At 63.3% G+C, this 56303-nt stretch carries 54 protein-coding genes (1 of these 54 running past the window's edge); 28 read left to right on the forward strand and 26 right to left on the reverse strand.

All coding sequences use genetic code 11. From position 1 onward, the window contains the following. Positions 1-108: 108 nt before the first annotated feature. From PVZ80_RS26810 to aguB, 3 genes are all read right to left on the reverse strand, one after another. Complete coding sequence (locus PVZ80_RS26810; RefSeq protein ID WP_038630380.1) at positions 109-309, reverse strand: hypothetical protein; 201 nt, start codon at positions 307-309, stop codon at positions 109-111. 246 nt (positions 310-555) lie between these two features. After that, positions 556-1662 (reverse strand): agmatine deiminase, encoded by a 1107-nt coding sequence (gene aguA, locus PVZ80_RS26815; RefSeq protein WP_038630379.1) that lies wholly within the window; start codon positions 1660-1662, stop codon positions 556-558. A gap of 4 nt (positions 1663-1666) precedes the next feature. After that, complete coding sequence (gene aguB, locus PVZ80_RS26820; protein WP_038582957.1) at positions 1667-2545, reverse strand: N-carbamoylputrescine amidase; 879 nt, start codon at positions 2543-2545, stop codon at positions 1667-1669. On the opposite strand from aguB, the gene PVZ80_RS26825 reads away from it, so the two are divergent. Continuing rightward, positions 2544-2819: a hypothetical protein gene (locus PVZ80_RS26825; RefSeq protein ID WP_273864805.1), complete on the forward strand. Its 276-nt coding sequence runs from the start codon at positions 2544-2546 to the stop codon at positions 2817-2819. The genes aguB and PVZ80_RS26825 overlap by 2 nt on opposite strands. 43 nt (positions 2820-2862) lie before the next feature. Here the strand turns inward: PVZ80_RS26825 and PVZ80_RS26830 are convergent, their stop codons facing one another. After that, entirely contained in the window at positions 2863-5775 is a 2913-nt protein-coding gene (locus PVZ80_RS26830; protein ID WP_273864806.1) for an aminotransferase, read from the reverse strand. Positions 5776-5998: 223 nt separating this feature from the next. Here PVZ80_RS26830 and rfbB point away from each other — a divergent pair, with 223 nt between their 5' ends. The 7 genes from rfbB (at position 5999) to PVZ80_RS26865 (ending at position 13282) form a co-directional block, all read left to right on the forward strand. Continuing rightward, positions 5999-7081, forward strand: a complete 1083-nt coding sequence (gene rfbB, locus PVZ80_RS26835; RefSeq protein ID WP_028683831.1) for a dTDP-glucose 4,6-dehydratase — start codon at positions 5999-6001, stop codon at positions 7079-7081. Next, a complete protein-coding gene (gene rfbA, locus PVZ80_RS26840; RefSeq protein WP_009046484.1) occupies positions 7078-7953 on the forward strand; it encodes a glucose-1-phosphate thymidylyltransferase RfbA in 876 nt (291 codons plus the stop codon). The genes rfbB and rfbA overlap by 4 nt, the downstream gene beginning before the upstream one ends. Next, positions 7950-8495, forward strand: a complete 546-nt coding sequence (gene rfbC, locus PVZ80_RS26845; RefSeq protein WP_009046483.1) for a dTDP-4-dehydrorhamnose 3,5-epimerase — start codon at positions 7950-7952, stop codon at positions 8493-8495. The genes rfbA and rfbC overlap by 4 nt, the downstream gene beginning before the upstream one ends. Then, positions 8492-9373 carry a dTDP-4-dehydrorhamnose reductase gene (gene rfbD, locus PVZ80_RS26850; RefSeq protein WP_124339472.1) on the forward strand — a complete coding sequence of 294 codons (882 nt, stop codon included), beginning with the start codon at positions 8492-8494 and terminating at the stop codon, positions 9371-9373. Before rfbC ends, rfbD begins: the two co-directional genes overlap by 4 nt. Before the next feature lie 193 nt (positions 9374-9566). After that, positions 9567-11375, forward strand: coding sequence for a sensor histidine kinase (locus PVZ80_RS26855; protein ID WP_101281663.1), 1809 nt, complete (start codon positions 9567-9569; stop codon positions 11373-11375). Continuing rightward, on the forward strand, positions 11372-12775 hold the full coding sequence (locus tag PVZ80_RS26860; protein WP_273864807.1) for a sigma-54-dependent transcriptional regulator: 1404 nt from the start codon (positions 11372-11374) through the stop codon (positions 12773-12775). Before PVZ80_RS26855 ends, PVZ80_RS26860 begins: the two co-directional genes overlap by 4 nt. Positions 12776-12826: 51 nt before the next feature. Beyond that, entirely contained in the window at positions 12827-13282 is a 456-nt protein-coding gene (locus tag PVZ80_RS26865) for a YiiD C-terminal domain-containing protein (protein ID WP_007931705.1), read from the forward strand. A gap of 153 nt (positions 13283-13435) precedes the next feature. Here the strand turns inward: PVZ80_RS26865 and cysQ are convergent, their stop codons facing one another. After that, positions 13436-14263, reverse strand: a complete 828-nt coding sequence (gene cysQ, locus PVZ80_RS26870; protein WP_273864808.1) for a 3'(2'),5'-bisphosphate nucleotidase CysQ — start codon at positions 14261-14263, stop codon at positions 13436-13438. Positions 14264-14274: 11 nt separating this feature from the next. Continuing rightward, complete coding sequence (gene nudE, locus PVZ80_RS26875; RefSeq protein ID WP_273864809.1) at positions 14275-14841, reverse strand: ADP compounds hydrolase NudE; 567 nt, start codon at positions 14839-14841, stop codon at positions 14275-14277. Positions 14842-14931: 90 nt separating this feature from the next. On the opposite strand from nudE, the gene yrfG reads away from it, so the two are divergent. Further along, positions 14932-15594 (forward strand): GMP/IMP nucleotidase, encoded by a 663-nt coding sequence (gene yrfG, locus PVZ80_RS26880; protein WP_016702576.1) that lies wholly within the window; start codon positions 14932-14934, stop codon positions 15592-15594. A gap of 119 nt (positions 15595-15713) precedes the next feature. Here the strand turns inward: yrfG and lysM are convergent, their stop codons facing one another. After that, positions 15714-16154 (reverse strand): peptidoglycan-binding protein LysM, encoded by a 441-nt coding sequence (gene lysM / locus PVZ80_RS26885; RefSeq protein ID WP_009046477.1) that lies wholly within the window; start codon positions 16152-16154, stop codon positions 15714-15716. 138 nt (positions 16155-16292) lie between these two features. On the opposite strand from lysM, the gene PVZ80_RS26890 reads away from it, so the two are divergent. The 4 genes from PVZ80_RS26890 to PVZ80_RS26905 all read left to right on the forward strand — a co-directional run bounded on the left by PVZ80_RS26890 (position 16293) and on the right by PVZ80_RS26905 (position 21292). Beyond that, on the forward strand, positions 16293-17180 hold the full coding sequence (locus tag PVZ80_RS26890; protein ID WP_009046476.1) for a LysR family transcriptional regulator: 888 nt from the start codon (positions 16293-16295) through the stop codon (positions 17178-17180). A gap of 94 nt (positions 17181-17274) precedes the next feature. After that, positions 17275-18114: a formate dehydrogenase accessory sulfurtransferase FdhD gene (gene fdhD, locus PVZ80_RS26895; protein ID WP_009046475.1), complete on the forward strand. Its 840-nt coding sequence runs from the start codon at positions 17275-17277 to the stop codon at positions 18112-18114. Beyond that, a complete protein-coding gene (locus PVZ80_RS26900) occupies positions 18111-20459 on the forward strand; it encodes an FdhF/YdeP family oxidoreductase (RefSeq protein ID WP_273864810.1) in 2349 nt (782 codons plus the stop codon). The genes fdhD and PVZ80_RS26900 overlap by 4 nt, the downstream gene beginning before the upstream one ends. Before the next feature lie 350 nt (positions 20460-20809). Then, positions 20810-21292 carry a glycine zipper domain-containing protein gene (locus PVZ80_RS26905; protein WP_009046473.1) on the forward strand — a complete coding sequence of 161 codons (483 nt, stop codon included), beginning with the start codon at positions 20810-20812 and terminating at the stop codon, positions 21290-21292. Between the two features lie 126 nt (positions 21293-21418). Here the strand turns inward: PVZ80_RS26905 and PVZ80_RS26910 are convergent, their stop codons facing one another. The 10 genes from PVZ80_RS26910 to hslO all read right to left on the reverse strand — a co-directional run bounded on the left by PVZ80_RS26910 (position 21419) and on the right by hslO (position 32900). Then, on the reverse strand, positions 21419-21850 hold the full coding sequence (locus PVZ80_RS26910; RefSeq protein WP_009046472.1) for an acyl-CoA thioesterase: 432 nt from the start codon (positions 21848-21850) through the stop codon (positions 21419-21421). Positions 21851-21918: 68 nt separating this feature from the next. Next, on the reverse strand, positions 21919-23151 hold the full coding sequence (locus tag PVZ80_RS26915) for a 3-hydroxyacyl-CoA dehydrogenase (RefSeq protein ID WP_198919629.1): 1233 nt from the start codon (positions 23149-23151) through the stop codon (positions 21919-21921). 253 nt (positions 23152-23404) lie between these two features. Beyond that, positions 23405-25339 carry a RecQ family ATP-dependent DNA helicase gene (locus PVZ80_RS26920; protein ID WP_273864811.1) on the reverse strand — a complete coding sequence of 645 codons (1935 nt, stop codon included), beginning with the start codon at positions 25337-25339 and terminating at the stop codon, positions 23405-23407. A 188-nt stretch (positions 25340-25527) separates the two neighbouring features. Next, on the reverse strand, positions 25528-26652 hold the full coding sequence (locus PVZ80_RS26925) for a polysaccharide deacetylase family protein (RefSeq protein WP_273864812.1): 1125 nt from the start codon (positions 26650-26652) through the stop codon (positions 25528-25530). 69 nt (positions 26653-26721) lie between these two features. Then, a complete protein-coding gene (locus PVZ80_RS26930; RefSeq protein WP_038630367.1) occupies positions 26722-27897 on the reverse strand; it encodes a tetratricopeptide repeat protein in 1176 nt (391 codons plus the stop codon). 165 nt (positions 27898-28062) lie between these two features. Then, positions 28063-28332 carry a bacteriocin immunity protein gene (locus PVZ80_RS26935; RefSeq protein WP_198919627.1) on the reverse strand — a complete coding sequence of 90 codons (270 nt, stop codon included), beginning with the start codon at positions 28330-28332 and terminating at the stop codon, positions 28063-28065. Between the two features lie 48 nt (positions 28333-28380). Continuing rightward, positions 28381-28638, reverse strand: coding sequence for a bacteriocin immunity protein (locus PVZ80_RS26940; protein WP_198919626.1), 258 nt, complete (start codon positions 28636-28638; stop codon positions 28381-28383). Further along, complete coding sequence (locus PVZ80_RS26945) at positions 28635-29975, reverse strand: S-type pyocin domain-containing protein (RefSeq protein WP_273864841.1); 1341 nt, start codon at positions 29973-29975, stop codon at positions 28635-28637. The genes PVZ80_RS26940 and PVZ80_RS26945 overlap by 4 nt, the downstream gene beginning before the upstream one ends. Before the next feature lie 301 nt (positions 29976-30276). Beyond that, positions 30277-31818: a phosphoenolpyruvate carboxykinase gene (locus PVZ80_RS26950; protein ID WP_009046463.1), complete on the reverse strand. Its 1542-nt coding sequence runs from the start codon at positions 31816-31818 to the stop codon at positions 30277-30279. Between the two features lie 179 nt (positions 31819-31997). Beyond that, positions 31998-32900 carry an Hsp33 family molecular chaperone HslO gene (gene hslO, locus PVZ80_RS26955; protein ID WP_007931739.1) on the reverse strand — a complete coding sequence of 301 codons (903 nt, stop codon included), beginning with the start codon at positions 32898-32900 and terminating at the stop codon, positions 31998-32000. A 101-nt stretch (positions 32901-33001) separates the two neighbouring features. Between hslO and PVZ80_RS26960 the strand changes: the two genes are divergently transcribed. Next, complete coding sequence (locus PVZ80_RS26960; RefSeq protein WP_016702568.1) at positions 33002-33805, forward strand: phosphatase PAP2 family protein; 804 nt, start codon at positions 33002-33004, stop codon at positions 33803-33805. Between the two features lie 115 nt (positions 33806-33920). On the opposite strand, the gene PVZ80_RS26965 is transcribed toward PVZ80_RS26960, so the two are convergent. Further along, positions 33921-34319, reverse strand: a complete 399-nt coding sequence (locus tag PVZ80_RS26965) for an RNA-binding S4 domain-containing protein (RefSeq protein ID WP_009046461.1) — start codon at positions 34317-34319, stop codon at positions 33921-33923. Between the two features lie 219 nt (positions 34320-34538). Between PVZ80_RS26965 and rimB the strand changes: the two genes are divergently transcribed. Together rimB and rimK are read left to right on the forward strand one after the other, a co-directional pair. Further along, entirely contained in the window at positions 34539-35021 is a 483-nt protein-coding gene (gene rimB / locus PVZ80_RS26970; protein ID WP_007931742.1) for a retropepsin-like aspartic endopeptidase RimB, read from the forward strand. Next, on the forward strand, positions 35018-35923 hold the full coding sequence (gene rimK, locus PVZ80_RS26975) for a 30S ribosomal protein S6--L-glutamate ligase (RefSeq protein ID WP_007931744.1): 906 nt from the start codon (positions 35018-35020) through the stop codon (positions 35921-35923). Before rimB ends, rimK begins: the two co-directional genes overlap by 4 nt. A 78-nt stretch (positions 35924-36001) precedes the next feature. Here rimK and PVZ80_RS26980 read toward each other — a convergent pair whose 3' ends face one another. Both PVZ80_RS26980 and ompR read right to left on the reverse strand, forming a co-directional pair. After that, positions 36002-37315, reverse strand: a complete 1314-nt coding sequence (locus tag PVZ80_RS26980; RefSeq protein ID WP_009041700.1) for an ATP-binding protein — start codon at positions 37313-37315, stop codon at positions 36002-36004. Between the two features lie 107 nt (positions 37316-37422). Beyond that, positions 37423-38163: an osmolarity response regulator transcription factor OmpR gene (gene ompR / locus PVZ80_RS26985; RefSeq protein WP_007925257.1), complete on the reverse strand. Its 741-nt coding sequence runs from the start codon at positions 38161-38163 to the stop codon at positions 37423-37425. Between the two features lie 361 nt (positions 38164-38524). Here ompR and PVZ80_RS26990 point away from each other — a divergent pair, with 361 nt between their 5' ends. From PVZ80_RS26990 to PVZ80_RS27030, 9 genes are all read left to right on the forward strand, one after another. Then, positions 38525-40849 (forward strand): Tex family protein, encoded by a 2325-nt coding sequence (locus PVZ80_RS26990; protein ID WP_016702566.1) that lies wholly within the window; start codon positions 38525-38527, stop codon positions 40847-40849. Further along, entirely contained in the window at positions 40849-41232 is a 384-nt protein-coding gene (locus PVZ80_RS26995) for a PaaI family thioesterase (protein WP_009046459.1), read from the forward strand. The genes PVZ80_RS26990 and PVZ80_RS26995 overlap by 1 nt, the downstream gene beginning before the upstream one ends. A 293-nt stretch (positions 41233-41525) precedes the next feature. After that, positions 41526-43109 (forward strand): glutamate--cysteine ligase, encoded by a 1584-nt coding sequence (gshA, locus tag PVZ80_RS27000; protein ID WP_273864813.1) that lies wholly within the window; start codon positions 41526-41528, stop codon positions 43107-43109. A gap of 222 nt (positions 43110-43331) precedes the next feature. After that, the gene (gene tauA / locus PVZ80_RS27005; RefSeq protein WP_009046457.1) at positions 43332-44309 is read left to right on the forward strand and encodes a taurine ABC transporter substrate-binding protein; all 978 of its coding nucleotides are present in this window, start codon (positions 43332-43334) and stop codon (positions 44307-44309) included. A gap of 95 nt (positions 44310-44404) precedes the next feature. Then, complete coding sequence (tauB, locus tag PVZ80_RS27010) at positions 44405-45199, forward strand: taurine ABC transporter ATP-binding subunit (RefSeq protein WP_028683844.1); 795 nt, start codon at positions 44405-44407, stop codon at positions 45197-45199. Next, positions 45196-46035 carry a taurine ABC transporter permease TauC gene (tauC, locus tag PVZ80_RS27015; protein ID WP_009046455.1) on the forward strand — a complete coding sequence of 280 codons (840 nt, stop codon included), beginning with the start codon at positions 45196-45198 and terminating at the stop codon, positions 46033-46035. Before tauB ends, tauC begins: the two co-directional genes overlap by 4 nt. Before the next feature lie 226 nt (positions 46036-46261). After that, positions 46262-47101: a taurine dioxygenase gene (gene tauD, locus PVZ80_RS27020; protein WP_273864814.1), complete on the forward strand. Its 840-nt coding sequence runs from the start codon at positions 46262-46264 to the stop codon at positions 47099-47101. A gap of 139 nt (positions 47102-47240) precedes the next feature. Then, complete coding sequence (locus PVZ80_RS27025) at positions 47241-47486, forward strand: FitA-like ribbon-helix-helix domain-containing protein (RefSeq protein ID WP_016702561.1); 246 nt, start codon at positions 47241-47243, stop codon at positions 47484-47486. After that, entirely contained in the window at positions 47483-47911 is a 429-nt protein-coding gene (locus PVZ80_RS27030; RefSeq protein ID WP_273864815.1) for a type II toxin-antitoxin system VapC family toxin, read from the forward strand. Before PVZ80_RS27025 ends, PVZ80_RS27030 begins: the two co-directional genes overlap by 4 nt. Before the next feature lie 129 nt (positions 47912-48040). Here the strand turns inward: PVZ80_RS27030 and mgrA are convergent, their stop codons facing one another. The 4 genes from mgrA to PVZ80_RS27050 all read right to left on the reverse strand — a co-directional run bounded on the left by mgrA (position 48041) and on the right by PVZ80_RS27050 (position 51276). After that, a complete protein-coding gene (mgrA, locus tag PVZ80_RS27035) occupies positions 48041-49078 on the reverse strand; it encodes an L-glyceraldehyde 3-phosphate reductase (RefSeq protein ID WP_273864816.1) in 1038 nt (345 codons plus the stop codon). 569 nt (positions 49079-49647) lie between these two features. Further along, positions 49648-50049 (reverse strand): type II toxin-antitoxin system HicB family antitoxin, encoded by a 402-nt coding sequence (locus PVZ80_RS27040; protein WP_009046450.1) that lies wholly within the window; start codon positions 50047-50049, stop codon positions 49648-49650. 29 nt (positions 50050-50078) lie between these two features. After that, the gene (locus PVZ80_RS27045) at positions 50079-50261 is read right to left on the reverse strand and encodes a type II toxin-antitoxin system HicA family toxin (RefSeq protein ID WP_009041685.1); all 183 of its coding nucleotides are present in this window, start codon (positions 50259-50261) and stop codon (positions 50079-50081) included. A 124-nt stretch (positions 50262-50385) separates the two neighbouring features. Next, on the reverse strand, positions 50386-51276 hold the full coding sequence (locus tag PVZ80_RS27050) for a LysR family transcriptional regulator (protein ID WP_038630364.1): 891 nt from the start codon (positions 51274-51276) through the stop codon (positions 50386-50388). Positions 51277-51404: 128 nt separating this feature from the next. On the opposite strand from PVZ80_RS27050, the gene PVZ80_RS27055 reads away from it, so the two are divergent. The 3 genes from PVZ80_RS27055 to PVZ80_RS27065 are packed head-to-tail and all read left to right on the forward strand — an operon-like array spanning position 51405 to position 53000. Next, positions 51405-52145, forward strand: coding sequence for an SDR family oxidoreductase (locus PVZ80_RS27055; protein WP_009046448.1), 741 nt, complete (start codon positions 51405-51407; stop codon positions 52143-52145). A gap of 56 nt (positions 52146-52201) precedes the next feature. Continuing rightward, entirely contained in the window at positions 52202-52690 is a 489-nt protein-coding gene (locus tag PVZ80_RS27060) for a DoxX family protein (RefSeq protein WP_016702554.1), read from the forward strand. Between the two features lie 52 nt (positions 52691-52742). Further along, entirely contained in the window at positions 52743-53000 is a 258-nt protein-coding gene (locus PVZ80_RS27065) for a hypothetical protein (RefSeq protein WP_009046444.1), read from the forward strand. A 112-nt stretch (positions 53001-53112) separates the two neighbouring features. Here the strand turns inward: PVZ80_RS27065 and betT are convergent, their stop codons facing one another. Next, complete coding sequence (gene betT / locus PVZ80_RS27070) at positions 53113-55077, reverse strand: choline transporter BetT (protein WP_188056691.1); 1965 nt, start codon at positions 55075-55077, stop codon at positions 53113-53115. Between the two features lie 408 nt (positions 55078-55485). Then, positions 55486-56303 carry the 3' portion of a serine O-acetyltransferase EpsC gene (gene epsC / locus PVZ80_RS27075; RefSeq protein WP_009046442.1) on the reverse strand. It continues 109 nt past the right edge of the window, so the window shows 818 of its 927 coding nt (coding positions 110-927); its start codon lies off the right edge, out of view; it ends in the stop codon at positions 55486-55488.

The following is a 56303-nucleotide window of genomic DNA, read 5'->3' on the forward strand; positions in this document are numbered from 1 at the left end:
TAGCGAATTCTTTTTCATGAAGATCAAGAGCGTCTTTCCCGGTATTCCGTGAAGAACCAAAAAAAAGCGCTGCCATCAGGGCAGCGCTTTTACCAATCCGTTGTTTGCTTATCCTTCCAACACATCCCACAACGCTTCGAGTTCCGCCTCGCTGAACAAACCAGCAGGGTAACGATCGAGGATCATCCGACGCGGGTCGGCTTCCCGGACCTGTCGCGTTCCATTGGACTTCAACCATTGCGCCAGAACCTGAAGCGATTCGTTATTCATTGCCAAGGGATGTGAAGTCCGCTCGCTGACCCTATTCATCTCCAGCGCTCTCTCCCGGTTTGTGAGCGGCTAACTTATCCAAGGTTTATGACAGAACATCGCAGTTCCACCGGCCTCAGAGTGACCTCGCGAGAGATACAAGAGCTATGCCAAGGTCCCGTGATTGCTGGCTTTCGGATACAAAAAAACCCGCAGTCCATCAGGGCTGCGGGCTTGCCGGGCGACGCCGGATTGGATCCATGTAACAACCCGTCAATCAGGCGTCACAGGCTGTTACAACAACACTCAAACCTTGTGCGGCGCCGGTTGCTGTTGGGTAAGGCAATGGATATTTCCGCCCCCCAGTAACAACTCGCGACCCGGCACCATCACCACTTCGTGCTGCGGGAACAGGTTCTGCAGAATCTCCTTGGCCTGGGCATCCAGAGGGTCGTCGAAACTCGGGGCGATGATGCCGCCGTTGACGATCAGGAAGTTCACATAGGAACCGGCCAGGCGCACCGACGGATTACGCTCCTGGGTGCCGTCCACCGGGTCGACGCCCGCGCACTCTTCTTCGGTCGCATACAACGGCCCCGGAATCGGCATCTTGTGCACGGTGAACGGGCGACCCTTGGCGTCGGTGCTGTCTTGCAGCACTTTCAGCGCTGCCTGGCAGCGTGGGTAGTTCGGGTCCTGCGGGTCGTCGGTCCAGGCCAGCAGCACTTCGCCCGGGCGCACGTAGCAGCAGAAGTTATCCACATGGCCGTCGGTTTCGTCGTTGTACAGGCCGTCCGGCAGCCAGATGACCTTATCCACCGCCAGGTTGGCGCTGAGCACCGCTTCGATCTCGGCACGGTTCAGGTGCGGGTTGCGATTGCGGTTGAGCAGGCACTCTTCGGTGGTGATCACCGTGCCTTCGCCGTCGACGTGAATCGAGCCGCCTTCGAGCACGAAGCCCTCGGTGCGGTAACGCGGGCTGCGCTCGATCTCGAGGATCTTGCCGCCCACCTGCGCGTCACGGTTCCACGGCGAATACAGGCCGCCGTCGAAACCGCCCCAGGCGTTGAAATCCCAGTTCACGCCACGGACTTCGCCCTTGTCGTTGATGACGAAGGTCGGGCCGGTATCCCGGACCCAGGCGTCGTCGCTGGACATCTCCACCAGGCGGATATTCGGCACGTCCAGGCGGGCCCGGGCGTTTTCATACTGGCCCGCGGAGACCGCCACGGTCACCGGTTCGAAGCGGGCGATGGCTTTGGCCACCGCTACATGCGCGGCTTGCGCCGGCTTGCCGCCCAGGCGCCAGTTGTCCGGGCGCTCGGGCCAGATCATCCAGGTCTGGGTCTGCGTCGCCCACTCGGCTGGCATGTAGAAGCCGTCGGCGCGCGGGGTGCTGTGCAAAGTGGTCATGGGTTCAGGACTCCAGGGAACCGTCGAGGGTTTTGATCGCGCTGTACAGGTTCGGCCGACGGTCGCGGAACGAACCCCAGGCGCTGCGAATGTGTTCCAGCTCGTCGAGGTCGAAACTGTGGACAAGAATACCTTCTTCAGTCTCGTTCAGTTCTTCAACCTTCTCGCCGAACGGGTTGGCGATGAACGACGAGCCGTAGAAGGTGATGTCGTAGCCGTCCTGCTCTTCGTTGCCGATGCGGTTGCTGGCGATCAGCGGCATCAGGTTGGCGCCGGCGTGGCCTTGTTGCACGCGCTGCCAGTGGTCGCGGGACGAGATGCTCTTGTCGTGGGGTTCGCTGCCGATGGCGGTCGGGTAGAACAGGATCTCCGCGCCTTGCAGTGCCATGCTGCGGGCGCACTCGGGGAACCACTGGTCCCAGCAGATGCCCACGCCGATTTTCGCGTAACGGGTGTTCCACACCTTGAAGCCGGTGTCGCCCGGATTGAAGTAGTACTTTTCGTGATAGCCAGGGCCGTCCGGGATGTGGCTTTTACGATAAATCCCGAGGTTGCTGCCGTCGGCGTCGATGATCGCGATGCTGTTGAAACGCGCACGCCCGGCCAGCTCGAAGAAGCTGATCGGCAGCACCACCTGCAGCTCGCGGGCGACCTTCTGGAAGTGGGCGATGGCCGCGTTGCCTTCCACCGGGGTGGCCAGCTGCAGGTAGTCCGGGTTCGGCTTCTGGCAGAAGTACGGGGTCTCGAACAGTTCCTGGATCAGGATGATCTGCGCACCTTTGGCGGCGGCCTCGCGGACCAGTTTTTCCGCGGTCTCGATATTGGCTTCGAGGTCCCAGGAACAGGCCATCTGGGTTGCGGCGACGGTAACGATACGGCTCATGAATCATCTCCTGGGCAGCAGCAAAGGACCGATGGTGGCATCGGCCGATGACAGAAAAGGGCAAGACCGGACGCGGCTTGGCCGGGTCCCGACAGGGATGACTTTATATCCGATAAAAATCGACTTTAGAAGTCATAAAAATATAAATTCAAAAATAAAACCCGATAAATACCGATTCTTATCGGTATTTATCGGGTCGTTCTGGGGATGGGGTTGTCTGTTCTGGCGCTATCGCGAGCAAGCTCGCTCCTACAGGAACGCCGCCAACCTGTAGGAGCGAGCTTGCTCGCGATCCGGGTACGAGGAGATCGAGGGGCTTAGAGCCCCTCGTCCAGCACCTTCGCCAACATGTCGACAAAGAAGTCGACGCTCTGGCGCGTGGTGACCATCGGCGGCTTGATCTTGAGGATGTTCAGGTAGTCGCCGGTGGGCTGCATGAAGATCCCCAGCTCGCGCAGGCGATCGCACAGCAGTGCGGTCTCCTCCATGGCCGGCTCCAGGGTCTGGCGATTGCGGATCAGCTCCAGTCCCAGGTAGAACCCCGAGCCATGCACCGCGCCCACCAGCGGATAACGCTCGATCAGGGCTTCCAGGCGCTGCTTGAAGTGGCCGCCGACCACCTGGGCGTTTTCCCAGAGTTTTTCTTCCTGCATCACGTCGAGCACCGCCATGCCGATCCGGCAACTCACCGGGCTGCCGCCGGCCGAGGAGAAGAAATAGCCTTCGGCCTCCAGCGCTTCGGCGATCTCCCGGCGGGTGATCACCGCCCCCAGCGGCTGGCCGTTGCCCATGCCTTTGGCCATGGTGATGATGTCCGGCACCACGCCCTGCTCTTCGAAGCCCCAGAAGAACTTGCCCATGCGCCCGTAGCCGACCTGCACCTCGTCGGCGATGCACACCCCGCCCTGGGCGCGGACCAGGGCGTAGACCTGCTTCAGGTAACCCGGCGGCAGGGCGATGCCACCGGCGTTGCCATACACCGGCTCGCAGATGAAACCGGCCAGCTGGCGCTTCTGCTCCGCCAGCTTGGCCAGGTTGTGTTCGACGCTGCGCACGTAGTCCGGAGTGCTGTTCTGGCCGCGGAACTCACCGCGATAGGTATTGGGCGCGGTTACCGGATGCACCCAGTCCGGGCGGCTGCTCAGGGCCTGGGGGTTGTCGGCGATCGAGGTGGACACCGCGTCCGCGCCCACCGTCCAGCCGTGGTAGGCCTCCAGCACGCTGAGCATGTCGCGCCCGCCGCTGTAGGCCCAGGCCAGGCGGATCGCCAGGTCGTTGGCCTCGCTGCCGCTGTTGACCAGGAACACTCGGTCCATGGAGTCCGGCGCCAGCGCCAGCAGACGCTCGGAGAACTCGGCAATCGCCGCGTAGTGGAAGCGCGAGTTGGTGTTGAGCAGCAACCACTGGCGCGCGGCCTCGGCGGCCATGCGTGGATGACCGTGACCGAGCACCGCGACGTTGTTGAGCATGTCCAGGTAGGAACGGCCCTGCATGTCGATCAGGTGGTTGCGCCAGCCGCGCTCGATGCGTGGCGGGTCGACGTAATAGTGCTTCTGCGAGCGGGCGAAACTGGCCTCGCGCCGCGCCAGCAAGGCTTGCGGATCGAGCTCCGGCTCGGCGTCGCAGGCCAGGCCCAGCAGCGCCGCCGGCGACGGGCACAGCGCCTGCCATGCCGCGGCTCGCGATGGCGTACAGAACAGCGGCGGATCGAGCTGCGCGCCACGGCACAGCTGGACCTTGAGCCCGCCGTCCACCGCCCCCAGCACCTGGCCTTTGACCAGCGCCGCGCCGGCATGCACCGAGGGCGTGACGCCCCATAGCCGTACACTCAATTGTGGGCCGTCGAGGCGCAACGCACCATCGGCAGCACGGTGCAGCACCCCGGCAAACGGCGCCTCGACCGCCGTGCCCGACGGCACCTGCAACTGCACATGCAACGGGAAGGTATCCGGTTCGACGGCACTGTCCGGGCAGGTCCGGGACAGGCGGTACTGCCCGTAGCGACTGGCCGCCAGCCCATGGGCCGCCGCGGCCTGCTGCAACAGCTGGGTATCGATCTCCGGCTGCTCCCAGTTGCCGGCCTCAAAGTGCGGGCTGAGCACGCCCAGGTCGATCAGGGCGAACTCGCGTCCCACCAGGCCCGGCAACAACGGCGCGAAACCTTCGCCGGCGATGGCCGGCAGCGTCTGGCCGACCGCCCCGAGGATCGCCGCTTCCATCAATTCGAACGGCACCGAGGTGGCGACGCGGAAGATCTCCCATTCGTGGTTCAGGTTGTCGCGGCTGTACTGATTGTTCGGGTCGATGCTCACCTGCTGTTCGCCACTGAGCACCAGCACCGCGGCGCGGGCCACGATCAGCGGCCACAGCACCAGCAACTCGGCCTGCTGTAGCGGATTGACTGCGTGATAGGCGCGGACCGCCGGCAGGATGCAGAACGGATCGCCCTCGGCATGGTGCAGCAACGCCGCACAGGTCACCGACAGGTCGGTGATGCGCCAGGTGCGGATCAGGTCGCCGAAATCGATCACCCCCTGCACCTGCCAGTGGCGTTGGGCGTCACGCTGCCAGACCACGTTGTCGTCGGTGATGTCCAGGTGGATCGCCTGCACCGGCAACTGCTCGGCCAGGCGCTGCACGCGGCGCTCGGCCTGCTCGGCCACCTCGGCGATCAGGCTGCGCTGCTGCTCATCGGCGATCACCGGCAACAGGTGGTTGATCAGGCTATGGGCATGACGCGCGTCCCATTGCAGGGTGCGCGTAAGTCCTGGGTGCTGGAAGTCCGCCAGGGCCAGGTCCATCTGCCCGCACAGCCGACCAAAGCCGGCTGCCAGCTCGGGGCCCAGGTGCTTGAGGTGGGTCAGCGGCTGGCCTTCGATGTAGTCGAGCAGCCGCACATGCAGCGCCTGGCCATCGACGTCCAGGGACAGCAGGTCGGCGCCGTTCTTCGCCGGGATCACCCGGGGTACGTTCAGCTCGGGGTGGGCGCCAAGGTGCTTGAGCGCCGCGTGCTGGGCCTGCAGTTCCAGGGCCGCATAGTCGCCACGGCAGATCTTCAGGACAAACCGCCCCTGGGGGCTGTCGAGCCGGTAGTTGAGATCCTGCTGGCTGCCCAACGATTGCAGCGTGCCGCCAAGGCCGTAGTGCACTTCGAGCAGGTCCAGCGCCTGCTGTGGGGTGACCTGCGGACCGGGCAGGCTGGCGCGGTGAATCAACGTGGCGAGCAACATGGAACGACCCCTGGAATTATTGTCAGATGCGTATATCGCCACTGCGCCAGGCGTTACGCAACCCCCAGGCCCGGGCAGTCGACAAGGGCTGCATCGCCGCCGGGAAGCTAAACAGGATGCCAATAGCCGGGCCAGACGTCGGCGCCCCTTGCAGCGGCCGCTGGCTGCCGACAAGCTATGCTCCATTCGCGACTTCATGTCTTAGGGAAGAAGGCCTACCCATATGCGCATTCTCGTTACCGGCGGTGCCGGTTTTATTGGATCGGCGCTGGTTCGCCACCTGATCCGCAACACCGAACACGAAGTGCTCAACCTCGACAAGCTGACCTACGCCGGCAACCTGGAGTCGCTGTCGAGTATCGCCAGCGACACCCGCTACGAGTTCGTCCAGGCCGATATCGTCGACCAGGCCACCGTCAGCGCCCTGCTCGAGCGCTTCCAGCCCCAGGCGATCATGCACCTGGCCGCCGAGTCCCATGTCGACCGCTCCATCGACGGCCCGTCGGACTTCATCCAGACCAACATCGTCGGCACCTACAGCCTGCTGGAAGCCACCCGCGCCTATTGGCAGGCCCTGCCGACGGCGGAGAAAAGCGCCTTCCGCTTCCACCATATTTCCACCGACGAGGTGTACGGCGACCTGCACGGCGTCGACGACCTGTTCACCGAAACCACGCCCTACGCCCCCAGCTCGCCCTACTCCGCCAGCAAGGCTGCGTCCGACCATCTGGTCCGCGCCTGGCAGCGCACCTACGGCCTGCCGGTACTGGTGACCAACTGCTCGAACAACTACGGGCCGTTCCACTTCCCGGAAAAACTCATCCCGCTGGTGATCCTCAACGCCCTGGCCGGAAAACCGCTGCCGGTGTATGGCAACGGCCTGCAAGTGCGCGACTGGCTGTTCGTCGAAGACCACGCCCGCGCCCTGCTCAAGGTGGTGACCGAAGGCGTGGTCGGCGAGACCTACAACATCGGCGGCCACAACGAACAGACAAACATCGACGTGGTGCGCGGCATCTGCCAACTGCTGGAAGAACTGGCGCCACGCAAGCCCGAAGGCGTGCAGCACTATGCCGACCTGATCACCTTCGTCCAGGACCGCCCCGGCCACGACCTGCGCTACGCCATCGACGCCGGCAAGATCGAGCGCGAACTGGGCTGGGTGCCGCAAGAAACCTTCGCCAGCGGCCTGCGCAAGACCGTGCAGTGGTACCTGGACAACCAGGAATGGTGCCAGCACGTGCAGGACGGCAGCTATCAAGGGCAACGCCTGGGCTTCACTGACTTCAAGGATCTGATCGCATGATGAAAGGTATCGTTCTGGCGGGTGGCTCGGGCACCCGCCTGCACCCGATCACCCTGGGTGTGTCCAAGCAACTGCTGCCGGTCTACGACAAGCCGATGATCTATTACCCGATCTCGGTACTGATGCTGGCCGGCATCAAGGACATCCTGCTGATTTCCACCCCCCAGGACCTGCCGCAGTACCGCAACCTGCTGGGCGACGGCAGCCAGTTCGGGGTGCGCTTCAGCTACGCCGAGCAACCGTCGCCGGACGGCCTGGCGCAGGCGTTCCTGATCGGCGAGGAATTCATTGGCGACGACCCCGTGTGCCTGATCCTCGGCGACAACATCTTCCACGGCCAGCATTTCACCGAGAAGCTGCAGAACGCTGCGTCGAAACCTTCCGGGGCGACGGTCTTCGGCTACTGGGTCAAGGACCCGCAGCGCTTTGGCGTGATCGATTTCGACGAACAGGGCAATGCCCTTTCGATCGAAGAAAAGCCTGCACAACCCAAGTCCAGCTATGCCGTGACCGGGCTGTATTTCTACGACAACTCGGTGGTCAGCATCGCCAAGGCGGTCAAGCCTTCGGCACGCGGCGAACTGGAAATCACCGACGTCAACAACGCCTACCTGCAACGCGGCGACCTCAGCGTCGAACGTTTCGGCCGTGGCTTCGCCTGGCTCGATACCGGCACCCACGACAGCCTGCTGGAAGCCTCGCAGTATGTGCAGACCATCGAGCACCGCCAGGGCCTGAAAGTCGCCTGCCTCGAGGAAATCGCCTACAACCAGGGCTGGATCGACCGCGAGCACTTGCTCGAGCACGCCAAGTACTTCGGCAAGACCGGCTACGGCCAATACCTCTACAGCCTGGCGGGAGAAACCCAATGAAGGTCCTGGCCACCGAACTGCCCGGCGTGCTGATCATCGAGCCCAAGGTCTTTGGCGACGAGCGCGGTTTTTTCTACGAGAGCTTCAATGCCAAGGCGTTCGAAGCCGCGACCGGCGTGCACACCCAGTTCGTCCAGGACAACCATTCGCGCTCGCAAAAGGGCGTGCTGCGCGGTCTGCACTACCAGATCGAAAACACCCAGGGAAAGCTGGTGCGGGTCGTCGCCGGCGAAGTGCTCGACGTGACGGTGGATATCCGCCGCAGTTCGCCACACTTCGGCAAATGGGTCGGGGTGCGGCTGTCCGCGGATAACCATCGCCAGCTGTGGGTACCGGAAGGCTTCGCCCACGGTTTCGTGGTGCTTAGCGAGTACGCCGAATTCCTCTACAAGACCACCGACTACTACACGCCGGCGTCCGAACGCTGCATTCGCTGGGACGATCCGACCCTGGCCATCGATTGGCAACTCACGGGCCCGGCGCAGCTCTCGGCCAAGGATCAGGCCGGCAAATTGCTCAGCGAAGCCGAGCTGTTCCCATGAGCGGCCGGTTGAAGATCCTGATCAGCGGCCAGCACGGCCAGGTCTCCCAGGCCCTGCAACAGCGCCTGGGCAACCAGCACGAATTGATCGTGCCCGGGCGCGGCCTGCTCGACCTGACAAACCCGGACGCCATTCGCCAACAGGTACGCAGCCTGCGCCCGCAACTGATCATCAACGCGGCCGCCCATACTGCCGTCGATCAGGCCCAGAGCGAGCCGGACTTGGCCTTTGCGATCAATGCCAGCGCCCCCGGGGTGTTTGCCGAGGAAGCGCGGAAACTGGGGATCCCGCTGATTCACTACTCCACCGATTACGTCTTCGACGGCAGCAAACAGGCCCCCTACACCGAAGCCGATGAACCCAACCCACTGAGTGTCTACGGCCAGAGCAAACTGGCCGGCGAACGGGCCATCGGCGCAGTCGGTGGCGAACACCTGATCCTGCGCACCAGTTGGGTGTATTCCAACACCGGCAAGAACTTCCTGCTGACCATGCAACGCCTGCTGCAGGAAAAACCGCACTTGCGCGTGGTGGCCGACCAGATCGGCGCGCCGACCTGGGCCAGCACCATCGCCGCCAGCACCGCCGCCCTGATCGAGCGCTGGCAGGCGGGCCAGCCAGGAGCATGGGGGACCTATCACCTGACCGCTGCTGGCGAGACCTCCTGGTTCGGCTTCGCCCAGGCCATCGGCGAGCACCTGCTGGCCCAGGGCAAGGCCTGCGCGACCCTGGAGGCGATCCCCTCCAGCGTCTATCCGACACCCGCGCCGCGGCCGTTGAATTCCCGTCTCGACTGCAGCCGCCTGGCGCGCGAGTGGGGCGTGGTCCAGCCGGAATGGCGCAGCGCATTGCACGAGTGTCTTGCCGGGCAGGGGTAGGTTCTGTACGGAAAGTCGCCGAGCGGCGATCAGGCAAGGCAAAAACAGGCGAGGAACGGCCGGGGTCGCGCTCGACTGTAGGGGCCTACATGAGCATTCCGAGCCTGTTTTTAACGCGGCATGATCGTCGCGCAGGCAGTTTACGTATAGAACCTAGGCATAATGCGCTTGTACCCACAGGCGCATCGCTCCCATGACTCCACCCCTTCCCCGACGCCCCCGCTGGCGTAGCCTGGCTTTGCTGGCCCTGTGCCTGGCGCCGCTGCTGTGGCCGCTGGAGCATCTGGCCGAGCGTTATTACCGCAGCGAACTGGCGGGCCAGAACCGCCAGACCCTCGACCTCTACGTCGCCAACCTGCTGGGCACCCTGCACCGCTATGAAGTGCTGCCGCAGATTCTCGGCGAGCTGCCGGCGCTGCGCGCGGTCCTCGGGGCGCCGGACGACGGCGTGACCCAGGGCAACGCCAACCGCCTGCTGAAAAACATCAGCGCCCAGACCGGGGCCGAAGTGATGTACCTGATGGACACCTCCGGCAACACCCTGGCGGCGTCCAACTGGGACAAGCACGACAGTTTTGTCGGTCGCAATTTCTCCTTCCGCCCGTATTTCAGCGAGGCCATGGCCGGGCGCCTGGGGCGTTTCTTCGGCCTGGGCACCACCTCGGCCAAGCGCGGTTATTTCTTCGCCGCCGCCGTGCGCAAGGGCGAGAAAATCATCGGTGTGCTGGTGGTCAAGGTCGACCTGGACCACACCGAAAGCCTCTGGGGCAAGACCCCCGAGCAACTGGTGGTCACCGACCACAATGGCGTGGTGATTCTCACCTCGCGGGCGGAATGGCGTTTCCGCTCGACCCGCCCGCTGAGCGAAGACGAAAGCAAGGCCATAGTCGCCATCCAGCCCTACCCGACCCGCGATCCACGGCCGCTGAACCTCGACTCCAGCGCCTGGCTGACCCAGACCCGAGAGATCGACGAAACCGGCTGGAGCGTGAGCATCCTCGCCCCACGCACCCTGATCGACCGCCCGGTGCGCACGGTGGTGGCGGTGGGCGGCGCCACGCTGCTGGTGCTGATGCTGTTGCTCGGGCTGATGATGCAGCGCCGTCGCCACTACCTGGAGCGCATCGCCTTCGAAGCCAAGGCCCGGCGCGAGCTGGAAATGCGCGTGGCCGAACGTACCAGCGACCTGGAAGGCCTCAACCGCCGCCTCAGGCAGGAAGTGCTGGAGCGCGAGCACGCCCAGCAGGAACTGGTGCGCGCCCAGGACGACCTGGTGCAGGCCGGCAAGCTCTCGGCCCTGGGCACCATGTCGGCGAGCATCAGCCATGAACTCAACCAGCCGCTGGCGGCGATCCGCAGCTACGCGGAAAACGCCGAGGTGCTGCTGGACCATCAGCGCACCGAGGACGCCCGCGGCAACCTCAAGCTGATCAGCGAACTGACCGGGCGCATGGCCTCGATCATCGCCCACCTGCGCGCCTTTGCCCGCCGCGACCGCCACGCGCCGGAAAGCGTTGCCCTGCAACCGGCGCTGGACGATGCCCTGGCGCTGCTGGCCAAGCGTCGACGGGCGATGGAAGTGGAGCTGATCCGCGACCTGCCGGCGGCCACCCTGTGGGTCGAGGCTGGGGAGACGCGCCTGCGCCAGGTGCTCGGCAACCTGCTGGCCAACGCCCTGGATGCGCTGACCGAAAAAGGCCCGCCGCGCAAACTCTGGCTGAGTGCCGAATCCACCGCCACGGGCGTCAATCTGTACATTCGCGACAACGGTCCGGGCTTCTGCATGGAAGCCCTGGGCCGCGCCGGCGAGCCTTTCTACACCACCAAGACCCGTACCCAGGGCCTTGGCCTGGGCCTGGCGATCTGCGACACCCTGATGCGCGCCTTTGGCGGTGAACTGTCGTTCTCCAACCACCGCGAAGGCGGCGCCCTGATTACCCTGCGGCTGCGCGCCGGCGCGCCGGGAGTGAGCCTGCAACCGTCCGAGGACCGCAGCGTATGAGTACACCGATCACCAGTGACGTGCAGGTGGTGTTGATCGACGACGATCCGCACCTGCGCCAGGCCCTGAGCCAGACCCTGGACCTGGCGGGGCTGAAGATCCTGCCGCTGGGCGAAGCCCAGGGCCTGGCCGCACGGCTGGAGCGCGACTGGCCGGGCGTAGTGGTCAGCGACATCCGCATGCCCGGCATGGACGGCCTCGAACTGCTCAGCGAACTGCACGGCCAGGATCCTGAACTGCCAGTGCTGCTGATCACCGGCCACGGCGACGTGCCGCTGGCGGTGCAGGCGATGCGCGCCGGGGCTTATGACTTCCTGGAGAAACCTTTCGCCAGCGATGCCCTGCTCGACAGCGTGCGCCGGGCCCTGGCCCTGCGCCGCCTGGTCCTGGACAACCGCAGCCTGCGCCTGGCCCTGAGCGATCGCCAGGAACTCAGCGCGCGGCTGGTCGGGCTGTCCGCGCCGATGCTGCGTCTGCGCGAGCAGATCGGCGCCCTGGCGGCGACCAAGGCCGACGTACTGATCCTCGGCGAGACCGGCGCCGGCAAGGAAGTGGTGGCGCGGGCGCTGCACGACCTGTCGAGCCGGCGCAACGGTCCGTTCGTGGCGATCAACGCCGGCGCCCTGGCCGAATCGGTGGTCGAAAGCGAACTGTTCGGCCACGAGCCGGGGGCCTTTACCGGCGCGCAGAAACGCCGCATCGGCAAGTTCGAATTCGCCAACGGCGGCACGCTGTTCCTCGATGAAATCGAAAGCATGAGCCTGGACGTACAGGTCAAGCTGCTGCGCATGCTGCAGGAGCGGGTGGTGGAGCGCCTGGGCGGCAATCAACTGATCCCGCTGGATATCCGCATCATCGCCGCGACCAAGGAAGACCTGCGCCAGGCGGCCGACCAGGGGCGCTTCCGCGCCGACCTCTACTACCGCCTGAATGTCGCGCCGCTGCGTATTCCACCGTTGCGCGAGCGCGGCGAAGACGCCCTGCTGCTGTTCCAGCATTTCGCCGACGAGGCCAGCGCCCGCCACGGCCTGCCGCCCCACGAACTGCAACCGGGGCAGCGCGCCCTGCTGCTGCGCCACAGCTGGCCGGGCAATGTGCGCGAACTGCAGAACGCCGCCGAACGCTTCGCCCTCGGCCTGGAACTGGCCCTGGACAACAGCGCGGCGGAGGGCGGCTCCTCGCAGCCGGCGCCGACGCTGGTCGAGGGCGGCCTGAGCGAACAGGTGGAAAACTTCGAAAAGAGCCTGATCGCCGCCGAGCTGGCCCGCTCCCACAACTCGCTGCGCAGCCTCGCCGAAGCCCTGGGTATTCCACGCAAGACCCTGCATGACAAACTGCGCAAACACGGCCTGAGCTTCGGCGACAGCAGCGCCAGTTCTAGTAGCGACGACATCGATTGAACGATGCCGACTAACCTTGTTAAAGCACCCCTTTCACCATCGAGGCCTTGCATGAACCGCGACAGTCGTCACCTGGAATCCATCCTCCATCACGACATTCCCCTGACGCGGGACATGGGCCTGAAAGTGCTCGACTGGCACGCACACGAGCTGCGCCTGCAGCTGCCGCTGGAAGCCAACGTCAACCACAAAAGCACCATGTTCGGCGGCAGCCTGTATTGCGGCGCGGTGCTGGCCGGCTGGGGCTGGCTGCACCTGCGGTTGAAAGAAGCGGGGATCGACGACGGGCACATCGTGATTCAGGAAGGGCAGATCAACTACCCGCTGCCGGTGACCAGCGACGCCACGGCCATCTGCGCCGCGCCGAGCGAAGAGGTGTGGCACCGGTTCGTGACTATGTATGAGCGCTACGGTCGCGCGCGGCTGATCCTGCACACCCGGGTGGTGAATGCCGGCAGCGATGAAGATGCGGTGCGCTTCACCGGGCAATACGTGTTGCACCGGTAACCCTGTAGCCGCTGGCGCAGCCTGCGATTGGGCTAGGCGGCACTCCGACGAAGCAGCCGTGGATCGACTGACGATATTCTGTCTGACACACCGCGCGGACCGGTTTACGACTGCTGCGCAGCCGATCGCAGGCTGCGCCAGCGGCTACCAAGATCAGCCCCGCGCCAGCTCCAGCAAGCGCCCACGCCATGCGGCCTTGGCCGGCAGCGCCAGGAAGAAGCCATTGAGCAGCGACTCCCGTGCCGGGTAGCAGAACGGCTCGCCACTCAGATCCAGCACCTCGCCTCCAGCGCCTTCCAGCACGCCTTGGGCCGCCGCGGTGTCCCACTGCGAAGTCGGTGCCAGTCGCGGATAACAATCCGCCGCGCCTTCGGCCAACAGGCAGAACTTCAACGAGCTGCCGATGTTCGCCAGCTGCAACTCGCCCAGGGTCGCACTCAGGCCAGCCAGCAGACGTTCCTGCTCAGGGCTGCTATGCCGACGGCTGGCGACCACGGTGAAGGCTTCGCCCGCCGTCAGGCTGTCACGCACGTGGATCGCCACCGGCGCCTGGCCCTTGTCCGCGCGCCAGGCCCCGAGGCCGGCGCCGCCGAAATAGCAGCGACCACTGGTCGGCATCGACACCACGCCGAACACCACCCGCCCCTGTTCGATCAGGGCGATATTGACGGTGAACTCTTCACTGCCGGAGATGAATTCCTTGGTGCCGTCCAGCGGGTCCACCAGCCACCAGCGCTGCCAACCGGCACGCACGTCCCGAGGGATATCGGCGTCTTCTTCGGAGAGCACCGGGATGCTCGGGTCCAGCGCGGCCAGGCCTTGCACGATCAGGTGGTGGGCCGCCAGGTCGGCCGCGGTCACCGGCGATTCGTCGGCCTTGCTGGTGACGGCGACGTTGGCGCGCCAGAACGGCAGGATCGCCTCGCCGGCCTTCAAGGCCAGGTCGATCACCGGCGCCAGCAATGGATGGGGAAAATTCATCGATTGTTCGCTCATGCTTGAAAGACGCCGCGCTGGGTCAGCAGGTCGCGGGCCAGATACAACGCGGCCAGGGCGCGGCCCTCGGTGAATTGCGGGTTCTGCGCCAGGCTCGACAGCTCGCGCAGGTTGATCTTGTCCACGCGCATCGGCTCGGGCTCATCGCCCTCCAGCCGTTCTTCGTAGAGGTCGGTGGCCAGCACCACCTGGATCTTCTGGCTCATGTAGCCGGGGGACAACGACAGCTCGGTCAGATGCTCCAACTGCCGCGCGCCAAAACCGGCCTCCTCCTTGAGCTCACGTTCGGCGGCCGCCAGCACATCCTCGCCGGGCTCGATCAGGCCCTTGGGCAGGGACAGCTCATAGGCGTCGGTGCCGCCGCAATATTCCTCGACCAGCACCGCATGATCGGCATCGAGCATCGCCACGATCATCACCGCGCCGTAGCCCGCGCCCTTGCCCACCAGACGCTCGTAGGTGCGCTCCACACCGTTGGAAAAGCGCAACTGCACCGCTTCGACGCAAAACAGACGGCTGGTGGCGACGATCTCGCGGGCGAGTACGGTGGGTTTCTGGCGCATACAAAGGCTCCTTGGCGTGAACGCGCTACTATAACGCGGCTTTCCCGATTGTTTGTGTCGGATATCTTTCTACCGTTCGAGACGTTCTCCATGCCTTCACTGCCCTGGCGCGACATCGATACCGTTCTGCTGGATATGGACGGTACCTTGCTGGACCTGCACTACGACAACCACTTCTGGATGGAGCACCTGCCCCAGCGCTATGCCGAGCTGCATGGCGTCAGCCGCGCCATGGCGGAAATGGAACTGCAGCCGCTGTTCGAGCGTAACGCCGGACAATTGCAGTGGTATTGCCTGGACTTCTGGAGCGCCGAACTGAAGTTGCCGGTGCGCGAACTGAAGCTGGAGACCGCCCACCTGATCTCCCTGCGCCCGGACGCCGATACCTTTCTCGCGGCGATCAAGCAGGCCGGCAAACGCGTGGTACTGATCACCAATGCGCACCGCGACTCGTTGTCATTGAAGTTGGAAAAAGTCGAGCTGGCGCCCTACTTCGAACGTTTGATCAGTTCCCACGATTACGGTTTCGCCAAGGAGAACCCGCAGTTCTGGGACGCGCTGCAAGCGGATATCGACTTCGATCCGGCACGCAGCCTGTTTATCGACGACACCCTGCCGATCCTGCGCAGCGCGCGGAATTTCGGTGTGGCCCATCTGTTGGCGGTGAGTGAACCGGACAGCCGCAAGGGGCCGAAAGACACGGCGGAGTTTGCCGCGCTGGGGGATTATCGAGAATTGATCGAGGGGCTGTAGAGCAATCCTGTAGCCGCTGCCGCAGGCTGCAATAAGGTCCGAAGGACCTTCAGCGATCGACATCGCCACGACTGTTTCACAGTCGATCGCAGCCTGCGGCAGCGGCTACAGGCCGAGCATTACTCGGGAATGCGCAGTACCTGGCCCGGATAGATCTTGTCCGGGTGCGACAGCAGCGGCTTGTTGGCCTCGAAGATTTTGTTGTACTTGTTGGCGTCGCCGTACACGGCCTTGGAAATGGCGCTGAGGGTGTCGCCTTTTTTCACGGTGACAAAACGCGCGGCAGCCGCCACAGGACCGGTGACGGTGATCTGGTCGTCGACGCTGCCGACGCCTTCGATGTTGCCCACGGCCAGCAGAATCTTTTCCTTCTCTTCCTGACTGGCCACTTCGCCGGTCACGATGACCTTGTCGCCTTCCACGGTAGCCTGGACGTTGGGGTTACCCAGGCCGACCTTGGCGATGTGCTCCTTCAACTGTTCGCTCGCATTGGCGTTACCCGGCGTCAACAAATCGATAAGCTTTTCGCCCGCTTCTTTCACAAAGCTAAAAATACTCATGGTGCACACTCCTTGGGTTTAATAGGTCCAGACGCGAAAGACTAGACCAGCCTTGAGAGACGAGGTTCAAAATCGACCAATGACTCTGTGCACGGCAAGCACGCTAGAATCGCCTCCCCCCGCGCCCAGGAAGCGAAGATGGACATCAAACAGCTGAAATTCCTCATCGCTCTCGACGAAACCCGCCACTTCGGCCAGGCCGCCGCGCGCTGCCACATCACCCAGCCGACCCTGTCCATGCGCTTGCGCAACCTCGAGGAAGAGCTCGAGCTGCCGCTGGTCAACCGTGGCCAGCGTTTCGAAGGGTTCACCGCCCCCGGGGAACGGGTGCTGGCCTGGGCCCGCAGCGTGCTGGCCGCCTATGACGGACTGCAGGCCGAGGCGGCCGCCTGTCGCGGCAACCTGGTCGGTACCCTGCGCCTGGGGGTGGTACCGCTGTCGAGCTTCGACCCGCTGCCACTGATGCAGCGCCTGCACCAGGCGCACCCGAACGTGCGCTTCGAGTTGTCGGCGCTGAGTTCCGAGCAGATCCTCGAACAGCTGGCGAGCAATCGCCTGGATATCGGCGTTTCCTATCTGGAGCGCCTGGACAGCGAACGCTTCGAATCCCTGGCCCTCGGCGAAACCCGCATGGGCCTGCTCTACGACCAACGTTTCTTCAGCTTCGGCGAGCAGCCCCTGAGCTGGGAGGCGGTGATCGAACTGCCGCTGGGCATGCTGACCAGCGGCATGCATTTTCGCCAGTCCATCGACCATAACTTCCACAGTCGCGGCCTCACCCCACAACCGCTGCTGCAGACCGATGCCGTGCATCAACTGCTGCAAGCCGTACATGGCGGCCTGTGCTGCGCGATCATGCCGTTGGACGGCGGCCTGGAAGCCCTCACCGAACACCTGCGCCTGCAGCCCATAGCAGACGCCAACACCCTGGCGCACCTGGGCCTGATCATGCGCCGCAGTGCACCGCGCTCGGCCCTCGCCGAGGCGTGCTTTGCCCTGCAGCAGAAATCACCGAGCGAGCCTTGATCGACGGCATCTATCGGCACATCAGTACTAGCAATTAGACGCGACACTTTGACGCGCTTAGTCTTAGGGCTGGATATTCCGCCGGTGATGCCCCATGAAACCCCAGCGCCCGGCTTGCGCGACGCCCACTGCGAAAACGCCCGCGCCCGCCGCCAGTCAGAACTACCGCTACAGCAACCTCGACCACACGGAATCGGCCAGCACCGCGCTCGCCGAGGAAGTCGCGCTGGCGATCGCCTACAACGGCATCAGCCAGGCCGTGATGCTGGTCACCCCCAGCGACCTGGAAGACTTCATCGTCGGCTTCAGCCTCGGCAGCGGCATCATCGGCGACGCGTCGGACATCTACGACCTGCAACTGAGCGGCAGCGGTTCGGCCCAGTACGCCCAGGTACAGATCTCCAGCCGCGCCTTCTGGAACCTCAAGCAGCAACGCCGGCAACTGGCCGGCACCAGTGGTTGCGGCCTGTGCGGCGTGGAAGCCGTGGAGCAGGCCCTGCCGGACCTCAAGGTGCTGCCCGGCGCGCCGTTGCCGCCGGCACAATGGCTCGATGGCCTGCGCCAGCGCATCAGCGCCTTCCAGCCCCTGGGCCAGCACTCCGGCGCAGTGCATGCGGCGGTGTTCATGAACGCCCAGGGCGAGCTGCTGCTGGGCCGTGAAGATATCGGCCGGCACAACGCGCTGGACAAGCTGATCGGTGCGTTGATCCGCCAGAACATACCTACTGCCGGCGGCGTGGCCATCGTCACCAGCCGTTGCAGCCTGGAACTGATCCAGAAAGTCCTGCGTGCCGGCATCCAGACCCTGGTCAGCCTGTCGGCGCCCACCGGCCTGGCCCTGCAATGGGCACGCCGGCACAACCTCAACCTCATTCACCTGCCACAAAAAAGTGCGCCACGGGTCTATAGCCCTGCGATGGAGAAACAAGCGTGACCACTCATCATCAAGCCGACCAGACACCCACCCCGCGCTACAAGCCCTACAAGGGCCCGGCCGGCGGCTGGGGCGCGCTCATCAGCGTCGCCCAGGCCTGGCTGACGAGTGACAACGCACTGAAGAACATCCGCATGATGCTCAAGACCAACCAGAACGGCGGTTTCGACTGCCCGGGCTGCGCCTGGGGCGACTCGCCGGAAAGCGGCATGGTCAAGTTCTGCGAGAACGGCGCCAAGGCGGTGAACTGGGAAGCCACCAAACGCCGCGTGGATGGCAAGTTCTTCGCCAGGCACAGTGTCAGCTCGCTGCTCGAGCAGAGCGACTACTGGCTCGAATACCAGGGTCGCCTGACCGAGCCCCTGAGCTACGACGCCGAGACCGATCGCTATAAGCCCATCAGCTGGGAAGCGGCCTTCGCCCTGATCGGCAAGCACCTGCAAGCGCTGCCCAGCCCGGACATGGCCGAGTTCTACACCTCGGGCCGGGCCAGCAACGAAGCGGCGTACCTGTACCAGCTGTTCGTGCGCGCCTATGGCACCAACAATTTCCCCGACTGCTCGAACATGTGCCACGAGGCCAGCGGCGTGGCCCTGGCGCAAAGCGTCGGCGTCGGCAAAGGCACCGTGACCTTCGACGACTTCGAGCACTCCGATGCGATTTTCGTCTGGGGCCAGAACCCCGGCACCAACCACCCACGGATGCTCGAGCCGCTGCGCGAAGCAGTGAAACGCGGAGCCCAGGTGGTCTGCATCAACCCGCTGAAAGAGCGCGGCCTGGAACGCTTCCAGCATCCGCAGCACCCGATCGAAATGCTCACCAACGGCAACAAGCCGACCAATACCGCCTACTTCCGCCCAGCCCTGGGCGGCGACATGGCGGTGGTGCGCGGCATGGCCAAGTTCCTCCTGCAATGGGAACGCGACGCCCAGAAGACTGGCGCGCCGGCGGTGTTCGATCACGACTTCCTCAATGAACACACCGCCGCCGTGCTGGATTACCTGAGCGTCATCGACGACACCCCATGGGACGAGATCGTCGAGCAGTCCGGCCTGACCCTGGTGGAGATCGAGCGCGCGGCGCGCATGTACGCCAAGGGCAAGAACGTGATCATGTGCTGGGCCATGGGCATCACCCAGCATCGCCATTCGGTGCCGACCATCCAGGAAATCGCCAACCTGATGCTGCTGCGCGGCAACATCGGCCGTCCGGGCGCCGGCCTGTGCCCGGTGCGTGGCCACAGCAATGTGCAGGGCGACCGCACCATGGGCATCAACGAACAGCCGCCGGTGGCCTTCCTCGACGCCCTGGAGCGACGCTTCCAGTTCAAGGTGCCGCGCGAGAACGGCCATAACGTGGTCGAGGCGATCCACGCCATGCTCGAAGGCCGTTCGAAAGTCTTCATCGGGCTGGGCGGCAACTTCGCCCAGGCCACCCCGGACAGCCCGCGGACCTTCCAGGCCCTGCGCAACTGCGACCTGACCGTGCAGATCAGCACCAAGCTCAACCGCAGCCACCTGGCCCACGGCAAGGAGGCACTGATCCTGCCGTGCCTGGGCCGCACCGACATCGACCTGCAGAGCGAAGGCGCGCAAGCAGTGACCGTGGAAGACTCCTTCAGCATGGTCCACGCCTCCAACGGCCAGTTGCAGCCACTGTCACCGCAGATGCGTTCAGAGCCGTCGATCCTCGCCGGCATCGCCGCCGCTACCCTGGGCAGCCACCCGGTGGACTGGAACTGGCTGGTGGCCGATTACAGCCGCATCCGCGACCTGATCGCCGACACCATTCCCGGCTTCAAGGACTTCAACGAGCGGGTGAAAAACCCTGGCGGCTTCTACCTCGGCAACTCGGCCGGCGCGCGGCGCTGGAACACCCCGTTTGGCCGCGCCAATTTCCGCCCGAACCTGCTGCCCAAGGATCTGGTGCATGAGCGCACCCGCGCCACCGGGCAGTTGCCGGACCTGATCATGCAGTCGATGCGTTCCCACGATCAGTACAACACCACCATCTACGGCCTGGACGACCGCTATCGTGGCGTGAAGGGCCAGCGCGACGTGCTGTTCGTCAACGAAGCCGACATCATCCGCCTGGGCTTCAAGCCGGGGCAGAAAGCCGACATCGTTTCGTTGTGGGATGACGGTCGCGAACGTCGGGTCAAGGGTTTCACCCTGCTGGCCTTCGATATTCCGGCGGGGCAGGCCGCGGCCTACTACCCGGAGGTGAACCCGCTGGTGCCGCTGGAAAGCATCGGGGACGGCAGCTACACCCCGACCTCGAAGTTCGTCGCGATCCGCCTGGAGGCGGCCAGCGACAGCGGCTTGATCATGGCCCGGTCGGCCTGATCGACTAAGTCGCTGGCCCTGTAGCCGCTGCCGCAGGCTGCGATCGTCTCCGCAGGAGACGTTGCTCTTGAGGGCGCTGGAAGGCGCTAACGCGCCTTATCGCAGCCTGCGACAGCGGCTACGCTCCGCAAGATGTTTTAGCGTCAACCAAATCGCAGGCACAAAAAAGGCCGTTTCCATCCAGAAGCGGCCTTTTCCAAGTAGCTACAGACTCGCAAAAACGGGATAAGTTCCCTACTAAAAACAATAAGTTACGAGATTGTGTACAACTCGTGCTATTCGTCGGATTTTGATTGTAAGCGCCTCAATACAGCCTCAGGATCGCGCCGTCATCCCTTTGAGGCTCCTCTATGAAGTTCTCCTCGATTCTCTTGTTGTCCCTTGGCCTGGTCAGCGGCATCGCCTCTGCCGGCGGCACCACAGAAGCAGGTGTGGGCGGCGCATTGGGCGGGGTTCTAGGCTCGGTCGTCGGTCAGTCGATTGGTGGTAGCACCGGTTCGACCATCGGTGCGGCCCTGGGCGGCGCGGGCGGTAGTGCCGTGGGTGCCGACAGACGCAGCCGTGGCGAAGCCGCTATCGGTGGTGCGCTGGGCGCAGCCGGCGGTAACGTGGTCGGTCGCAGCATGGGGGGCACCACTGGCAGCCTGATCGGCGCAGCGGCGGGCGGTGGCGTCGGCGGCGCGCTGGGTAACCACCTGGGCAACTCCAGCGATCGTGACGATCGCCGCTACCGTGATCGCGACTACGACGATCGTCGCTACTATCGCGACGGCCACCCGGGTCGTGGCCATGCCTACGGGCATCGCAAGCACAAGCGTCACTGGCGCGACTAAGACCTGAAACGGTCGCAGCCCGCTGACACAAAGACCGCAGCCTGACGGCAGCTCCTGCCAGACAGGGTTCATCACCCCCGGGATGAACCCCCAGGAGCCGCCTGAAGCTGCGGTTTTTTTTGTGCCTTACATCAGCAAGCGTTCCAGCGCTGCACGCAGCCCGGCGGGAATCCCCACCGGCTGGTTCGATGCCCGATCGACGAACACATGCACGAAGCGCCCCGCCGCGCAGGCATCGCTTTCCCCCGCCTTGAACACCGCCAGCTCATACTGCACCGAACTGTTACCCAGCTTGCCGACGCGCAGGCCGATCTCGATGCGCTCGGGAAAAGCGATCGAGGCAAAGTAATCGCAGGCCGAACTCACCACGAAACCCACCACCTCGCCGTCATGGATATCCAGGCCGCCCTCTTCGATCAGGTAGGTGTTCACTGCCGTGTCGAAGAAGCTGTAGTAGGTGACGTTATTCACATGACCGTACACATCGTTGTCGTGCCAACGCGTGATGATGGGCTGGAAGTGGCGGTAGTCGGTGCGTTGCGGCATGCGGTCGGTCATTGGCGGGTTCTCGGAGGTGAGGTGTCTGGAAGGCGACCCTGCTGTGGTCGGTCAGGCGATCGACTATTTCAACCGATGGCCCGGTGATCGGCAAACCCTTTGCCAGCCTGCACCAGCTCGTCAATCAACCGCGCCGGCTTCCAATGCGCGCCCAACTCGGCTTGCAGCCGCAGCAAGTCTTTCTGGATTGCCACCAGCCCCTGCCGGTCCGCCCAACTCATCGGCCCGCCCTTGTCCGCCGGGAAGCCATAACCGTTGAGGTACACCAGGTCGATATCCTGTGCCGAGCCGGCGATGCCTTCCTCGAGGATCTTCGCGCCTTCGTTGACCAGCGCCAGCAGGCAGCGTTCGAGGATTTCCTCGAGGCCAACATCGCGACGACGGTAGCCCAGGCCTTCGCTGACCTCCTGAACCAGAGCATCGACCTGCACATCCTGCTCGGCCTGGCGACTGCCGGGCTCGTAGTGGTAATAGCCGTTGCCACTCTTCTGGCCGAACCTGCCCGCTTCGCACAGGCGATTATCCACCTGCACTTCGTGCGCCTCCTGGCCCTTGCCGGCCAGTTGCCGGGCGCGCCACTCCAGGTCGATGCCAACCACGTCATACATGCGGAACGGGCCCATGGCAAAACCGAAGCCCTGCAATGCGGCATCCACCTGATAAGGGAAAGCCCCTTCCAGCAGCATCTTGCGCGCCTCCAGCACATAGGTACGCAACATGCGATTGCCGATGAATCCAGGGCAGTTGCCGGACACCACACTGACCTTGCCCATACGCTCGCCCAGCGCCAGCGCGGCCTCGAGCACCTGCGGCGCAGTCGCGGCGCCACGCACGATTTCCAGCAGCTTCATGATGTGGGCCGGGCTGAAGAAATGCAGGCCCAGCACCTGCCGCGGACGCCGGGTGACCGCGGCGATGGCGTCGATATCCAGCGCCGAAGTATTGCTGGCAAGGATCGCCCGCGGCTGGAGCAGTCCATCGAGTTCGCGGAAGATTTTCTGCTTCAGCTCGAGGTTTTCGTAGACCGCCTCGATCACCAGGTCCACATCGCGGATCGCCAGGTAATCCGCTGCCGCGCTTACCCGGGCCCGGCGCGCGTCGGCCTCTGCCTGATCGATCCGGCCCTGACGCACGTTGTGCGCATAAGTCTCGGTCACCGCTGTCAGCGCCTGCTCGAGCATCTGCGGGTTGTTGTCCACCCACTGCACCGCAACCCCGGCATTGGCCAGGCACATCACTATCCCGCGGCCCATGGTCCCGGCACCGATCACTGCGGCGCGCTGAATGTCGATCTGGCTCATAGTGGCTCCCTTGTAGGTGGCTCGAAGACGCAAACCACCATAATCAGGCCCAGGGTATTTTTGAAATTTATTCCTGTGATGAGCGGCATTCAGCGGATGGATCGGGCAGGTACCCTGTAGCCGCTGGCGCAGCCTGCGATCGAGCGCGAAGCGGTCGCAAACCCTGAATGCTCATTCCTCCAGACATACCGAAATGCCTGGATTTGCGGCGGCTACCGATCGCAGGCTGCGCCTGGGGTTATATGGACAAGTATCAATCCTGAAGGTGATGTTCGGCCCAATCGCGCACTTCGGCGTAGGGGTAATCCTCGAGTACCGCAAAACCCTGGATCGACCGCGCCTTGAGCTTGGTGAACAGCGGCACGCTGATCCCACAGAGGAAACGCGTCAACCGTTCCGCCCCTGGAACCGTGCCGCTGTGCTGTTGGTGCCTGTGGATAAATTCACCGCACAGCGCTTCGAAGTTTTTATCCACAAGCGCGGACAAGGCTGGCGGCTCCGGCAAGCGAGCCACCTGACCGTGACACACCGAGCAATGCCCGCACCGCTGCGGTGCCTGGTCATCGCCGAAATACTGCGCCAGGCGATACCCCAGGCACTGTTCGGTGGCGAACAGCGCGAGCATCGCGTGGATCCGCGCGATCTCGCTGCTTTCGTGCTGCTTGAAATAGGCGTGCAACTGCTGGCTCAGGATCGCGGCATCGAAGCTCGTCTCCAGCAGGTTGTAGACCTCGGTCATCTGCTTGCTTTCCAGCTCGACCCAGCCCTTTTCCTGGAAGTAGTCCAGGGCCTTCACCACCCGGTTACGCTCGGCCTGATGTTGCTGATACAGCGCGTCGAAATTCACCGTGGCCCAGGTCCGGGCACGGCTGGAGGTCTCGATGATCGCCGCCACGAACTCTCGGCGCTCACCCTCGAAACGCGCCAGCAGCACCTGCGGTTCCTCGAGGAACTTGAAGCGGTATTCGGCGAAGTAGGCGTAACGCGGCGCGATCAGCCCACGCAGCTCCAACTGCACCAGCAAGGTCTTGAGCGGCAGCTGACGAATGTTGCTCTGGTCCGCCAGCGGCCCCAACAGGAACTCCCACTGCCCGTCGGGCGCCGCCCCCTGCAACTCGTCCAGTACACAACGAATGCCTTCCAGCTCCGGCGTGTCGCCGTAGACGAAGTTTTCCAGCACGTTGAGGCTGTCGCGGTTAGCCAGCACCAGGCAGTCCGAAGGTTGGCCATCACGCCCGGCGCGGCCGATTTCCTGGCTGTAGTTCTCGATGGATTTGGGCAGGTCGAAATGCACCACGTTACGGATGTCGCTCTTGTCGATGCCCATGCCGAAAGCGATGGTGGCGACGATGCAATTGGACTGGCCAGCCATGAACTGACGCTGGATGGCCTCGCGCTGCTCATGGGGCAGGCCGGCGTGATAAGCCTGGGCCTGGATGCCGTGGCGACTCAGATGCTCGGCAATGTGCTCGGCGGTTTTCTGCAAGGTGACATAGACGATGCTCGGCTGCCCGGGACGCTCGCTCATCCACTGCACCAGGCGCCGGCGCTTGTCCTGGCCGCGCACCGGTTCCACCAGCAGGTTGAGGTTGGGCCGATAGAAACCGGTGGTCACCACATCCTCCTCGGCGATGGCGAATTTCGCCTGCATATCGGCGATCACCTTGGGCGTGGCGGTAGCAGTCAGCAGCAGTGCCTGGGGAATGTTGAACTGGCGCTGATAGTCCGGCAGCTTGAGGTAGTCGGGGCGAAAGTTATGGCCCCATTCGGAGATGCAGTGCGCCTCGTCCACCACCAGCAGGGAGATCCGCACCTGCTGCAGGAAGTTGCGAAAGCGCTCGTTCTTCAGGCGCTCCACCGAGATCATCAGGATCTTCAGCTCACCGGAGCGCGCCCGCGCCATGACCTCGTTGGCGTCGTCGCGGCTCTGCGCCGAATCGATGCTCGCCGCGGCGATGCCGTGGCGCTGGAGGAACGCCAGCTGGTCCTGCATCAGCGCCAGCAACGGCGAGACCACCAGGGTCAGGTGCGGCAGCAGCAAGGCCGGCAACTGGTAGCACAGGGACTTGCCGGAGCCCGTGGGAAAGATCGCTGCCGCCGAGCGCCCGGCCAGTACCGCGCTGACCGCCGCCTCCTGGCCGGGACGAAACTGTGGATAACCGAAGACCTGTTCGAGGGTGTCGTGCATGAGCTGTCACTCCTTTGACCGCTGACGTGCCTTGCAGACTGGCACAGGGTCGGGAAAAGGTCGGGGAAGAAAGGATACGGGATGATACAGGGAGGCGCAGAATGCTGTCCGGCTGGGGTTATGCGGAGTTTTTCAGGGTGTATCGCGAACCACCAGGCAGCCGATGGCTCGCGATAAAAGTCGTGTTCTTACCGCGTCGCGCGGCAATCCACCCACTTCACGCCATTGCTCTTGTTGGCGGCGATCAGCGTCGGCACTGCAGCAGGCGCCTTGTTGTGAATGTCGTGGAACAAAATGATCCCCCGGCGCCACAGCAGCATCAGGGTCTGCACCCGCTGGCTCGCCGCGCTGGCGCTGAGGCTCTTGCTCCAGTCCTGGGAGTCGATGCCCCAGAGCATCACCTTGATGCCCTGTGCCTTGAAGAACGCCGCACTGTCACTCGAACGCTGACCATAAGGCGGACGGAACAGCGGCTGGTAATCATCCGGCAACGTGCCGCGCACCAGGGTCGCGGAACGGGTGATGGACTGCTGCCATTCGCTCCAGGCGCTGTGGGACTTGTGCGCCCAACCATGCAAGGCAACGCACTGGCCGCTGTACAACTCACGCATTTGCGCCGGCGAGGACTTGCGCAGACGCGCCTGGAACGGCTCGCCCAGCACGAAGAACAGGCCATGCAGATCGTTGGCCCGCAGCACATTGGCCAGCGTATCGGTATGGCCGCCCGCGGCCGTCGGGCCGTCGTCGAAGGTCAGCAGAAACTGCCGGTCCGCCAACTCGTCGCCCATCAGCTCGGCGCTGTCGAAACGTTCGATCTCACTGCTGATCTGCGGGAACAACGCCGCCAGGCGCAGCTGTTCGTTCAGGTACTGCTCATGAAACTGGCGGCTCGCCTGGGCCCAGGCGTCATAGGCCGGGCTGACCGTTCCGGTGAAGCCCTGGGCCAGTTGCCGCAAGTCATCCAGGTTACGCACCAGCGGGCAGAAGGCAGCGCCTTCACAGTCCTGGCTGGCGCTGTGATAACTGCTGAGCAGGCGTATCCAGAAACGCTCGCGCACTTGCTCGACCGAATGATGGTCCAGCGCCTTGACGCCCAGGCGCTGTTTGAGACTGACATCGTCCAGCGCCTCGCTGGCCAGCAAGGCCTTGCCGAACATCAGGATTTCCGCGCGCGAGGCGGTATCGAAGCCCGCTTGCGTGGCCAGCGAACCCGGCCAGCTACTGCGATCGATGGTGGCGAACACCATCGGGCCGGCAGCCTGGGCAACGGCCGTCCACAGGGACAACATCAACGCAACAACCAGAACCCGCATAACAACCTCCATAAATGCATAACGCGCCGTGGGACGGCGCGTTATGGGGGGCAGATCAACACCCGTGAATCAGCGGTTTTGCACACGCTCGATGGCTTTGTCGTACACCGGATTGGCCTTCTGCTGCTTGGCCAACTGATAGTGACGCAGGGCATCGGCGAACTGGCCGGCCGCTTCGTAGATGCGCGCGATGTTGTAGTAGGAACTGGCGCGCACGGTGGCCGCCGAGCTGCCGCTGGCCAGAGCAATGGCCTTGCGGTTGGCCCAGATCGATTCGGCGGTGTTGCCGGCTTTCTGATAAGCCAGGCCGAGGTTGCTGTAGGCCTGACCGTAGCCGTTGTTCAGCTCGATGGCCTGACGGTAGAAGTCGATGGCTTGCTGCAGGTTACCGGCGTGGTAAGCCTCTTCGCCCTTGCGGTTCAGGGTTTTCGCATCGGCTTGTGCGCTGCTGCTGACGGCAACGGTGGCAACTTCCACTTTGTCGTCGAGCAACGGCGACACTTCGTTCAACACGTCCTGCGCGTCGACGGTCACGCCGCTGAGGGTGTTGATGTCCTGGAAGTCACCATTGCCGGTCATGCGGAACACGGTCCACAGGTTACCGCTGCGGTCCTGCGGCACGTAGTAGGTGCGCACCAGCGACTGCCCCATGTACACGAACACCTTGGCCTGGCTGGCGGCAAGCTGACGGGACTCCGGACGGGTCTGGTTACTGTAGTCATGCACCGCGTACACATAGCTTTCGCCGTAGTGTTTCTTTTCCAGGGTGATGGTTTCCGGGCCGTAGCCGTCGATATCGTCGACGTCCAGGTGGGCGTCATCGCCTTGCTGGTTGCGGAAGTAGATGTTGTTGCCCGGGAAGATCATGTGCGAATCGAGATCGCTGGGGGTCGCGCCCCAGGTCAGCACCACGCGCAGACCGTCGAGGTTCTGCATCACCGGGCTGATGGCGTAGGTCATGCCGCTGCACGGGCACTTGACCACCAGGTTGGAGTAGCCGGGTTTCTTGATGATCAGCAGGTTGCTGGGGTCATCCGCAAAGTCGGTGGTCAGGGTCACCTGGCCTTGAGCATTGGTACGACCGACAACGCTCTGTGCCCCATTGCGCTGCACCAGCACTTCGGCATCGGCGATCTTCTGGTCCTTGACCACCGCACTCAGCACCTCGACCGGCAGCTGCTGCGCCGTCACCGAAAACGCCAATGCCCACAACGAAAAAATCGAAGTCACGCGAAACAAGCGCATACCTAATTCCCTTTAAGTGTATGAAGTCGGCACCCAAAGGTACCCGGCAGATTTCGCGCGCACCATACACAGTTTTTTGGGGGTTTGCTTGTTAATCCATAGGGAAAGGTGGGGGGCTGCGGGAATCCCTGAAGTTTGCTGAGGGGCCGGGATGGCAAAACCTTTTCAGACAGATTTGAAACCAGGCAAACCATTAGCCGCCCGCCACGCTTTAACGACACCGATTACACCTTCAGGACTATCGTCCACCCCCTCGTCGGGATAAAAGAGAATCCCATTTCCACGTGGATGCTGAATCATCTTATCGATGTGATCGACGAGGTTCTGGTAGTCAGCTTCCGTGTCACTTTCCCCATTGAACAGAGTGTTCAGCAAGGTAATGAACTCGTCCTCGGTATAGTCCTTCAGCTGGCTTTTCAGCTTTACGTGCGTCATCTGCAGGCTCTCCACTCAAACCTGTCTCTTAATCTCCCGACAGCACTGTCAGCTGCTTTTGAAACCAGGCAGTCCGTTGACAGCGCGCCATTCTTTCACAGTTTTTGTAATACCCTCGGCTGAGTCATCAGCCCCATCCTCTGGGTAAAAAATCAGATCGGAGCCTGCCGGGTGCCCGCATATCGTATTGAAGTGATAAACCAGTTTGTTTTCTACATCCTCACTCTCATCACTCCCAATGATGCGTTGGAGCAACTCAATAAACTCCTGCTCCGAGTAGTCCGAAAGACTATTTTTCAGCGTCATTTTCTATCCTGCTTGTGAATTTCTATGTGTCGTTTCGGTGTCATCACCCCGAGATTCTCAATATCGTAGACCGCACCGCCATGTTTTATGTACTCGATGTGATGTAGCTCATATCGAGAGTTTTCTCCGTAGTGTCCTGACCTAGGGGCAAATGGCGCTCTGCCCTTTAACAGCTTGCCTTGGTTACTCTTATTGAACTGGCCAAGCAGCTCAGTATCGCGTCCTACAGCAGTCCAAAATGCCTTTCTGAAATCGTCGAATCTATTGAATTTCCGCCCTCGTAATTGATCTGCGATCCGAGATGGAACCGGTGCCCCCGCTCCTACATCAGCACCCGCAAGCCAAGTGCCAGAAACGTCCGTACCCCGACCTATGACGGTGCCTGGCTCATACCGAGCATTGATCACAATGTAGAGCGGCTGAACTCCAGACCCCACCGGAAACACCAGAATAAAATCCCGATACTCCGGCGGATAAATCGGACTCACGATGATCCGCTCCGCCGCCTCAGTCGGCGGAAAAATCCAGATCGGAGGTGTCTGTGGCGCCGCTTCCAGCGGTGGTGTCCCTATGGTGCTCGAAGGGTCCGCCGCCGGGGTCCAGGTGATGGTGATGCCACCCCCCAGGTCGGCCACTTGCTGCTCGCCACGGGCCTCGAACTGAGCCACCGGAATCATTTCCCACTCGCGGCGCCCCTGGGTGTTGAAGCCGTAGCCCTTGAGGCTGCCATCGGCCTGCTGCTCAACTCGCAGGCGTAGCCGGGTGCGAGCTTGCTTGAGATTGCGTAGCTGCTCTTCGCTGTACAGCGCGCCATCACCCAGGCTCGATGGAACGAGCAAAGCCACCAGCCCCAGCAACGCACCGGCCGCCACGCCCGAGGAGATCAGCCCCAGGCCACTGCCGGTGGTACCAGCCGCCGCGGAGACACCACCCAGGGTCAAGGTACCGAGATTGGCCGGCAGCGCGCCGCTGATGCGCTTGAGGGCCACGCACCCACCCGCCTCGACCTCTCGACCGCCCAGCAGCGTCAACGCGCCGTAATTCGCCACCGAATCAGTGGGTATGAAGCCCGTCGGGGTGACGTAGTCGATGATTGCGTTCGGCAGCTTGCAAGACTTGGCAAATACGCAACCGACGGGCATTGGTTGCGATTCCACCTGTGTAGTCGCCAGCCGCTCTTCATAGGCCTGCTGGCGAGCGAGCATCTGCTCGTAACCCTGCTGCGCATCGTCACGCTCGGCCAATTCACTCGCCGTCATATCGCGCAGGCGACGATAACCACCGCCGTCAGCATCGTGGTGCTGCCATACCTGGGGCACATCCTTGTTGCGGGCCATAGTCCTTTGCTCGGTCGCCTGGGAAACCCCGGTCTTCAACCGGGGGATCTCACGTTAACCAGTGCGAGGGGACCTTGGCTGTCAGGCAAATCCGAGCTGGTCGAGCGACTTTTCTTTTTCGCTCAGGCCAGGCGATTGGCCCTGAACTGTCTGCACAGGACACCAGGATTTACCTTACACGTCGCGTCGAATCAGGCTTATTGAGCCGCTCGAACAAGCCGCCTGGAATTTGAACGGGACTGAATGACGCCCACAAAAAAGCCGCCCCAAAGGGCGGCTTCTTGAACCACTTACCCGATGCTTACAGCTTCGGACCAGCAGCCTTGATGGCGTCGCTCACGTCGAACTTCTTGAAGTTCTCGATGAACAGGCCGGCCAGGGCCTTGGCGGCTTCGTCGTAGGCGGCTTTGTCAGCCCAGGTGTTGCGTGGGTTGAGCAGGCCGGTTTCGACGCCTGGAACGGCCAGTGGCACGTCCAGGTTGATGGTGTCCAGGTGCTCGGTCTCGGCACCGACCAGAGCGCCGCTCTGGATGGCCGCGATCACGCCACGGGTGGTCGGGATGTTGAAGCGCTTGCCAACGCCGTAGCCACCGCCGGTCCAGCCGGTGTTGACCAGGTAGACCTTGGAGCCGAAGCCGCGGATGCGCTTGATCAGCAGCTCTGCGTAAACGCCGGCCGGACGCGGGAAGAACGGTGCGCCAAAGCAGGTGGAGAAGGTCGACTTGATACCAGCGCCCGAACCCATTTCAGTCGAGCCCACCAGAGCGGTGTAGCCGGACAGGAAGTGGTAGGCGGCTTGTTCTTCGCTGAGGATCGACACGGGCGGCAGTACGCCGGTCAGGTCGCAGGTCAGGAAGATCACGGCGTTCGGCTCGCCACCGAGGTTTTTCTCGGAACGCTTCTCGACGTGCTCCAGCGGGTAGGCGGCGCGGCTGTTCTGGGTCAGGCTGCCGTCGGCGTAGTCGGCCTTCTTGGCGTCGTCCAGCACAACGTTTTCCAGCACTGCGCCGTGCTTGATGGCTTTCCAGATGACCGGCTCGTTCTTCTCGGACAGGTCGATGCACTTGGCATAGCAACCGCCTTCGATGTTGAACACCACGCCCTCGCCCCAGCCGTGCTCGTCGTCACCGATCAGGTAACGGCTTTCATCGGCGGACAGGGTGGTCTTGCCGGTACCGGACAGACCGAAGAACAGGGTCACATCGCCCTCTTCGCCGATGTTGGCGGCGCAGTGCATCGGCAGCACGTCGGCGGCCGGCAGCAGGAAGTTCTGCACCGAGAACATGGCTTTTTTCATTTCACCGGCGTAGCGCATGCCAGCGATCAGCACTTTCTTCTGAGCGAAGTTGAGGATCACGCAACCGTCGGAGTTGGTGCCGTCACGCTCTGGAACGCATTCGAAGTTGGCAACGTTGAGCACCTGCCACTCATCACGGCCAGCCGGGTTGTACTGGGCCGGGTTGATGAACAGGCAACGACCGAACAGGTTCTGCCAGGCAGTCTGGGTGGTCATCTTCACGGCCAGGTAGTGCTCGTCGGAAGCACCTACATGCACATGGGAAACAAAATGCTCTTGCGCGTTGTTGAATGCCTCGACGCGAGCCCACAGGGCATCGAACTTGTCGGCCGGGAACTTGCGGTTGATCGGGCCCCAGGCGATAGCGTCCTGGGTGCTCGGCTCTTCAACGATGAAACGATCGACTGGCGAACGGCCGGTACGGTGACCGGTACGAACAACCAGCGCGCCGGTATCGGCAAGCTCGCCTTCACCGCGGTTCAGGGCTTCTTTGACCAGATCATCAACACTCAGATCGGTGTACACGGCGTTATTGGCTTGCGTCATGAGGTTCCCCGTCGGCCAGTGGCCGAGTGCTCCAAACGTTTTGTAGTAGAAAGTCGTGCACTACTACCGCGAAAAAAGTGCGCCGGATTATGCCAGAAAAGCCCAAAAAGAGTAGGGCCCTCCCGTCAGAACGGCGTTAATCCGGCGCTTGACAGGTGATTTACCTGAGCTGAAACGTTTTAGTGACGAGTATCTGACGGCGACTCGACACCCGCTCCGGCGAACAATTGGCTGATATCGGCCGCATCGAACAGGTAGCGCTCGTTGCAGAACTGGCAATCGATCTCGATGCTGCCGCCGTGTTCGACCACCAGCTTCTGCGCATCTTCCAGACCCAGACTGACCAGTGCATTGCCCGAGCGTTCCCGCGAGCAGCTGCAACGGAAGCGCAACGGCTGCACATCGAACAGGCGCACGGCTTCTTCGTGGTAGAGGCGATGGAGCACGGTTTCGTTGTCCAGGCTCAGCAGTTCGTCGGCGGTCAGGGTGCTGCCCAGCGCGGTGATGTGCTGCCAGCTGGCGGCGCGTTCTTCTTCATCCTTGAGGCGGTCCGCCGGCAGTTGCTGCAGCAGCAGGCCACGGGCGCGACGACCGTCGGCGTGCAGCCAGAAACGGGTACCGACCTGCTGGGACATGACGAAGTAGTTGGTGAAGCATTCCGACAGGGTCGCGCCGTCCAGGTCGACGATGCCCTGGTAACGCTGGCCGTGGGTCGGGTCGACGGTCAGGGCCAGCACGCCATTGGGCATCAGGTCGGCCAGGGTCGCGTCCGGGGCGATCTGCTCCGCGTCATAGCGGGCCAGACCACGGATCTCGCGCTCGCTGGAGCACTCGATCATCAGCAAAGGCACCGGGCCTTCGGAACGGGCCTGGAGGATCAGCAAGCCATCGAACTTCAGCGTGCCGACCAGCAGCGCGGCCGCCGCCATCAGCTCGCCGAGCAGTTGCGCGACCGGCTCCGGGTAAGCGTGTTTGGCGAGGACTTCGGCATAGCTGCGCTCCAACGCCACCAGCTCGCCGCGGGCGTCGCTGTCATCGAAGATGAAGCGTTGGGTGAAGTCGGTATCCGGCAAATGAGTCATAGGTTTGGGTATCTGAAGTGATGACAAAATGGTTACAAGATATGAAAATTGCGTTTTTTGCACTGTTACGGTGCGCGATTTTCTGCCATTGGAGGCATTTTATGAACAATCCGGGTTTGTTCCAAGCAAGGTGGAACCTCGGCAAGCTAGTGTTGTGCAATTTGCTCCCTCTGGCGCTGCTGGGTTTCTGGTTATGGCCAAGCGGGCAGATGCTTTGTGTAATGTTCGACGAATGGCTGTTCCGCCTGCTGAATGCTCCCCTTGCGAGCAACTCCACCTGGCTGCATATCTGGGCCGTGGCCAGCCTCAGGCCTTTTGACGCGATAGTCGGGCTGATCCTGCTGACCCTGTTGATCCGCGGTGACTGGGTGTTCAAGGCCGTGGACGTGCGCCGGGCGTTTTTCGGCTTCCTGTCGATCCTGGTCCTGATGCTGATTATCCGCCTGTTGTTCTCCAGGCTCGCCGACGCCATGGGCTGGCAACACGACAGCCCGTCGATGATGCTCCAGGATGCCGTGCACATGAGCGACTATTTCCCGCACTGGGAAAAAACCTGGGAACTCAAGGACCGTTCCAGCCAGAGCTTCCCCGGTGACCACGCTTCGGTGCTGCTGATCTGGGCACTGTTCATGAGCGTGTTCAGCCGCGGCGTCGGCCAGCTCCTGGTGATCTGGGGCCTGACCCTGCTGTTTATGATGCCGCGCCTGGTGGCGGGCGCGCACTGGGGCCAGGACGACTATATCGGCGGCGTGCTGCTGGCGGTCTGGGCGCTCGGCTGGGGCTACTACACCCCGTATGCGGCCAAGGCTTCGAACTTCCTGTTGCAGGTGACCAATCCGCTGTTCAACCTGCTGGGCAAGCTGCCGTTGCTGTCGCGCCTGAGCGTGGTGCGGGCTACGGCCTGAGCAGGCGCCGGCTTGCCGGTGATTGAATGCAGACGATGCGCCCTCCAGGGAATAGTGAGAGGGCTGCAACCGCTGCTTTGCAACTGATCGCAGGCAGCCTCGCTCCTACAGGGGCTTATTCGTGGCTGTGGAACTTGAACAGGTCGCGCCGCTGTTTCTTGGTCGGCTTGCCATCGGTGCTCACACCCAGGGCGCCGGCCTTGCGTAGCGCGGCGGCGTTTTCCCGCTTGGCGATGCTGGCTTCGGTTTCCGTATAGAGAGCCTGCGCCTCCGGCGCCCCACGGCGCACGATCGACAGGGCCTGGACCACCACGGTGCGCTCGTCGAAACCGGTGCGTATCTCATACTCGTCGCCGATCCTCGGCTCCTTGCCCGGTTTGCAGCGCTCGCCCCGGTGATGCACCTTGCCGCTTTCGATGGCGGCCTTGGCCAGGGCGCGAGTCTTGTAGAAGCGCGCCGCCCACAGCCATTTGTCCAGACGGACCTTGTCGTCGTCTTCGGCTTTTTGTGCCATGGCATTTCCTCATTCTGAAATATTTTCGAACTGTACTACCGTTTCTCTCGTGCCATGAATTGCGATGGCTCGGTTTACAATGCGAGGCTCTGCGGCAGCCCGTCCGGGAGCTGTGGAGCCGGGCCTAGATATCTGTCGCCTTTTACCCATTATTCTGCGTGAATACCGCGAATTCGGCCGCTTGACGGTACGAGCGGGTTCCTCAGCGGTTGAGCACATTTGAAGACATTTGACCATTTGACCGTCGTGGGTCTGCGCGAGTGGGTGGCGCTTCCGGATTTGGGAGTCGCCGGCCTGCGCGCCAAGATCGATACCGGCGCCAGCACCTCCAGCCTGCATGCCACCGAGATCGAGCCGTTCGAGCGCGACGGTGAGCAGTGGGTGCGCTTCAACGCGCACCTGGGCAGCGTGGTGCAGTTGCGTCACCGGCGTTGCGAAGCGCCGCTGGTGGCGATGAAAACCATCAAGAGTTCCAACGGCCAGGCGCAGGTGCGCTACGTGATCAGTACCACCCTGGCGCTCGGCGATCGGGTCTGGCGGGTGGAGTTCACCCTCGCCTGCCGCAAGGCCATGCGCTATCGCCTGCTGCTCGGTTCCAAAGCCCTGATCGATGGCCAGTTGGTGGTCAATCCAGGGATCAAATACGTTCAAGACAAACCGGTGTTCCCGGTGTCCACTACCTCTGCCACAGGTGTTGCATGAAGATCGCTGTGCTGTCGCGTAACCCGCGTCTGTATTCCACTCGTCGCCTGGTCGAAGCCGGCACCGAGCGTGGCCATGAAATGGTGGTGGTCGACACCCTGCGCGCCTATATGAACATTGCCAGTCACAAACCGCAGATCCACTACCGCGGCAAGCCGCTGGAAGGTTTCGACGCGGTGATTCCACGGATCGGCGCCTCGGTGACCTTCTATGGCTGCGCGGTGCTGCGCCAGTTTGAAATGATGGGTGTGTTCCCGCTCAACGAGTCGGTGGCCATCGCCCGCTCGCGGGACAAGCTGCGCTCGTTGCAACTGCTGTCCCGACGCGGCATCGGCCTGCCGGTGACCGGCTTCGCCCACTCGCCGGACGACATTCCCGACCTGATCGAGATGGTCAACGGCGCGCCGCTGGTGATCAAGGTGCTGGAAGGCACCCAGGGCATAGGCGTGGTGCTGTGCGAAACCGCCACGGCGGCCGAGTCGGTGATCGAGGCCTTCATGGGCCTGAAGCAGAACATCATGGTCCAGGAGTACATCAAGGAAGCCGGCGGCGCCGACATCCGCTGCTTCGTGGTCGGCGACAAGGTGATTGCCGCGATGAAACGCCAGGCCAAGCCCGGCGAGTTCCGCTCCAACCTGCACCGTGGCGGCAGCGCCAGCCTGATCAAGATCACTCCGGAAGAACGCATGACCGCCCTGCGCGCGGCCAAGGTCATGGGCCTGAGCGTCGCGGGTGTGGATATCCTGCGTTCGAACCACGGGCCGCTGGTGATGGAAGTGAATTCCTCGCCTGGCCTGGAAGGTATCGAGACCACCACCGGCAAGAACGTGGCGGGGATCATCATCGAGCACATCGAGAAAAACGGTGGCCCGAACATGACCCGGACCAAGGGCAAGGGTTAAGGGCAGCGGCAAGCTTTTAGCGGCAAGAGAAAAGCGACTCCTCACTTGCAGCTTTTAGCTTGCCGCTTGTAGCTGCCTTCAAACCGCATCCCTGGGCAACAACAACCCCAACGGCAACCGCACCCGCGCCTCCAGGCCGCCATCGGCGCGGTTGCGCAGTTCGACATTGCCGCCGTGCATCGAGGCGATCCGCTTGACGATGGCCAGGCCCAGGCCGGTACCCTTGCCGCCCCGGGCACGGTCGCCGCGGGTGAAGGGGTTGAAGATCGCCTCCAGCTCCGACGGGTCGATGCCCGCGCCACGGTCCATCACGCTCAGCACCACATAAGGCGCGCTGGTGTCGCCCGACACATAGGCCGCCACTTCGACTTCCGTCCCCGCGTGGTTCAGCGCGTTGCCGATCAGGTTGTTCAGCAGGCGTTTCATCGATACCCGGCGCAACGGGAATGGCGGGATCGGCTCCAGGCGCAGGCGCACCTTCTCGTCGTTCTGGTTGTAGGGTGCCGCCACTTCACGCACCAGGTCACTGAGATCGACCTCCTCCACCGACTCGTCGCGGCCGTCGCGGATAAAGGCCAGGAACTGGTCGAGAATCGCGTCCATGTCTTCGATGTCGCGGACCATGTCGTCGGTCAGGTCGTTGTGGCTGCCCATCAACTCCAGCGACAGGCGCAGGCGAGTCAACGGCGTGCGCAGGTCGTGGGACACCCCTGCCAGCATCAGCTCGCGTTCGCGTCCGGCCTGCTCCACATCCTCGGCCATCTGGTTGAAGGCGCGGTACACCTCGGTCATCTCGCTCGGCGTATCGCTGATCGGCAGGCGCACGCTGCGCCCCTGCCCCAGTTGCCGGGCGGCATAGACCAGGCGCTTGAGGGGCTGGTTGAGCTGGCTGACAAAGATCCACGCCGAGGCCGTGGACAACAGGCCGATCGCCAGGAACCAGCCGAGCACACTCCAGATCTTCTGCCCCCGCAACGGATGCGGATACAGCGGCACTTTCAGCCAGCCATCGCCCAAGCTCGGTGCGCGCACCCAGAGCGCCGGCGGGGCGTGCATGCGCAGGCGCACTTCAGTGTCGGCGCCCAATTCGGCCTGCATCTGCCGCTGATAAATCTCGCTATAGGGCCAATGCTGCTCGCCCGCCGGCACACCGCTGCCGACTACCTTGATCAGCCCGGCGGCCTCGGCGATCTGGTCGCGGTTGGATTCGTCGGCGGCCCAATAGGCGCGCAGGGTCAGGGCCACGCCGTGGCTGTACTGGCGGTCCACCAGCACGTCCTCGTTCATCAGCAGATAAACCAGGGTCAGCGCCTTGGAGAACAGCACCACGATCAGCACCAGCCAGAGGGTGCGGGAGAAGAAGCTTTGCGGGAACCACAGCGGGGTTTTCATAAACAGCCATTACACGCTTTGCAGGAGCGAGTCGCGCTCGCAGAGTTGCGGAATGCGAGCGCCCGGGTCGTTTGCCGGCCCGGGCGCTCGCTCCTACAAATCATCGGTCACTTGGTGGTGGTGCCATCCGGCACGAACACATAACCCACACCCCAGACCGTCTGGATATAACGCGGCTTGGACGGATCGGGCTCGATCATCCGGCGCAGGCGGGAGATCTGCACGTCAATGGAACGCTCCAGTGCATCCCACTCGCGGCCACGGGCCAGGTTCATCAGCTTGTCGCGGGTCAGCGGCTGGCGAGCGTTCATCACCAGGGCCTTGAGCACCGCGAACTCACCGGTGGTGAGCATGTGCACTTCGGCGCCGCGCTTGAGCTCGCGGGTGGCCAGGGACAGCTCGTAGTCGCCGAAGGTGACGTTTTCGTCTTCGCTGCCCGGCGCACCCGGCACCGGCGCCGACTGGCGACGCAGCACGGCCTTGACCCGCGCCATCAGTTCGTCGGGGTTGAACGGCTTGGCCAGGTAATCGTCGGCACCCAGTTCCAGGCCCTTGATGCGGCTCAGCTCGTCGCCCTTGGCGGTGAGCATGATGATCGGAATCTGGTTGTTCGCACTGCGCAGGCGGCGGCACGCGGTCAGGCCGTCTTCGCCAGGCAGCATCAGGTCGAGGACGACCAGGTTGAAGACTTCGCGCCCCAGCAGACGGTCCATCTGCTCGGTGTTGGGAACCGCGCGGGCACGGTAGCCCTTGCTGACGAAGAAGCGCTCCAGCAGGCTGCTCAGCCCCGGGTCGTCGTCAACGATAAGAATTTTTTCGCCTTCGGCAGTTTGTGCAGTGCTGCTCATCAGATGCTCCTTTTATCTCGGTGCGCATTATGGCGTAGCTGCCGTTATACGCACCGTGTGCATTGTTAGCAGATTTTTCCTCGACCGCCAGAAAACCCGCCGTCGGCCGCCACCGGGCCGATACCCCCGAAGACTGGAACGCTGGTTATAATGCGCCGCCTTTTGTGTCAGGCAACGTCTGATCGTTATCGCCCGTGGCCATTTTTTATTTTTCCCGGCCAGGCAGTAATTGTTCGATTTCACGGGTCAACAGGCAGCCTTTTGATCCAGGCAGCGGCGCACGCCAGGCCGCTCAACCAGACTCGCCGAGCCCAATTTTCCGTGCCGGCGAGCCTGCTTTCACAATTTGTCAGGTGGTTTTATGGACAGCATCAACAGCCGCATTGCCGAGGAACTCGGTGTACGCCCACAACAGGTCGAAGCGGCCGTCGCTCTATTGGATGAAGGCTCCACCGTGCCCTTCATCGCCCGCTACCGTAAGGAAGTGACCGGCAGCCTCGATGACACCCAACTGCGTCATCTGGAAGAGCGCCTGCGCTACCTGCGAGAACTCGACGAACGGCGCATCAGCATCCTCGCCAGCATCGAGGAGCAGGGCAAGCTGACCCCGGAGCTGGCCCGCGACATCAAGCTCGCCGATACCAAGACCCGCCTCGAAGACCTCTACCTGCCGTACAAGCAAAAGCGCCGCACCAAGGGCCAGATCGCCCTGGAAGCCGGCCTTGGCGAACTGGCGGACGGCCTGTTCAACGACCCGGGCCTGACCCCGGAAAGCGAAGCCGCACGCTTCGTCGACGCGGAAAAAGGCGTGGCCGATGTGAAGGCCGCCCTGGAAGGCGCCAAGTACATCCTGATGGAGCGCTTCGCCGAAGACGCCAGCCTGCTGGACAAACTGCGTAATTTCCTCAAGCAGGAAGCCACCCTTAGTGCCCGCGTGATCGCCGGCAAGGAAGAGGAAGGCGCCAAGTTCCGCGATTACTTCGAACACGACGAACCGCTGAAGAGCATGCCGTCGCACCGCGCCCTGGCGATTTTCCGTGGCCGCAACGAAGGCATCCTCAGCTCCGCGCTGAAAGTCGGCGACGAACTGCCGGGCACCATGCACCCGTGCGAGGGCATGATCGGCCAACACGTCGGCATCCAGAACCAGAACCGCCCGGCGGACAAATGGCTCGGCGAAGTGGTGCGCTGGACCTGGAAGGTCAAGCTCTACACCCACCTGGAAACCGACCTGCTGGGCGAGCTGCGCGACAACGCGGAAACCGAGGCGATCAACGTCTTCGCCCACAACCTGCACGACCTGCTGCTGGCCGCTCCGGCCGGCCCGCGCGCGACCCTGGGCCTCGACCCGGGCCTGCGTACCGGCTGCAAGGTCGCGGTGGTGGATGCCACTGGCAAGCTGCTGGACCACGCCACCGTTTACCCGCACGTCCCGCACAACAAGTGGGACCAGACCATCGCCGTGCTGGCCGCGCTGTGCGCCAAGCACTCGGTGGACCTGATCGCCATCGGCAACGGCACCGCCAGCCGGGAAACCGACAAGCTGGCCGCAGAGCTGATCAAGAAATACCCGGCCATGCGCATGACCAAGGTCATGGTCTCCGAGGCCGGTGCTTCGGTGTACTCGGCGTCGGAACTGGCGGCCAAGGAATTCCCCGACCTCGACGTATCGATCCGTGGCGCGGTGTCCATCGCCCGCCGCCTGCAGGACCCGCTGGCCGAGCTGGTGAAGATCGATCCGAAATCCATCGGCGTCGGCCAGTACCAGCACGACGTGTCGCAGCTGAAGCTGGCCCGTGGCCTGGATGCGGTGGTCGAGGACTGCGTGAACGCCGTCGGCGTGGACGTCAATACCGCCTCGGTGGCCCTGCTGGCGCGGATCTCCGGCCTCAACACCACCCTGGCGCAGAACATCGTCAGCCACCGCGATGAAAACGGTGCGTTCAAGACCCGCGCCGCGCTGAAGAAGGTCGCCCGCCTGGGTGAAAAGACCTTCGAACAGGCCGCCGGCTTCCTGCGCGTGATGAACGGCGACAACCCGCTGGACGCGTCCGCGGTGCACCCGGAGGCCTACCCGCTGGTGCAGCGCATCGCCGCCGAGACCGACCGCGACATCCGCTCGCTGATCGGCGACAGCGGCTTCCTCAAGCGCCTGGATCCGAAGAAGTTCACCGACGAGACCTTCGGCCTGCCGACCGTCACCGACATCCTCCAGGAACTGGACAAGCCCGGCCGCGACCCGCGCCCCGAGTTCAAGACCGCCGAGTTCCAGGAAGGCGTCGAAGACCTCAAGGACCTGCAACTGGGGATGATCCTCGAAGGCGTGGTGACCAACGTCACCAACTTCGGTGCCTTCGTCGACATCGGCGTGCACCAGGACGGCCTGGTGCACATCTCGGCACTGTCGGAGAAGTTCATCAAGGACCCGCGTGAAGCGGTGAAGGCCGGCGACGTGGTCAAGGTCAAGGTCATGGAAGTCGACATTCCGCGCAAACGCGTCGGCCTGTCGATGCGCATGAGCGACACCCCGGGCGAGAAGATCGACGGCGCTCGCGGTTCACGTCCAGGCTCGGCGCCGCGCTCGTCGGGCAACAGCGCCCCGCGCAAGGAAAGCGTGGCCGCGGCCCCGACCAACAACGCCATGGCGTCGCTGTTCGCCAATGCCAAGCAGTTGAAGAAACGCTGATGGAGATCCCGGCCGGCTTGACCGAAAGCGCGTTCAGCCAGCTGCTCGGCTGCCGTCTGCAGCGCCTGGAGGTCGGTGAAGCCGACGTCGCCCTGACGCTGACGCCGCAGTTGCGCAATCGTGGCCAGAAGCTGCACGGCGGGGCGATCTTCAGCCTGGTCGATATCGCCATGGGGCTGGCCTGTTCCAGTTCCCACGGCTTCGACCAGCAGAGCGCGACCATCGAGTGCAAGATCAACTACATCCGCGCCGTCGCCGAGGGCGACGTGATCTGCCACGCCCGGGTGCTCCACCCGGGTCGCCGCACCCTGGTGGTCGAGGCCGATGTGATGCAAGGCGACAAACTGGTCGCCAAGGCACAAGGCACCTTCGCGGTCCTCTGAGGAACCCTTTGGTGACAGCCGCGACGCCAATTCGTCCGCTAGCGACGCGGCCCGCCTTCGAACATCGACAGACCTAGCTCCCCGTCATCGATTTGAGTTAATTTCGGCGCTGCGAAAGCGGCGTCGGAGTTTTCTGCCTGCGCTAAAGCCAGATTCAGGGATGAAGTGTGGTGCTTGCAAAATCGGGCCATGCCGGCTCAACGACCAGGCGAAAACGCCAGTTTCAACTTCACCCTTGTAGACCGTCCTGCCCACCCCCATATTGGGGCGACTGACGCGTGAAGGAATCCAACTTGAGCGAACTTCTCAACCGCCGCCTGGCTCTGCTCGGCGAGCGCGCTAACCTCTCTCTGCTCGAGCAGTGCCTGCACGGCATCGAGCGCGAATGCCTGCGCGTGACCGGCGAAGCGCGCCTGGCCCAGACTCCGCACCCGGAAGAACTGGGTTCCGCGCTGACCAACGAACAGATCACCACCGACTATTCCGAGTCGCTGCTGGAGTTCATCACCCCAGCCCTGCCCGATCCGGCGGACACCCTGGCCAGCCTCGACAAGATTCACCGTTTCGTCTACAGCAAGCTCGGCAACGAGTACCTGTGGAGTCCATCGATGCCGTGCCCGTTGCCGGCCGAGGAAGACATCCCGATCGCCTATTACGGCACCTCCAACATCGGCCAGCTCAAGTATGTGTACCGCAAGGGCCTGGCCCTGCGTTACGGCAAGACCATGCAGTGCATCGCCGGGATCCACTACAACTTTTCCCTGCCGGAGCAGCTCTGGCCGCTGCTCAAGCAGGCCGAAGGCTTCGTCGGCAGCGACCGCGACTATCAGTCGTCGGCGTACATCGCGCTGATCCGCAACTTCCGCCGCTACAGCTGGCTGCTGATGTACCTGTTCGGCGCCTCGCCGGCGCTGGACGCAGGCTTCTTGCGCGGTCGCGCGCACCAGCTGGAACAGCTGGACGCCGAGACCCTGTACCTGCCGTACGCCACCAGCCTGCGCATGAGCGACCTGGGCTACCAGAGCAACGCCCAGGCCGGCCTGACCCCTTGCTACAACGACCTGAACAGCTACACCGACAGCCTGCGCAAGGCCGTCGCCACGCCGTACGCGCCTTATGTGGAGATCGGCACCCACCAGGACGGTGAGTGGGTCCAGCTCAACACCAACATCCTGCAGATCGAAAACGAGTACTACTCCAACATCCGCCCGAAACGCGTGACCTACACCGGCGAGCGGCCGATCCAGGCGCTGATGGCTCGCGGCATCCAGTACGTCGAAGTCCGTTGCCTGGACATCAACCCGTTCCTGCCGATGGGCATCGACGTGCAGGAAGCCCGTTTCCTCGACGCCTTCCTGCTGTATTGCGCGCTCAACGAAAGCCCGCTGCTGGAGAACAACGAGTGCGGCAACGCCACCTCGAACTTCCTCAAGGTGGTCAAGGAAGGTCGTCGCCCGGGCCTGCACCTGCTGCGCCAGGGACAGTTGGTGGACCTCAAGGAATGGGCCGGCGAACTGCTGGAAAAGATCGCGCCGCTGGCCGCCCTGCTCGACCGCAGCCACGGCAGCGACGCCCATAGCAAGGCGCTGGACGCCCAGCTGGCCAAGGTCAAGGATTCGTCCCTGACGCCTTCGGCCCAGGTCCTGGCCGCCATGCAGGAACACAAGGAAAGCTTCAGCCAGTTCTCCCTGCGCCAGAGCCTGGCCCATGCCGAGTTCTTCCGCAGCGAGTCCCTGAGCAAGGAAGACCAGGCGCGTTTCGAAGAAGCGGCGCGCAACTCCCTGCTGCAACAGGCCGAGCTGGAACAGAACGAAGTCGGCGATTTCGACGTATTTGTCGGCTCGTATCAGGCGAGTATCCTGGCGATCAGCAACTAAGCGTCTGCGGCGCTTATCGCGGGCAAGCCTCGCTCCTACACAAGATCAATGCGTAGGAGCGAGCTTGCTCGCGATGGAGCGCAAAGCGCTCCCCTTCAAAAAGTGCTTTCTTTAGAAGATTCCTCTTTTAAGCTAATTCTAAAAAGTTATTTATTTTTAGATTCTTAGATCATTTAGTCTCCTACCACGTCCACACTTGGCCGCCTGTTGAGGAGCTTCATGATGAAACTGCACCTTCCCCTCCGCCTCCTGGCGGCCGTGTCCCTGGCCACCGCGAGCTTCTTCGCCCAGGCAGCCGACGTCACCGTCGCCTACCAGACCACCGTCGATCCAGCGAAAGTCGCCCAGGCCGACGGCACCTATGAAAAGGTCACCCAGGCCAAGATCGACTGGCGCAAGTTCGACAACGGCGCCGACATCATCGCCGCCATCGCTTCGGGTGACGTGCAGATCGGCTACCTCGGCTCCAGCCCGCTGACCGCTGCGATCACCCGCAAGGTGCCGGTGGAAACCTTCCTTATCGCCACCCAGATCGGCGCCGCCGAGGCCCTGGTGGCCCGCGACGGATCCGGGATCAAGACGCCCCAGGACCTGGTCGGCAAGAAAGTCGCCGTGCCCTTCGTTTCCACCGGCCACTACAGCCTGCTGGCTGCGCTCAAGCACTGGAAAATCGACCCGGCAAAAGTACAGATTCTCAACCTGGCGCCACCGGCGATCATCGCCGCCTGGAAACGCGGCGACATCGACGCCACCTACGTCTGGGACCCGGCGCTGGGCGTGGCCAAGGAGAACGGCAAGGTGCTGATCACCTCCGGCGAACTGGCCCAGTTCGGCGCGCCGACCTTCGATGCCTGGATCGTGCGCAAGGACTTCGCCGAGAAGCATCCGCAAATCGTCACCGCCTTCGCCAAGGTGACCCTCGACGCCTACGCCGATTACCGCAAGGACCCAAAAGCCTGGCTGGCTGAGCAGAGCAACGTCGACAAGCTGGTGAAACTCTCCGGCGCCAAGGCCAGCGACATTCCGCTGCTGTTGCAGGGCAACGTCTACCCACTGGCGGCCGACCAGGTCATCAGCCTTGGCGCGCCGACCACCAAGGCCATCACCGACACCGCGGCGTTCCTCAAGGAACAAGGCAAGGTCGAGGCGGTACTGCCGGACTACGCGCCGTACGTCAGCGCCAAATACATCACCCACTGAAGGTTCGCCGCAGAGGTCGCCGGGCCCAGGCCCGGCGCCTCTCGTACAGCGTCTCACCTCGACAAAGGCTGCATTTGAACAAGGAGCGCGCCGTCATGGCTTTGCTACAACTGGAGCGCATCAGCGCACAGTACCCCGGCGCCGCCGAACCGGTGCTGGCGGATATTTCCCTGACGCTCGGGCCACAGCAGTTGCTGGTCGCCCTCGGCCCATCCGGCAGTGGCAAGACTTCACTGTTGAACCTGATCGCCGGCTTCGTCGAACCCAGCGCCGGGCGCATCACCCTGGACGGCGTGCCGGTTGCCGGCCCGAGCGCCGAACGCGGCGTGGTGTTCCAGGATGATGCCCTGCTGCCCTGGCAGGACGTACTGGCCAACGTCGGCTTCGGCCTCGAACTGGCCGGCACCGCCCGCGACCAACGTGAAGCCCGCGCCCGGGAAATGTTGGCGCTGGTGGACCTGGCCGGCTTCGACAAGCGGCGCATCTGGCAGCTCTCCGGCGGACAACGCCAGCGCGTGGGCCTGGCCCGCGCCCTGGCCGCTGACCCGCGGGTGCTGCTGATGGACGAGCCCTTCGGCGCCCTCGATGCCTTCACCCGCGAACAGATGCAGGAGCTGTTGCTGCAAGTCTGGCAACGCACCGCCAAGCCGGTGTTCCTGATTACCCACGACATCGAGGAAGCGGTGTTCCTCGCCACCGACCTGATCCTGCTGGCGCCCAACCCGGGGCAGATCGTCGAGCGCCTGAGCCTGGATTTCGGCCAGCGTTATGCAGCCGGCGAATCGGCCCGGGCAATCAAGTCCGACCCGCGTTTTATCGAAACCCGCGAACACGTGCTGGCCCGGGTGTTCTCCCAACGCAGTGCCGTCTTGCGGCAGGAGCGCGCATGAACAGCTACGACCTCCCGGCCACCACGACCAAAGCCGCTACCCCGCACACTGCCGCGCCCCTGCGCCGCAGCCTGAGCACCCGCTGGATCAGCGTGCTGACCCTGGTGGTGCTGCTCGCCCTGTGGTGGGCGGTGACGGCCAGCGGCCTGATCGAACCGCTGTTCCTGCCGCCACCTTCCGCCGTGCTGCAAAAGGGCTGGCTGCTGGTGACCAGCGGCTATATGGATTCCACCCTGTGGCAGCACCTGGGCGCGAGTCTCGGACGCATCGGCCTGGCCCTGGGTTTTGCCGTACTGACCGCGATCCCGGTGGGCATCGCCATCGGCCATAACCGCATCGCCCGTGGCGTGCTGGACCCGCTGATCGAGTTCTACCGGCCGATTCCCCCCCTGGCCTACCTGCCGCTGATCGTCATCTGGTGCGGCATCGGCGAGCTGTCCAAGGTGCTGCTGATCTACCTGGCGATCTTCGCCCCGATCGCCATCGCCACCGCCACCGGCGTGCGCACCGTGGACCCGACCCGGCTGCGCGCCGCGCAGTCCCTGGGCGCGACCCGGGCCCAGTTGATTCGCCATGTGATCCTGCCCAGCGCCCTGCCGGACATTCTCACCGGCGTGCGCATCGGCCTCGGGGTGGGCTGGTCGACCCTGGTCGCCGCCGAACTGATCGCCGCCACCAGCGGCCTGGGGTTCATGGTGCAGTCCGCGGCGCAGTTCCTGGTCACCGATGTGGTGGTGCTGGGGATCCTGGTCATCGCCCTGATCGCCTTCGCCATGGAAATGGGCCTGCGCGCCCTGCAGCGCAAGCTGGTGCCCTGGCATGGCCAGGCCCATTGAAACCCCGGTAACCCTGTAGCCGCTGCCGAGCCCCGGCGAGGCTGCGCAGCAGGCGCAACCCGCCTGACGCGTTGTATCTGGAATACCGCGGCGCCAGGTTTTGCGAGCGCTTTGCGTTCGATCGCAGCCTCGCCAAAGCTCGGCAGCGACTACAGGGGTAGCGGGCAAGACTTCTTACAGACAGAACTGACCACGCCGGCAATTCGGCGCTCCATTCGAGAACGACATGAGCCTGACCATCACCCCTTTAAGCTCCGCCCTGGGCGCCCAGATCGGTGGCGTCGACATCAGCCAGCCACTGGCCAGCGAACAGCGCGATGCCATCGAGCAGGCACTGCTGCAGCATCAGGTGCTGTTCTTCCGTGACCAGCCGATCGACCCGCAGCAGCAGGCGCGCTTCGCGGCGAACTTTGGCGACCTGCACATCCATCCGATCTACCCCAACGTGCCGGAACAGCCGGAAGTGCTGATCCTCGACACCGCGCAAATCGACGTGCGCGACAACGCCATCTGGCACACCGACGTGACCTTCCTGCCGACCCCGGCCCTGGGCGCGGTGCTCAGCGCCAAGCTGTTGCCGGCCTACGGCGGCGACACCCTGTGGGCCAGCGGCATCGCGGCCTATGAGGCGCTCTCGGAGCCGATGAAGAACCTGCTGCAGGGCCTGACCGCGACTCACGAGTTCATCAAGTCATTCCCTCTGGAGCGCTTCGGCAATACCCCGGAGGACCTGGCGCGCTGGGAAGAAGCCAAGCGGAAAAACCCGCCGCTGTCGCACCCGGTGATCCGCACCCACCCGGTCAGCGGACGCAAGTCGCTGTTCGTCAACGAAGGTTTCACGACCAGGATCAACGAGCTGTCGGACAGCGAAAGCGAAGTCATCCTGAAACTGCTGTTCGCCCACGCCACCCGCCCGGAATTCACCATCCGCTGGCGCTGGCAGACTAACGATGTAGCCTTCTGGGACAACCGCGTGACCCAGCACTACGCCGTCGACGACTACCGCCCGCAACGCCGCGTGATGCACCGCGCGACGATTCTTGGGGATGTGCCGTTTTTTCGATAAACCATGATCATCAGCAAGCTCACGGCTTCAGTAGTGCTTGCCAGTGATCGAGGCGAACCCAAACGACCAGCGGTTGCCCTCCTCCAATGACTCGCCGTTATGCTATCAATGATTTCATTGATTTCATTCGGAGGAGCCCATGGCCAGCCTTACGATCCGTAATCTGGACGACCACATCAAAGAACGCCTGCGCATCGAGGCCGCTCACAATGGTCATTCCATGGAAGAAGAAGCTCGATTGATTTTGCGCCGAGCCCTGAGTAGGACAGCCGACAGTCAGGGCCTGGGTAGCCGTATCCGGGCACGCTTTGCCGAGGCCGGAGGAGTGGAACTGGAACTTCCCGAGCGCACCGAGCCCCCGCGCGTAGCGGACCTGAACGAATGATAGTGCTCGATACCAATGTGCTGTCGGAGCTGATGCGTCCTCAGCCGGACGCCTCGGTGTTGTTGTGGATCGAAGCGCAACCCGTCGAGGACCTCTACATCAGCGCCATGACCATGGCCGAGATTCTCCACGGTATCGCGCGCCTGCCCCACGGCAAGCGCAAACAGACGCTGCATGCATCGGCGCTGGCTATGTTCGAGGAAGACTTCATCGACCGCATCGTGCCCTTCGGAACCCAAACGGCTCTTTACTACGCGCATCTGGTCTCGCATCGCGAAAGATCAGGCCAGCCGATCAATCTGGTGGATGCGCAAATTGCAGCGATATGCCGGGTCCACGACGCCGCGATCGCCACTCGTAACACCAAGGATTTCACCGACACCGGGCTGATCGTTATCAACCCCTGGCTGCCGCTCGAGGTCTGAACCGCCGCAGGCCTGTAGGAGCGAAGCTTGCTCGCGATAGCGGTATGCCTGACACCACTCACCGCCTCGATCGCCGGCAAGCCTGACTCCTACAGAAGCCGCGACAGCCTCACAACATGACGGCTGGCTCTATTCGGCGGTTGAAGGCTTCTCCCACAGATTGATCCCGCCTTCCCGGGCGAAACGATCGATCTCCGCCAGTTCTTCCGCACTGAAGCTCAGGTTCTGCAATGCACCGACATTCTCGACGATCTGCTCCGGCCGGCTGGCGCCGATCAGGGCCGAGGTCACCCGTGGGTCGCGCAGGGTCCAGGCCAGAGCCAGTTGCGCCAGGCTCTGGCCGCGACGCTTGGCGATTTCGTTGAGGGCGCGCACATGAGCAAGGTTGGCTTCGGACAGGTGCGCGGCTTGCAGCGAACCACCGCCCGGGCGATTGACCCGCGCGTCCTCGGGAATGCCATTGAGGTATTTGTCGGTCAGCAGGCCCTGGGCCAATGGTGTGAAGGCGATCACCCCGGCGCCGAGTTCGTCGGTGGTGTCCAGCAGGTCTTTTTCCACCCAGCGGTTGAGCAGGTTATAGGCCGGCTGGTGGATCAGCAGCGGCACTTTCCACTCCTTGAGCAGGGCTGCGATCTCGCGGGTTTTCACCCCGGAATAGGACGAGATGCCGATGTACAGCGCCTTGCCCTGCTGCACCGCAGTGGCCAGGGCGCTGGCGGTTTCTTCCAGCGGAGTGTCCGGGTCGAAGCGGTGGGAATAGAAGATATCCACATAGTCGAGGCCCAGGCGCTGCAGGCTCTGGTCGAGGCTGGCCAGCACGTACTTGCGCGAGCCGCCGCCCTGACCGTAGGGACCGGGCCACATATCCCAGCCGGCCTTGCTGGAGATGATCAGCTCGTCGCGATACAGCTTGAAGTCTTCCCGTAGCAGGCGACCGAAATTGATCTCGGCACTGCCATAGGGCGGGCCGTAGTTGTTGGCCAGGTCGAAGTGGTTGATGCCCAGGTCGAAGGCGGTGCGCAGCAACGAACGCTGGGTGTCGATCGGCGTGCTGTCGCCGAAGTTGTGCCACAGGCCCAGGGACAGCGCCGGCAGCACCAGGCCGCTGCGTCCGACGCGGCGGTAGGGGATGGAGTCGTAGCGGTTTTCGGCAGCAAGGTAAGTCATCGAACCCTCTCTATTGATCCTGAACACCCAGGTTTAAGCACATGCACATTGGTGCAGGGCAAGTTGCCCTCGCAACATCTGAATCAGCGGAACGCCTGAAAGTTGCCCAGCATACGCCCAGGCGAGATCGCGGCCACTTCAGATCGGTGAATGACTGAAACGATCCGGCGCCTGCTGACGGACAGAACCTGCTGCCGAGGAGGAATGACCAGAAAAAACCGAATGAAAAATATGACGACTAGAATATTTTATTACGTACCACGTAGCACAGTACGAAATCGTCGCTCAGAGGCAGTCTCAATCGAAACAAATTCCCGGTTAATGGCAACGCTGGCTGAAGGTGGGAATGCGGGGGAAACCCTGTAAACACAGGGCCCTGTCGCTGCCGGTGCTGCCTGGAAAAACCAGGAGTACGGCCTCGAACAAGGCGCTGCATCAGTTGTTTATAGACGGTAAAACACCGCTCTGCCGGGCCGAACCGAAGGCTCCCAAGCCTGGGCGGTACAGGAAAACTGCCGAGGGGCAGAGGCCAGGCATGCCCCCATGAGGACCATGGGGACGGGTAATGCCTAGGCGGAGAGTTCGCGCAATGCCGCTGCCGCGAGAAAGCCCGAGCGCGAACGGTAGCGCTGGTCGCGCTTCACCGTCTGGTCGATGCGCTCCAACAGTTGCTCCGGCAACGTCGCATTGAAACGCACCGCCTTGCCGAAGTAAGGCGTGATGTCGAACTCGATCACCCCCCACACGCCACCAGCGTAATCAGGATTGTCGATATGCACGTCGACCTCATGCACCTGGGGCAGCGGCTCACCATCGGCGACCAGGCCTTCGTAATGCAGCGACAGGGCCTCTTTCACATTCTCGAAGGCTTGCGCAGCGGTATGACCGGCGGAAAAACAGCCCGGCACATCGGGGACGATCACTCCATATCCGGAGTCGGCATCCTTGTGCAGCACGACCGGGAATTTCATCTCGTTGACCTCTTCGTTCAAGGCCGGCCTCATTTCAGGCCCGCCTGTTTCAAGATGCTGTGGATCGTGCCCCTGGGCAGATCCGCATCCGGGTGAGGGATAGTGACCCGTCCCGGCTTGTGCAGATGCTTGTATTGGTGATGACTGCCTTTGACCGCGATCAGATACCACCCGTCCTCCTCGATCATCCTGATCAGTTCCCGACTGCGCATTGCCGTGTCCTTTCGATACGTCCCGAAAAACCACAATACCCAGCCGAAGGCGAATAATACACACTATACACATTCAGACAATCAATACAGAAAGCGGCGATGACCGGCGTCGCCCTGGCACTGCTCAAACTGCCCTGGCGAAAACCTCCGCCAGCCAGTCGACGAACACCCGCACCCGTGGCGACATCTGGCGGTTGTGCGGGTACAGCACGGAAACCGGCATGGGCGGTGGCGGCGTGTCGGTGAGGATTTCCTGCACCAGCCCCTGGGAAATCTGCTGCGCCATGCGATAGCGCGGGCACTGGATGATGCCCAGCCCGGCCACGGCCGAGGCGGCGTAGATCTCGGCGCCGAACACCGACAGCGCGCCCTCGATGGCGACTTCCCGCAGTTCGCCATCGACCATGAATTCGAAAGGAAACTGCTTGGCGGTGGTGCGCGAGACATAGTTCACCGCCCGGTGCCGCGACAGCTCGTCGAGGCTCTTCGGCTCACCGTATTTGCGCAGGTACGCCGGACTGGCACAGGTGATCTGCTGCAGGCTGGCCACGCGCCGGCCGATCAGCGACGAGTCCCCCAAAGTGCCGGCGCGCAGCACGCAGTCCACGCCTTCGGCGATGAGGTCGACAAAACGATCGGCCTCGCTGACGGACAGCTCGATCTCCGGATAGCGCGCCATGAATTCGGGCAAGGCCGGAATCACGAAGTACTTGGCCAACGTGCCATGCAGGTCGACCCGCAAGCGCCCTTTCGGCGCCACCGTGCGAAACGCCAGCTCGGCCTCTTCCAGTTCCGCCAGCAACTGTATGCAGCGCAGGTAATAGGCCTCGCCGTCGAGGGTCGGGCGCACGCGGCGGGTGCTGCGCTCCAGCAGGCGGGTGCCGAGCCAGGCTTCGAACTGATTGAGGGTATGGGTCAGGGTGGCGCGCGGCAGGTTCAGGTCATCGGCGGCCAGGGTGAAACTGCTGCGTTCGTAGATCCGCACGAACACTTTCATCGCTTTGACTTGATCCATGACTGGCTCCCAGGGCGGCTGATTGTTGGCGATTATTGAACAGTCAAGCCAACTCTGGCGCATTTATCACTCTGGACAACCATGTGAACCTGCTTTCACACCCAACTGTTCCCAGAAGGAAATTCGCCATGACTACCCAGACTTCGAAAGTTGCCATCGTGACCGGCGCCTCCCGCGGCATCGGCGCGGTCATCGCCAAGCAACTGGCCAGCGAAGGTTTTGCTGTCGCCATCAACTACGCCAGCAGCGCCACCGAAGCCTCGGCCCTGGTGGTGGAACTGCGCCAGGCCGGCCACCGGGCCATAGCGGTCAAGGCCAACGTGGCCAATGCCGATGATGTGCGCCGCTTGTTCGACGAGACCGAAATCCAACTGGGCAAGGTCGACGTGCTGATCAACAACGCTGGCATCCTCAAGGTCCTGCCACTGGCGCAACACAGCGACGAGCTGTTCGAACAGACCTTCGCCATCAACACCCGCGGCACCTTCAACACCCTGCGCGAAGCCGCCAGCCGCCTGAACGCCGGCGGACGCATCGTCAACTTCTCCAGCAGCACCGTCGGCCTCAACCTGCCGGGCTACGCGGTGTACATCGCCAGCAAGGCGGCGGTGGAGTCCCTGACCCAGGTGTTCGCCAAGGAACTGCGCGGTCGCGACATCACCGTCAACGCCGTCGCCCCCGGCCCGGTGGCCACCGAACTGTTCCTGCACGGCAAGAGCGAAGAGCAGATCCAGAACTTCGCCAAGATGCCGCCCCTGGAGCGCCTCGGCCAGCCGGAAGACATCGCCAACGTCATCGCCTTCCTGGTCAGCCCGGCAGCCGCCTGGGTCAACGGGCAGATCCTGCGCGCCAACGGCGGGCTCGTCTGAGCCGCCTCACCCACGGGCTATCGATGCTTTCCAATGACCTACCCGCGGAGAATCCCATGCGCCCGACCACTGACTCGCCAGCCCCACGCAACACCCTGCTGATCCCGGCCCTCGCCCCGCTGTACCGCATTGGCGAGCCCCTGGCCTATGCACTGCTGCGGGTCTGTTATGGCGTGATCATGATCAGCCACGGCCTGCCGAAATTGCTGGGCCAGGCCCATGGCTCGATGGCCGACCCGATGGCGGCCTCGATCAACCTGATCCAGAACGTCCTGCATTTGCCGGCGCCGGCGTTGATCGCGCTGTTCGTCGCGCTCCTGGAAGGCGTCGGCGGGTTGCTCCTGGCCCTCGGCCTGGGGACGCGCCTGCTCGCCGCCATGATGGGCGTGCAGATGCTGACCATCGCCGGCCTGCTCGGCCCCACCTGGCCATGGATCGACCGAGGCATGGAATACCCGGTGCTGCTGGCGTTTTTGTCGTTCTACATTCTGTTTCGCGGAGCAGGACGCCACGCCCTCGACCACACTCTAGGTCGGGAGCTTTGAATCGCCATCGCCCTTTAGGCCAACCCCGAATCCCGCCCGCGAGGACTTCATCATGCACACCGCGATCATCACCTCCTTCGGCCTGGTCCTCCTGGCGCTGATGCTGTTTATCGGCGAAAAGATCGGCCTCGGCCGCCAGACCCTGGCCTACAGCTTCGTCGTGCTGTGGCTGGCGCTGACGGTGATCAACGGTGCGGTGGGGATGGTCCACGCCGGCCAGTCGCTGAGTACGGAGCTGGCGGTCGGCAGTGTGGTATTCGGCGTGCCGGTGGCGGCGCTGGTGCTGTTCACGGTATTGAGCCCGGCCTGAGGGCCCCGATCGCGGGCAAGCCTCGCTCCTACAGAAAATCTTCTTCTGTAGGAGCAGGGGGACGCCCAGTCCTTGCCCGCGATGGCGGTGGCACAAACGCCACCGCCACCGATCAACGCACCAGATGCAGGAACTGCATATGCCGTTCGTACTGGTCGAGGATGTCGTTGATGATCTGCTCCTTGGTGTAGCCCATCAGGTCATAGTCCTGGCTACCCTCGGCCAGGTGCACCTCGGCCCGGTAGTAACGCCGGTTGCGCATCTCCTTGGGCCCCATGCCGCCACGGGCGAAGGACGGGGTGAAGTAGCCGCGCATCTGCACCTGATAGATGAACGGATGCTGGTCGCCATGGCCGATTTCCAGGCTGACGTTGTCGTTGGCCGGGTCCGGCTGGGTGATCACGTTCAGGCCTTTCTCGACGAACACCGCGGTCACTTCTTCGATGGCCGGGCGCACCGTCTGGTCGAGGAAGCGATACACCTCGTCGCGTGACGGGAAATGCACCGCCTGGCTCAGGCGCTGGCGCCAGCCGCCCTTGCCGCGACGCGAGGTTGACGACACCGGCGCCAGCGAATGCAGCTGGGCGATCTGCTTCTGCGATTCGAGGTAGAAGGCCTTGTGCAGCCCCCACATCATCAGCAGCAGGATCATCGAGAACGGCAGCGAGGTCAGCACCACCGCCGACTTCAGCGAGTCGATGCTGCCGGCGAACAGCAGCGCGCTGGTGACCAGCGCGGTCATCGCGCCCCAGAACACCCGCAGCCATTTCGGCCCGTCTTCGTCGGCGTTACCGCCCTTGGCCGACAGGGTCGAGAGCACCACGGTGCCGGAGTCGGCCGAGGTGACGAAGAACACGAAGCTGATGAACACCGTCACGGCGATGACGGTCTTGCTCCAGGGGTAGGTTTCCAGCAGCAGGTAAAGCGTCATCGACGGGTTCTCGATGGCCGACATACCCAGCGCGCTCATGCCGTGGTTGAGCACCTGGTCGATGGCGCTGTTACCGAAGATCGACATCCAGGCCAGGGTGAAGCCCAGGGGGATCAGCAGCACGCCGAACACAAATTCGCGAATGGTCCGGCCACGGGAAATCCGCGCGATGAACAGGCCCACGAACGGCGACCATGCGATCCACCAGGCCCAGTAGAAGACCGTCCAGCCGCCCAGCCAGTCGCTGGGTTCGTCATAGGCGTAGAGGTCGAAGCTCTTGGTCGGCAGGGCACCGAGGTAATCGCCGAGGTTCTGGATCAGAGTGTTGAGCAGGTGCTGGGTAGGGCCGGCGAACAACACGAACAACAGCAGCGCACAGGCCAGCAGCATGTTGATGTCGGACATCACCCGCACGCCCTTGTCGACACCGGACACCGCAACGATGATCGCCGCGCCCATCATCAGGGTGATCAGGCCCACCTGGACCCACTGGGTGTGGGCGATGCCGAACAAGTAGTCCAGGCCGGAGTTGAGGTGCAGCACGCCAAAGCCCATGTCGGCGCCGAGGCCGAACACCGTGGCGATGATGCCGAAGCCATCCACCGCGTAGCCGATGGGGCCGTTGATGCGCTTGCCGATCAGCGGGTACAGCGCCGAACGCAGGGCCAGCGGCAGGTTATGCCGGTAGGCGAAATACGCCAGGGCCATGCCGACGAAGGCGAACACGCCCCAGCCGTGCAGGCCCCAGTGCAGGAAGAGAATCTGCATCGCCTGGCGCGCCGCGTCCGCGGTCCCGGCCTCGCCCTGGGGCGGTTGCAGCATGTGGGTCAAAGGTTCCGAGACGCAGAAGAAAAACAGCGTGATGCTGATCCCGGCGGCGAACAGCATGCCGGCCCAGGACAGGTAACTGAATTCGGGTTCGTCGTGGTCGGCACCCAGCTTGATCTTGCCGTAGCCGGACAAGGCGGTGACCACCACGAAGACCAGGTACAGGGTCATGGCCAGCATGTAGTACCAGCCGACCGTATTGGCCGCCCAGTTTTGCGCAGCCAGCAACCAGGCGCCGGCTTGTTCCGGCAGGGCAATGACCACCAGGCCGAAGGCCAGGATAAAGCTCGCGGCGAAGTAGAACACCGGCGGATTCATGCGGATCAGGCCGCTGGCGGGAATGGACGATGCACTCATGAAACGTGCACCTCGAGGGGGTAAAACGCGGCTGAAAAGATCGGACTCAGCAAAGGTAAGCCTCCTGTTGTGAGCGGGCAGCGAGCTGCCGGTTTAACTTGAACAAGCGTTCAAGTTAAACACGGATAGGCGCGCAAGGACTAATCGCCGGGCTCGGCGGTCGCCTGATTTCGCAGGTTTTAGGAAAGGTCTGATGTGTCGCGGAGGGAATCGTTCAGCGCTAAATAAGCGAATGGCCATCAGGCATATGAGCCACTGAAAAGCATCGCGGGCAATCGAGCGTCGACCGGCCGCTCCTACAGATGAACACATTTCTCTTCTGTAGGAGCGAGGCTTGCCCGCGAAAAATCCAACAGGCGCAGAAGACTCTTACTTCTGCGACCCATCGTCATGCTGCAGGTTGGCCTGGGTCAGGTTGCACCCGGCCGGCACGCTGCGGGTCAGCCAGACATTGCCGCCGATGGTCGAGCCCTTGCCGATGGTGATGCGCCCGAGGATGGTCGCGCCGGCGTAGATCACCACGTCGTCCTCGACGATCGGGTGGCGCGGATGGCCCTTCTGCAACTGGCCGTCCTCGTCCGCCGGGAAGCGTTTGGCGCCCAGGGTCACGGCCTGGTAGATGCGCACGCGCTCGCCGATGATCGCGGTTTCGCCGATCACCACACCGGTGCCGTGGTCGATGAAGAAACTGCGGCCGATCTGCGCGCCGGGGTGAATGTCGATGCCGGTGGCCGAGTGGGCGATTTCCGCGCTGATCCGCGCCAGCAGCGGCAAACCGGCGCGATACAGATGGTGGGCCAGGCGATGGTGGATCACCGCCAGGATGCCCGGGTAGCACAACAGCACTTCATCGACGCTGCGCGCCGCCGGGTCGCCGTGGTAGGCGGCCAGCACATCGGTATCGAGCAGCACCCGCAGGCCCGGCAGGGCCAGGGCGAAGTCCTGGATGATACGGATGGCCCTGGCGTTGACGTCGTCGTCCGACTCGCCGCTCTGGCGCGCGGCGTAACGCAGCTCCAGGCGAGCCTGGGCGAGCAACGAATTGAGGGCCGCGTCCAGGGTATGGCCGACGTAGAAATCTTCGCTTTCCTCGCGCAGGTCCACCGGGCCCAGGCGCATCGGGAACAGGGCGCCGCACAGTGCTTCGAGAATCTCGGCCATGGCCGCGCGCGACGGCAGTTCCCGAC

The organism is Pseudomonas sp. B3G-3 (genome assembly GCF_028640915.1).
Classification (GTDB): domain Bacteria; phylum Pseudomonadota; class Gammaproteobacteria; order Pseudomonadales; family Pseudomonadaceae; genus Aquipseudomonas; species Aquipseudomonas chlororaphis_I.

What these genes read in the sequence shown, in the direction of transcription:
- PVZ80_RS27060 (WP_016702554.1), top strand. Translation starts at nt 52,202, where the DNA reads ATGCGCCCGACCACTGACTCGCCAGCCCCACGCAACACCCTGCTGATC.
- PVZ80_RS26940 (WP_198919626.1), bottom strand. Translation starts at nt 28,638, where the DNA reads ATGACGCTGAAAAATAGTCTTTCGGACTACTCGGAGCAGGAGTTTATT.
- PVZ80_RS26810 (WP_038630380.1), bottom strand. Translation starts at nt 309, where the DNA reads ATGAATAGGGTCAGCGAGCGGACTTCACATCCCTTGGCAATGAATAAC.
- PVZ80_RS27040 (WP_009046450.1), bottom strand. Translation starts at nt 50,049, where the DNA reads ATGAAATTCCCGGTCGTGCTGCACAAGGATGCCGACTCCGGATATGGA.
- mgrA (WP_273864816.1), bottom strand. Translation starts at nt 49,078, where the DNA reads ATGACTTACCTTGCTGCCGAAAACCGCTACGACTCCATCCCCTACCGC.
- PVZ80_RS26945 (WP_273864841.1), bottom strand. Translation starts at nt 29,975, where the DNA reads ATGGCCCGCAACAAGGATGTGCCCCAGGTATGGCAGCACCACGATGCT.
- rfbA (WP_009046484.1), top strand. Translation starts at nt 7,078, where the DNA reads ATGATGAAAGGTATCGTTCTGGCGGGTGGCTCGGGCACCCGCCTGCAC.
- PVZ80_RS26910 (WP_009046472.1), bottom strand. Translation starts at nt 21,850, where the DNA reads ATGACCGACCGCATGCCGCAACGCACCGACTACCGCCACTTCCAGCCC.
- PVZ80_RS27065 (WP_009046444.1), top strand. Translation starts at nt 52,743, where the DNA reads ATGCACACCGCGATCATCACCTCCTTCGGCCTGGTCCTCCTGGCGCTG.
- PVZ80_RS26995 (WP_009046459.1), top strand. Translation starts at nt 40,849, where the DNA reads ATGGAGATCCCGGCCGGCTTGACCGAAAGCGCGTTCAGCCAGCTGCTC.
- PVZ80_RS26990 (WP_016702566.1), top strand. Translation starts at nt 38,525, where the DNA reads ATGGACAGCATCAACAGCCGCATTGCCGAGGAACTCGGTGTACGCCCA.
- PVZ80_RS27030 (WP_273864815.1), top strand. Translation starts at nt 47,483, where the DNA reads ATGATAGTGCTCGATACCAATGTGCTGTCGGAGCTGATGCGTCCTCAG.
- tauA (WP_009046457.1), top strand. Translation starts at nt 43,332, where the DNA reads ATGAAACTGCACCTTCCCCTCCGCCTCCTGGCGGCCGTGTCCCTGGCC.
- aguA (WP_038630379.1), bottom strand. Translation starts at nt 1,662, where the DNA reads ATGACCACTTTGCACAGCACCCCGCGCGCCGACGGCTTCTACATGCCA.
- cysQ (WP_273864808.1), bottom strand. Translation starts at nt 14,263, where the DNA reads ATGAATTTTCCCCATCCATTGCTGGCGCCGGTGATCGACCTGGCCTTG.
- PVZ80_RS26930 (WP_038630367.1), bottom strand. Translation starts at nt 27,897, where the DNA reads ATGCGCTTGTTTCGCGTGACTTCGATTTTTTCGTTGTGGGCATTGGCG.
- fdhD (WP_009046475.1), top strand. Translation starts at nt 17,275, where the DNA reads ATGAAACCCCAGCGCCCGGCTTGCGCGACGCCCACTGCGAAAACGCCC.
- hslO (WP_007931739.1), bottom strand. Translation starts at nt 32,900, where the DNA reads ATGACTCATTTGCCGGATACCGACTTCACCCAACGCTTCATCTTCGAT.
- aguB (WP_038582957.1), bottom strand. Translation starts at nt 2,545, where the DNA reads ATGAGCCGTATCGTTACCGTCGCCGCAACCCAGATGGCCTGTTCCTGG.
- PVZ80_RS26925 (WP_273864812.1), bottom strand. Translation starts at nt 26,652, where the DNA reads ATGCGGGTTCTGGTTGTTGCGTTGATGTTGTCCCTGTGGACGGCCGTT.
- PVZ80_RS27050 (WP_038630364.1), bottom strand. Translation starts at nt 51,276, where the DNA reads ATGGATCAAGTCAAAGCGATGAAAGTGTTCGTGCGGATCTACGAACGC.
- yrfG (WP_016702576.1), top strand. Translation starts at nt 14,932, where the DNA reads ATGCCTTCACTGCCCTGGCGCGACATCGATACCGTTCTGCTGGATATG.
- PVZ80_RS26920 (WP_273864811.1), bottom strand. Translation starts at nt 25,339, where the DNA reads ATGCACGACACCCTCGAACAGGTCTTCGGTTATCCACAGTTTCGTCCC.
- PVZ80_RS26980 (WP_009041700.1), bottom strand. Translation starts at nt 37,315, where the DNA reads ATGAAAACCCCGCTGTGGTTCCCGCAAAGCTTCTTCTCCCGCACCCTC.
- PVZ80_RS26960 (WP_016702568.1), top strand. Translation starts at nt 33,002, where the DNA reads ATGAACAATCCGGGTTTGTTCCAAGCAAGGTGGAACCTCGGCAAGCTA.
- PVZ80_RS26915 (WP_198919629.1), bottom strand. Translation starts at nt 23,151, where the DNA reads ATGAGCCAGATCGACATTCAGCGCGCCGCAGTGATCGGTGCCGGGACC.
- ompR (WP_007925257.1), bottom strand. Translation starts at nt 38,163, where the DNA reads ATGAGCAGCACTGCACAAACTGCCGAAGGCGAAAAAATTCTTATCGTT.
- PVZ80_RS26825 (WP_273864805.1), top strand. Translation starts at nt 2,544, where the DNA reads ATGAATCATCTCCTGGGCAGCAGCAAAGGACCGATGGTGGCATCGGCC.
- PVZ80_RS27045 (WP_009041685.1), bottom strand. Translation starts at nt 50,261, where the DNA reads ATGCGCAGTCGGGAACTGATCAGGATGATCGAGGAGGACGGGTGGTAT.
- PVZ80_RS26950 (WP_009046463.1), bottom strand. Translation starts at nt 31,818, where the DNA reads ATGACGCAAGCCAATAACGCCGTGTACACCGATCTGAGTGTTGATGAT.
- lysM (WP_009046477.1), bottom strand. Translation starts at nt 16,154, where the DNA reads ATGAGTATTTTTAGCTTTGTGAAAGAAGCGGGCGAAAAGCTTATCGAT.
- rimK (WP_007931744.1), top strand. Translation starts at nt 35,018, where the DNA reads ATGAAGATCGCTGTGCTGTCGCGTAACCCGCGTCTGTATTCCACTCGT.
- tauD (WP_273864814.1), top strand. Translation starts at nt 46,262, where the DNA reads ATGAGCCTGACCATCACCCCTTTAAGCTCCGCCCTGGGCGCCCAGATC.
- PVZ80_RS26905 (WP_009046473.1), top strand. Translation starts at nt 20,810, where the DNA reads ATGAAGTTCTCCTCGATTCTCTTGTTGTCCCTTGGCCTGGTCAGCGGC.
- rfbC (WP_009046483.1), top strand. Translation starts at nt 7,950, where the DNA reads ATGAAGGTCCTGGCCACCGAACTGCCCGGCGTGCTGATCATCGAGCCC.
- rfbB (WP_028683831.1), top strand. Translation starts at nt 5,999, where the DNA reads ATGCGCATTCTCGTTACCGGCGGTGCCGGTTTTATTGGATCGGCGCTG.
- PVZ80_RS27055 (WP_009046448.1), top strand. Translation starts at nt 51,405, where the DNA reads ATGACTACCCAGACTTCGAAAGTTGCCATCGTGACCGGCGCCTCCCGC.
- tauB (WP_028683844.1), top strand. Translation starts at nt 44,405, where the DNA reads ATGGCTTTGCTACAACTGGAGCGCATCAGCGCACAGTACCCCGGCGCC.
- PVZ80_RS26860 (WP_273864807.1), top strand. Translation starts at nt 11,372, where the DNA reads ATGAGTACACCGATCACCAGTGACGTGCAGGTGGTGTTGATCGACGAC.
- tauC (WP_009046455.1), top strand. Translation starts at nt 45,196, where the DNA reads ATGAACAGCTACGACCTCCCGGCCACCACGACCAAAGCCGCTACCCCG.
- PVZ80_RS26865 (WP_007931705.1), top strand. Translation starts at nt 12,827, where the DNA reads ATGAACCGCGACAGTCGTCACCTGGAATCCATCCTCCATCACGACATT.
- PVZ80_RS27025 (WP_016702561.1), top strand. Translation starts at nt 47,241, where the DNA reads ATGGCCAGCCTTACGATCCGTAATCTGGACGACCACATCAAAGAACGC.
- rfbD (WP_124339472.1), top strand. Translation starts at nt 8,492, where the DNA reads ATGAGCGGCCGGTTGAAGATCCTGATCAGCGGCCAGCACGGCCAGGTC.
- nudE (WP_273864809.1), bottom strand. Translation starts at nt 14,841, where the DNA reads ATGCGCCAGAAACCCACCGTACTCGCCCGCGAGATCGTCGCCACCAGC.
- betT (WP_188056691.1), bottom strand. Translation starts at nt 55,077, where the DNA reads ATGAATCCGCCGGTGTTCTACTTCGCCGCGAGCTTTATCCTGGCCTTC.
- PVZ80_RS26855 (WP_101281663.1), top strand. Translation starts at nt 9,567, where the DNA reads ATGACTCCACCCCTTCCCCGACGCCCCCGCTGGCGTAGCCTGGCTTTG.
- PVZ80_RS26965 (WP_009046461.1), bottom strand. Translation starts at nt 34,319, where the DNA reads ATGGCACAAAAAGCCGAAGACGACGACAAGGTCCGTCTGGACAAATGG.
- PVZ80_RS26830 (WP_273864806.1), bottom strand. Translation starts at nt 5,775, where the DNA reads ATGTTGCTCGCCACGTTGATTCACCGCGCCAGCCTGCCCGGTCCGCAG.
- PVZ80_RS26890 (WP_009046476.1), top strand. Translation starts at nt 16,293, where the DNA reads ATGGACATCAAACAGCTGAAATTCCTCATCGCTCTCGACGAAACCCGC.
- PVZ80_RS26935 (WP_198919627.1), bottom strand. Translation starts at nt 28,332, where the DNA reads ATGACGCACGTAAAGCTGAAAAGCCAGCTGAAGGACTATACCGAGGAC.